The organism is Streptomyces sp. NPDC107498 (assembly GCF_055582805.1).
On the sequence record NZ_JBVJPE010000004.1, the window covers coordinates 170,460 to 228,130 of the forward strand.

General features: G+C 73.9%; 45 protein-coding genes (1 of these 45 only partly in view). 28 read left to right on the forward strand and 17 right to left on the reverse strand.

The annotated features are described in order from the left end of the window. From ACZ66Z_RS09050 to ACZ66Z_RS09065, 4 genes are all read right to left on the reverse strand, one after another. Positions 1 to 6, reverse strand: partial view of an NUDIX hydrolase gene (locus ACZ66Z_RS09050; RefSeq protein ID WP_469933327.1) — the 5' portion only. 462 nt of this gene lie to the left of the window's left edge; the window shows 6 of its 468 coding nt (coding positions 1-6); its start codon is at positions 4 to 6; the stop codon falls past the left edge of the window. Positions 7 to 15: 9 nt separating this feature from the next. Continuing rightward, positions 16 to 492 (reverse strand): HPP family protein, encoded by a 477-nt coding sequence (locus tag ACZ66Z_RS09055; RefSeq protein WP_469933328.1) that lies wholly within the window; start codon positions 490 to 492, stop codon positions 16 to 18. 50 nt (positions 493 to 542) lie between these two features. After that, complete coding sequence (locus ACZ66Z_RS09060; RefSeq protein ID WP_469933329.1) at positions 543 to 1,406, reverse strand: pyridoxamine 5'-phosphate oxidase family protein; 864 nt, start codon at positions 1,404 to 1,406, stop codon at positions 543 to 545. Positions 1,407 to 1,616: 210 nt separating this feature from the next. Further along, positions 1,617 to 2,072 carry a VOC family protein gene (locus tag ACZ66Z_RS09065; protein ID WP_469933330.1) on the reverse strand — a complete coding sequence of 152 codons (456 nt, stop codon included), beginning with the start codon at positions 2,070 to 2,072 and terminating at the stop codon, positions 1,617 to 1,619. 128 nt (positions 2,073 to 2,200) lie between these two features. On the opposite strand from ACZ66Z_RS09065, the gene ACZ66Z_RS09070 reads away from it, so the two are divergent. The 5 genes from ACZ66Z_RS09070 to pepN all read left to right on the forward strand — a co-directional run bounded on the left by ACZ66Z_RS09070 (position 2,201) and on the right by pepN (position 11,359). Beyond that, positions 2,201 to 2,743 carry a CGNR zinc finger domain-containing protein gene (locus tag ACZ66Z_RS09070; protein ID WP_469933331.1) on the forward strand — a complete coding sequence of 181 codons (543 nt, stop codon included), beginning with the start codon at positions 2,201 to 2,203 and terminating at the stop codon, positions 2,741 to 2,743. A 194-nt stretch (positions 2,744 to 2,937) separates the two neighbouring features. Continuing rightward, positions 2,938 to 6,258, forward strand: a complete 3,321-nt coding sequence (locus ACZ66Z_RS09075) for a S8 family serine peptidase (RefSeq protein ID WP_469933332.1) — start codon at positions 2,938 to 2,940, stop codon at positions 6,256 to 6,258. Between the two features lie 175 nt (positions 6,259 to 6,433). Then, entirely contained in the window at positions 6,434 to 7,450 is a 1,017-nt protein-coding gene (locus ACZ66Z_RS09080) for an aspartate-semialdehyde dehydrogenase (RefSeq protein ID WP_469933333.1), read from the forward strand. A gap of 86 nt (positions 7,451 to 7,536) precedes the next feature. After that, the gene (locus tag ACZ66Z_RS09085) at positions 7,537 to 8,721 is read left to right on the forward strand and encodes a TerD family protein (protein WP_469933334.1); all 1,185 of its coding nucleotides are present in this window, start codon (positions 7,537 to 7,539) and stop codon (positions 8,719 to 8,721) included. Between the two features lie 52 nt (positions 8,722 to 8,773). Next, on the forward strand, positions 8,774 to 11,359 hold the full coding sequence (pepN, locus tag ACZ66Z_RS09090; protein WP_469933335.1) for an aminopeptidase N: 2,586 nt from the start codon (positions 8,774 to 8,776) through the stop codon (positions 11,357 to 11,359). A 127-nt stretch (positions 11,360 to 11,486) separates the two neighbouring features. Here the strand turns inward: pepN and alc are convergent, their stop codons facing one another. Genes alc through ACZ66Z_RS09110 form a run of 4 tightly spaced genes read right to left on the reverse strand, consistent with a single transcriptional unit; the run spans position 11,487 to position 15,600 of the window. Next, positions 11,487 to 12,611: an allantoicase gene (gene alc, locus ACZ66Z_RS09095; RefSeq protein ID WP_469933336.1), complete on the reverse strand. Its 1,125-nt coding sequence runs from the start codon at positions 12,609 to 12,611 to the stop codon at positions 11,487 to 11,489. Between the two features lie 59 nt (positions 12,612 to 12,670). Beyond that, on the reverse strand, positions 12,671 to 13,597 hold the full coding sequence (locus ACZ66Z_RS09100; RefSeq protein WP_469933337.1) for a LysR family transcriptional regulator: 927 nt from the start codon (positions 13,595 to 13,597) through the stop codon (positions 12,671 to 12,673). Between the two features lie 24 nt (positions 13,598 to 13,621). Beyond that, positions 13,622 to 14,578, reverse strand: a complete 957-nt coding sequence (locus ACZ66Z_RS09105) for a DMT family transporter (protein ID WP_469933338.1) — start codon at positions 14,576 to 14,578, stop codon at positions 13,622 to 13,624. A 5-nt stretch (positions 14,579 to 14,583) separates the two neighbouring features. Next, positions 14,584 to 15,600 carry an EamA family transporter gene (locus ACZ66Z_RS09110; RefSeq protein ID WP_469933339.1) on the reverse strand — a complete coding sequence of 339 codons (1,017 nt, stop codon included), beginning with the start codon at positions 15,598 to 15,600 and terminating at the stop codon, positions 14,584 to 14,586. 120 nt (positions 15,601 to 15,720) lie between these two features. On the opposite strand from ACZ66Z_RS09110, the gene ACZ66Z_RS09115 reads away from it, so the two are divergent. Beyond that, entirely contained in the window at positions 15,721 to 16,233 is a 513-nt protein-coding gene (locus tag ACZ66Z_RS09115) for a MarR family winged helix-turn-helix transcriptional regulator (RefSeq protein WP_469933340.1), read from the forward strand. A 199-nt stretch (positions 16,234 to 16,432) separates the two neighbouring features. On the opposite strand, the gene ACZ66Z_RS09120 is transcribed toward ACZ66Z_RS09115, so the two are convergent. The 3 genes from ACZ66Z_RS09120 to ACZ66Z_RS09130 are packed head-to-tail and all read right to left on the reverse strand — an operon-like array spanning position 16,433 to position 19,015. Then, positions 16,433 to 16,660, reverse strand: coding sequence for a hypothetical protein (locus ACZ66Z_RS09120; RefSeq protein WP_030685064.1), 228 nt, complete (start codon positions 16,658 to 16,660; stop codon positions 16,433 to 16,435). Between the two features lie 20 nt (positions 16,661 to 16,680). Further along, positions 16,681 to 18,813, reverse strand: a complete 2,133-nt coding sequence (gene malQ / locus ACZ66Z_RS09125; RefSeq protein ID WP_469933341.1) for a 4-alpha-glucanotransferase — start codon at positions 18,811 to 18,813, stop codon at positions 16,681 to 16,683. Between the two features lies 1 nt (position 18,814). Beyond that, positions 18,815 to 19,015 (reverse strand): hypothetical protein, encoded by a 201-nt coding sequence (locus tag ACZ66Z_RS09130; protein ID WP_469933342.1) that lies wholly within the window; start codon positions 19,013 to 19,015, stop codon positions 18,815 to 18,817. Positions 19,016 to 19,306: 291 nt separating this feature from the next. Here ACZ66Z_RS09130 and ACZ66Z_RS09135 point away from each other — a divergent pair, with 291 nt between their 5' ends. Then, positions 19,307 to 22,432, forward strand: coding sequence for a beta-N-acetylglucosaminidase domain-containing protein (locus ACZ66Z_RS09135; RefSeq protein WP_469933343.1), 3,126 nt, complete (start codon positions 19,307 to 19,309; stop codon positions 22,430 to 22,432). Positions 22,433 to 22,490: 58 nt separating this feature from the next. Here the strand turns inward: ACZ66Z_RS09135 and ACZ66Z_RS09140 are convergent, their stop codons facing one another. Then, positions 22,491 to 23,054 (reverse strand): HNH endonuclease, encoded by a 564-nt coding sequence (locus ACZ66Z_RS09140; protein ID WP_225799893.1) that lies wholly within the window; start codon positions 23,052 to 23,054, stop codon positions 22,491 to 22,493. 256 nt (positions 23,055 to 23,310) lie between these two features. Between ACZ66Z_RS09140 and ACZ66Z_RS09145 the strand changes: the two genes are divergently transcribed. The 14 genes from ACZ66Z_RS09145 to ACZ66Z_RS09210 all read left to right on the forward strand — a co-directional run bounded on the left by ACZ66Z_RS09145 (position 23,311) and on the right by ACZ66Z_RS09210 (position 42,096). Continuing rightward, positions 23,311 to 24,369, forward strand: a complete 1,059-nt coding sequence (locus ACZ66Z_RS09145; protein WP_469933344.1) for a mechanosensitive ion channel family protein — start codon at positions 23,311 to 23,313, stop codon at positions 24,367 to 24,369. 167 nt (positions 24,370 to 24,536) lie between these two features. Continuing rightward, positions 24,537 to 25,751: an ROK family transcriptional regulator gene (locus ACZ66Z_RS09150; protein ID WP_469933345.1), complete on the forward strand. Its 1,215-nt coding sequence runs from the start codon at positions 24,537 to 24,539 to the stop codon at positions 25,749 to 25,751. Between the two features lie 53 nt (positions 25,752 to 25,804). Beyond that, positions 25,805 to 27,148, forward strand: coding sequence for an ABC transporter substrate-binding protein (locus ACZ66Z_RS09155; protein ID WP_469933346.1), 1,344 nt, complete (start codon positions 25,805 to 25,807; stop codon positions 27,146 to 27,148). A gap of 7 nt (positions 27,149 to 27,155) precedes the next feature. After that, entirely contained in the window at positions 27,156 to 28,097 is a 942-nt protein-coding gene (locus tag ACZ66Z_RS09160) for a carbohydrate ABC transporter permease (RefSeq protein WP_469933347.1), read from the forward strand. A 3-nt stretch (positions 28,098 to 28,100) separates the two neighbouring features. Next, positions 28,101 to 29,003, forward strand: coding sequence for a carbohydrate ABC transporter permease (locus tag ACZ66Z_RS09165; RefSeq protein WP_469933348.1), 903 nt, complete (start codon positions 28,101 to 28,103; stop codon positions 29,001 to 29,003). Positions 29,004 to 29,006: 3 nt separating this feature from the next. Then, positions 29,007 to 30,272 carry a 6-phospho-beta-glucosidase gene (locus tag ACZ66Z_RS09170; protein ID WP_469933349.1) on the forward strand — a complete coding sequence of 422 codons (1,266 nt, stop codon included), beginning with the start codon at positions 29,007 to 29,009 and terminating at the stop codon, positions 30,270 to 30,272. Next, positions 30,263 to 31,243 (forward strand): N-acetylglucosamine kinase, encoded by a 981-nt coding sequence (locus ACZ66Z_RS09175; protein ID WP_469933350.1) that lies wholly within the window; start codon positions 30,263 to 30,265, stop codon positions 31,241 to 31,243. The genes ACZ66Z_RS09170 and ACZ66Z_RS09175 overlap by 10 nt, the downstream gene beginning before the upstream one ends. A 250-nt stretch (positions 31,244 to 31,493) precedes the next feature. After that, the gene (locus ACZ66Z_RS09180) at positions 31,494 to 32,936 is read left to right on the forward strand and encodes a hypothetical protein (protein WP_469933351.1); all 1,443 of its coding nucleotides are present in this window, start codon (positions 31,494 to 31,496) and stop codon (positions 32,934 to 32,936) included. A gap of 11 nt (positions 32,937 to 32,947) precedes the next feature. Then, complete coding sequence (locus tag ACZ66Z_RS09185; RefSeq protein ID WP_469933352.1) at positions 32,948 to 34,009, forward strand: glutamate ABC transporter substrate-binding protein; 1,062 nt, start codon at positions 32,948 to 32,950, stop codon at positions 34,007 to 34,009. 54 nt (positions 34,010 to 34,063) lie between these two features. Then, positions 34,064 to 35,350 (forward strand): coiled-coil domain-containing protein, encoded by a 1,287-nt coding sequence (locus tag ACZ66Z_RS09190; protein ID WP_469933353.1) that lies wholly within the window; start codon positions 34,064 to 34,066, stop codon positions 35,348 to 35,350. 59 nt (positions 35,351 to 35,409) lie between these two features. Beyond that, the gene (locus ACZ66Z_RS09195) at positions 35,410 to 37,926 is read left to right on the forward strand and encodes a serine/threonine-protein kinase (RefSeq protein WP_469933354.1); all 2,517 of its coding nucleotides are present in this window, start codon (positions 35,410 to 35,412) and stop codon (positions 37,924 to 37,926) included. Between the two features lie 2 nt (positions 37,927 to 37,928). Beyond that, positions 37,929 to 39,344 carry a PP2C family serine/threonine-protein phosphatase gene (locus ACZ66Z_RS09200; RefSeq protein ID WP_469933355.1) on the forward strand — a complete coding sequence of 472 codons (1,416 nt, stop codon included), beginning with the start codon at positions 37,929 to 37,931 and terminating at the stop codon, positions 39,342 to 39,344. Between the two features lie 53 nt (positions 39,345 to 39,397). After that, positions 39,398 to 40,723, forward strand: coding sequence for a vWA domain-containing protein (locus ACZ66Z_RS09205; protein ID WP_469933356.1), 1,326 nt, complete (start codon positions 39,398 to 39,400; stop codon positions 40,721 to 40,723). 41 nt (positions 40,724 to 40,764) lie between these two features. Next, positions 40,765 to 42,096, forward strand: a complete 1,332-nt coding sequence (locus ACZ66Z_RS09210) for an FHA domain-containing protein (RefSeq protein ID WP_469933357.1) — start codon at positions 40,765 to 40,767, stop codon at positions 42,094 to 42,096. 3 nt (positions 42,097 to 42,099) lie between these two features. On the opposite strand, the gene ACZ66Z_RS09215 is transcribed toward ACZ66Z_RS09210, so the two are convergent. After that, positions 42,100 to 43,059 carry a methyltransferase domain-containing protein gene (locus ACZ66Z_RS09215; RefSeq protein ID WP_469933358.1) on the reverse strand — a complete coding sequence of 320 codons (960 nt, stop codon included), beginning with the start codon at positions 43,057 to 43,059 and terminating at the stop codon, positions 42,100 to 42,102. Between the two features lie 97 nt (positions 43,060 to 43,156). Here ACZ66Z_RS09215 and ACZ66Z_RS09220 point away from each other — a divergent pair, with 97 nt between their 5' ends. The 5 genes from ACZ66Z_RS09220 (at position 43,157) to ACZ66Z_RS09240 (ending at position 51,697) form a co-directional block, all read left to right on the forward strand. After that, positions 43,157 to 43,561, forward strand: a complete 405-nt coding sequence (locus tag ACZ66Z_RS09220; RefSeq protein WP_469933359.1) for a globin — start codon at positions 43,157 to 43,159, stop codon at positions 43,559 to 43,561. A gap of 153 nt (positions 43,562 to 43,714) precedes the next feature. Then, positions 43,715 to 47,077, forward strand: coding sequence for an FtsX-like permease family protein (locus tag ACZ66Z_RS09225; RefSeq protein WP_469933360.1), 3,363 nt, complete (start codon positions 43,715 to 43,717; stop codon positions 47,075 to 47,077). A gap of 71 nt (positions 47,078 to 47,148) precedes the next feature. Beyond that, on the forward strand, positions 47,149 to 49,941 hold the full coding sequence (locus tag ACZ66Z_RS09230) for an FtsX-like permease family protein (RefSeq protein ID WP_469933556.1): 2,793 nt from the start codon (positions 47,149 to 47,151) through the stop codon (positions 49,939 to 49,941). After that, on the forward strand, positions 49,938 to 50,897 hold the full coding sequence (locus tag ACZ66Z_RS09235; RefSeq protein WP_469933361.1) for an ABC transporter ATP-binding protein: 960 nt from the start codon (positions 49,938 to 49,940) through the stop codon (positions 50,895 to 50,897). Before ACZ66Z_RS09230 ends, ACZ66Z_RS09235 begins: the two co-directional genes overlap by 4 nt. A 203-nt stretch (positions 50,898 to 51,100) precedes the next feature. Next, the gene (locus ACZ66Z_RS09240; RefSeq protein ID WP_469933362.1) at positions 51,101 to 51,697 is read left to right on the forward strand and encodes a hypothetical protein; all 597 of its coding nucleotides are present in this window, start codon (positions 51,101 to 51,103) and stop codon (positions 51,695 to 51,697) included. On the opposite strand, the gene ACZ66Z_RS09245 is transcribed toward ACZ66Z_RS09240, so the two are convergent. The 4 genes from ACZ66Z_RS09245 to ettA form a co-directional block, all read right to left on the reverse strand. Beyond that, positions 51,678 to 52,019: a GNAT family N-acetyltransferase gene (locus tag ACZ66Z_RS09245; protein WP_469933363.1), complete on the reverse strand. Its 342-nt coding sequence runs from the start codon at positions 52,017 to 52,019 to the stop codon at positions 51,678 to 51,680. The two genes, ACZ66Z_RS09240 and ACZ66Z_RS09245, sit on opposite strands and share 20 nt — an antisense overlap. A 61-nt stretch (positions 52,020 to 52,080) precedes the next feature. Further along, on the reverse strand, positions 52,081 to 52,740 hold the full coding sequence (locus ACZ66Z_RS09250) for a DUF8010 domain-containing protein (protein ID WP_469933364.1): 660 nt from the start codon (positions 52,738 to 52,740) through the stop codon (positions 52,081 to 52,083). After that, positions 52,737 to 53,162 carry an acyl-CoA thioesterase gene (locus ACZ66Z_RS09255; protein ID WP_469933365.1) on the reverse strand — a complete coding sequence of 142 codons (426 nt, stop codon included), beginning with the start codon at positions 53,160 to 53,162 and terminating at the stop codon, positions 52,737 to 52,739. Before ACZ66Z_RS09255 ends, ACZ66Z_RS09250 begins: the two co-directional genes overlap by 4 nt. A gap of 7 nt (positions 53,163 to 53,169) precedes the next feature. Next, complete coding sequence (gene ettA, locus ACZ66Z_RS09260; protein ID WP_123452398.1) at positions 53,170 to 54,834, reverse strand: energy-dependent translational throttle protein EttA; 1,665 nt, start codon at positions 54,832 to 54,834, stop codon at positions 53,170 to 53,172. Positions 54,835 to 55,153: 319 nt separating this feature from the next. Between ettA and ACZ66Z_RS09265 the strand changes: the two genes are divergently transcribed. Beyond that, complete coding sequence (locus ACZ66Z_RS09265) at positions 55,154 to 56,059, forward strand: SRA domain-containing endonuclease (RefSeq protein WP_469933366.1); 906 nt, start codon at positions 55,154 to 55,156, stop codon at positions 56,057 to 56,059. Between the two features lie 218 nt (positions 56,060 to 56,277). Next, entirely contained in the window at positions 56,278 to 57,087 is an 810-nt protein-coding gene (locus tag ACZ66Z_RS09270) for a DUF6551 family protein (protein WP_402377899.1), read from the forward strand. Positions 57,088 to 57,671: the final 584 nt, after the last annotated feature.

A 57,671-nucleotide genomic window follows, 5' to 3' on the forward strand; every position in this document is an offset into this window, starting at 1 on the left:
CTGCATGGCAAGAGGTTAGAACCAGTAGGCGGGATACGCCCGCCCCGTGGCGCGGCCCGCGCCGAGACCGACGGCGACCAGGAGGAGGGAGGCGAGGGCGAGGAGGCCGAGGAACGACCGGAAGGGCGGGTCCTGGAGGGCGACGATGACGGCCGTGGCCGCGGCGGGCGAGTGCGGGGTGCGGGCGAGCATCATCACGCCGAGGGCGAGGCCGCCCGCGACGGCCGCGCTCCAGGGGCCCGGTCCGGCGGCGGTGAGGACCGCGAAGCCGGTGAGGGCCGAGAGCAGTTGGCCGCCGACGACCGAGCGCGGCTGGGAGAGCGGCAGGTCGGGGGCGCCGGCCACGAGCGCCATGCTGGCGGCGAGGGGCGGGATGAGCAGGGGCTGGTGGAGGAGGGTGCCGAGGGCGACCAGGAGGAGGAGGGCGGCGACGGCGGCGGCCGTGGAGGCCAGCGCGATCCCCGGGCGGGGGCGGGGCGGGGCGGTGGTCACGGGGCCTCCGGGGTGCGGGGCGGTGTCTCGGGGCGCGGGCACGGCCGGGGTCAGGGGGTGGACGGGTTCGACGGGGAGTACTCCGGGGGCGACCAGCGCAGGGGGCTGCCCGCCGGGGTCTCGATCGTGCGGTCGACGCGGAAGCGGACGACGCGGTCCCCGGGGCCGTACTCGGTGTGCGCGACGCCGCCGAGCTGGAGGGTCAGCCCCGTCTCCCAGTCGAGGAAGAGCAGCCCCGCGCGGCCGTCCGACTCCAGGTTGCCCAGGGTCAGGAACATCGCGTTGCCCGGGTAGTCGCGCCAGCTGAGCTCCCTCGGCGCGTCGACCCGGACGAAGCCGGGGTTGCCGCCGCGGTGGCTGGTGTCGACGCCGTCGGGGGCGGTGGTGGAGACGAAGAAGGTGTCCGCGGCACCGATCCGGCGCGCCTGGTCGGGGGTGAGCGCCTCGCCGTGCCGCACGGCGGCCGCCTCGGGGCCGGTGGGCTCGGAGCCGTACCACTCGCGTTTCTGGAGGTACTTGGGGCAGTTGGAGAAGACCTGCTCGGCCTCGATCGTGAAGCCCCGCCCGCTGCGTCGGGCGGTGCCGTTGAGGCGCATGCGGCGGCGGGTGCGGGGGTCGAGGGCGAGGGTGCCGACGGGGGCGCCGTCGGGCGTGCCCGCGGGGAGGTCGGCGGCCACCGAGACCGTGTGCGGGCCGGTGGCCCGGGCGAAGCCGGGCGGGCCGGTGAGCAGGCTCGACCAGACGCGTCCCTCGTGGTCCGCCGCGCCGATCACCAGCATCGGCTGGGCCTCCAGGAAGGCGGCGGCGACGGGGCGGATGCCGGGGATGATGGAGCGGCCCACATGGGCGGCGAGGTCCTGGACTCCCACGCGGTTCTGTACGGCCAGGGAGCCGGGGTGGTACGCGGTGTTCACGGGGGCCTCCCGGGGTCGGCGGGTGCGGGTCAAGGGGCCGGGTCGGCGGGTGCGGGTCAAGGGGCCGGGGCGCGGGTGCGGGTCAAGGGGCCGGGGCGCGGGTGCGGGTCAAGGGGCCGGGGCGCGGGTGCGGGTCAAGGAGCGCGGGTGCGCCTTCGGGGTGCGGGCACCCGTCCCGTCCTGCGGAACGGGTGCCCGCGCCCCGGTCTGTTAGAAGAACCCGCAGGTCGGGGCCGTTTCCGAGGGGGCTTCGGAGCCCTCGGCGCCCTTCGGGACCGAGATTTCCAGGCGGGTGCCGTCGGGGTCGTGGAAGAAGATGCCGCCGGAGGCCGCGCCCTCGCGGTGGGCGACGACGCCCTCGTACGCGAAGGAGGCGCCGCGCGCGGTGAGCGCGGCCTCGGCGGCGCGGACGTGCTCGATGGACTCGGCCTCGAAGGCGAGGTGGTGGAGGCCGGGCCGGCCCGGGTCGTAGGCGCCCTCGGCCTGCTGCCAGAGGGTGAGGACCAGGCGGCCGTCCCGGCCGAGGAAGGCGTAGCGGCTGTCCTCCTCCTCGCCCTCGCCGAGGACGTCGAAGCCGAGGACGTCGCCGTAGAAGGCCAGCGAGCGCCCGAGGTCGGTGACGTTGAGGCCGACGTGGTGGGTGGTGAGCGTGCCGATCGCGGACATGCGGGTTCCCTCTCTGATGCGGCCGCCCCCCTCGGGCTAACCTCTCACTTCAACTTTAGGGGTTAGCCGTGAAGAGAGTCAACCGCTCACGTACCCTTGAGGGGTTAGCTCATCGAGGAGGGTGCCCCATGACCGCCATCGACCCCCGGCCGCTCACCGGCGAGCCCGTCTCCCTCGACCTGCTCAACACCCGCTGGAACAAGGAGGGCGTCCGCCAGGACCTGCTGACGGACGTCGAGGGCCTCGCCGTCTGGCTCGCCGCCAACGGCCTGGCGGAGCGGTTCGCCGCCGACGCGACCACCCTGCGGCACACCCTCGCCGCCCGGGACGCGCTCGCCGCGCTCGTCGACCGCCCCGGCGACCCCGACGCCACCGCGCGCGTCGACGCCGTCCTCGGCCACGGCCGCATCCGGGCCACGCTCACCGCCGAGGGCCCCGGCGAGGAGGCGGAGTTCGCGGACCCCGCCCGGGGCCCCGGCTGGACCGCCGCCCGCGACTACCTCGACCTGCTGCGCACGGCACCCGACCGGATCCGGTCCTGCGCCCACGAGGCCTGCATCCTGCACTTCTTCGACACCTCGCGGAACGGCACCCGCCGCTGGTGCTCGATGGCGGCCTGCGGCAACCGCGCCAAGGCCTCCCGCCACTACGCCCGGACCAAGGAGAACTGACCCGCGCGGCAAGGCGGTTCGAACCCGTACGAGCGGGTTCGTCCCGCGTGGCGCGTCCACGGCGCTGGCGGGTTTGCGCCGTGGCGGCAATCCGGTGCAGGACAACTCTCCCCAAACCCCTGTGACTTGCGAAAGGCTGAGCGGTCATCCGGTATCGGAATCCGGACGCCCTCCTTTCACCAACAGGGATGTAAATGACCACCCCCGAAACCCAGAGCTCCATATCCGGAAGCTCGACGCACGGGCCCAGACGCGCGGCCCGCATCGCGGCCGCCGCCGGACTCGTCGCCGCGCTCGTCGCGGCCGGTGCCGCGCCCGTGCTCGCCGCCGACGACACGGCCTCCACTCCCCCGGTCAAGTCCTCGAACCCGGCCGACAAGCTCGGCGCGATCGACGCCCAGCGGCTCAGCGAGGCCCAGGCGAGCGGCGAGAAGAACGTCACCGTCCTCGTCGCCACCGTCCCCGGCGCCACCGAGCAGGTCGCCGCCCAGCTCGACGCCGTCGCCGGTGCCTCGGTCGGCAAGCAGCAGGACGCGCTCGGCTACGTCCGCGCGACCCTGCCGACCGCCAAGGCCGCGGCCGCCATCAAGGCCGCCACCCAGCTCTCCTCCGTCCAGTCCGTCGACCTCCAGGCCGAGGTCGCGCTGGACGACCCGACGCCGGACGCGGGCGCCGCGACGGGTGCCGTCTCCGGCACCACCGTCACGACGACGTACCCGGCCCCGGGCAGGAACACCCCGGCGAAGAACCCGTACAACCCCTCGTACGAGACGGGCGCGGTCGACTTCGTCAAGGAGCACCCGAAGGCCGACGGCCGCGGCGTGACCATCGGCATCCTGGACTCCGGCGTCGACCTCGGCCACCCGGCCCTGCGGACGACCACCACCGGCGAGCGCAAGATCGTCGACTGGGTGACCGCCACCGACCCGCTGACCGAGGGCGACGCCACCTGGCGGGCGCAGGTCACCCCGGTCACCGGCCCGGTCTTCACCGCCTCCGCGCAGAGCTGGACGGCCCCGGCGGGCGCGTACCAGTTCAGCCGCTTCTCCGAGGCGGCCACCAAGGGCGGCGACCCGAAGGGCGACATCAACCGGGACGGCGACATCACCGACGTCTTCGGCATGCTGTACGACCCGGCCGCCGGGACCGTCCGCGTGGACACCGACCAGAACAACGACTTCACGGACAACGCGCCGATGAAGCCGTACAAGGACGGTTACCAGGTCGGCTACTTCGGCACGGACAACCCGGCCACCGAGGTGGCCGAGCGCACCCCGTTCGTCGTCGAGATCCGCAAGGACGTCCCGATGGACCCGCTCGGCGGGACCTGGGTCGGCCAGAAGCGCGACTTCGTCAACATCGGCCTCGTCGAGTCCTCGCACGGCACCCACGTCGCCGGCATCACCGCCGCCCACGGCCTCTTCGGCGGCAGGATGAACGGCGCCGCGCCCGGCGCGAAGATCGTCTCCGCGCGCGCGTGCACCTGGTCCGGCGGCTGCACCAACACCGCCCTCACCGAGGGCATGACGGACCTCGTCGTCAACCGCGGCGTCGACATCGTCAACATGTCGATCGGCGGCCTGCCGCAGCAGAACGACGGCGACAACGTCCGCTCGCGCCTCTACACCCGCCTGATCGACCAGTACGGCGTCCAGCTGGTCATCTCGGCCGGCAACGAGGGCCCCGGCATCAACACGATCGGCGACCCCGGCCTGGCCGACAAGGTCATCTCGGTCGGCGCGGCCGTCTCCAAGGAGACCTGGGCCGCCAACTACGGCTCGGCCGTCGAGAAGAAGTACGCCATGTTCCCCTTCTCCTCGCGCGGCCCGCGCGAGGACGGCGGCTTCACCCCGACCCTCACCGCCCCCGGCTCGGCCGTGAACACCATCCCGACCTGGCAGCCGGGCGCCGGCGTCGCCGAGTCGGGCTACGCCCTGCCCGCCGGCTACGGCATGCTCAACGGCACCTCGATGTCCTCGCCGCAGGCGGCGGGCGCGAGCGCGCTGCTGATCTCGGCCGCGAAGCAGAAGGGCGTCGCGCTCTCCCCGCTCACCCTGCGGACCGCGCTGACCTCCACCGCGCAGCGCATCCCCGGTGTCGCCGCGCACGAGCAGGGCGCCGGCCTCATGGACATCGAGGAGGCCTGGGAGTCGATCGAGGACGGTGCCACCGCCCACGACTACAAGGTCGAGGCCCCGGTCGACACCGTGATCTTCCCGGCCCCGCACACCGGCACCGGTGTGTACGACCGCGAGGGCGGCCTCAAGGTCGGCCAGAAGAAGGTCTACGACGTCACCCTCACGCGCACGAGCGGCCCGAACCGGCCGATCGAGCACGAGCTGGACCTCAAGTACAACGACGGCACCTTCCGCATCCTCGGCGACGACGAGATCGACCTGCCGCTGAACAAGCCGGTCACCGTCAAGCTCCAGGCCCGCGCCGCCACCGCCGGCGTGCACAGCGTCATCCTGGAGGCCGACGACGAGCGCACCGAGGGCGTCGACAAGCAGATCCTCGCCACCACGGTCGTCGCGAACGACCTGGCCGCCCCGGGCTACGGCTTCTCCGCCACCGGCTCGGTGCAGCGCAACAGCAGCAAGTCCTACTTCGTCACCGTGCCCGAGGGCACCAAGACGCTGGAGGTCGCGCTCGGCGGTCTGAAGGAGCAGAGCCAGACCCGCTTCATCTCGATCCACCCGTACGGCGTGGGCATCGAGGACAGCGCCACCACGCAGTGCTACCCGCACTACAACCCGGCCAACACCTGCCGCCCGGACCTGCGGTCCTACGCGAACCCGACGCCCGGCGTCTGGGAGGTCGAGGTCGAGGCCCGCCGCACGTCGCCGGACCTGGACAACCCGTACACCCTGGGCGTCACCGCCCTCGGCGTGGACTTCGCCCCGGCCGTCCAGACGGTCCCGGAGGCGAAGATCGGCACCCCGGCCCCCGTCCAGTGGCAGGTCACCAACCGCTTCGCGGGCATCGCGGGCACCCCGAAGGGCGGCCCCCTCGGCTCGCAGAAGAGCGAGACGCCGACCATCCAGCACCACGAGCAGCACACGAAGACCGTCACCATCGGCGAGGGCGTGGAGCGGCTCGACGTCTCCATCGGCAACACCTCCGACAAGGCCGCCGACCTGGACCTCACGGTCCTGCTGAACGGCGAGCAGGTCGGCCAGTCCGCCGACGGCGACTCCGAGGAGTCCGTCTCCCTGGTGAAGCCGGCCGCGGGCACGTACACCGTCGTCATCGACGGCTACTCGGTCCAGGCCGCGGGCGGCACCACGTACGACTACAAGGACGTGTACTACTCGTCCGCGCTCGGCACCGTGAAGGTCGACGGGTCGAAGCCGGTCACCCTGGCCAACGGCGCCACCGCCCCGGTGGCGGCCGAGGTCGTGGTCTCCGGCGCGGCCCCCGAGGGACGTCAGTTCTTCGGCGAGGTCCAGCTGCTCAACGCGCGCGGCACCGTCGCGGGCACCGGCAGCGTCCTGATCGGCACGGTCACCCCGTAACGACCGGAGCGGGACAGGAGGGGCGGGCGCCGGAACCGGTGCCCGCCCCTTCCGCGTCCGGAAGATCGTCGCCCACGACGCGTCCCGCCCCTTGGACAATGGATTGGACAAGGCGGGCGGGGACATACGCATCATGGACCGGCAGCACCCTGCACACGCGTACGGAGGAGTCCCCGTGAAGGTCGGAATCGTCGGAGCCACCGGTCAGGTCGGCACAGTCATGCGGAAGATCCTGGCCGAGCGGAACTTCCCGGTCGACGAGCTGAGGCTCTTCGCGTCCGCCCGCTCCGCCGGCACCGTCGTCGACGGCATCACCGTCGAGGACGCCTCCACCGCCGACTACACCGGTCTGGACATCGTGCTCTTCTCCGCCGGCGGCGCCACCTCCAAGGCCCTCGCAGAGAAGGTCGCCTCGCAGGGCGCCGTCGTGATCGACAACTCCTCCGCCTGGCGCCGCGACCCCGAGGTCCCGCTGGTGGTCTCCGAGGTCAACCCGCACGCGGTCAAGGACCGTCCCAAGGGCATCATCGCCAACCCGAACTGCACCACGATGGCCGCCATGCCGGTCCTCAAGCCGCTCCACCAGGAGGCTGGCCTCACCGCGCTGGTCGCCACCACCTACCAGGCCGTCTCCGGCTCGGGCGTGGCCGGCGTCGCGGAGCTGGACGGGCAGATCAAGGCCGTCGCCGAGCGCGCCGCCGAGCTCGCCCACGACGGCGAGGCCGTGGAGTACCCGGAGCCCGGCGTCTACAAGCGTCCGATCGCCTTCAACGTGCTCCCGCTCGCCGGCTCGATCGTCGACGACGGCTCCTTCGAGACCGACGAGGAACAGAAGCTCCGCAACGAGTCCCGCAAGATCCTGGAGATCCCCGAGCTCAAGGTCTCCGGCACCTGTGTGCGCGTCCCGGTCTTCTCCGGCCACTCGCTCCAGGTCAACGCCCGCTTCGAGCGCCCGATCAGCGTCGAGCGCGCCTACGAGCTCCTGCAGGACGCCGAGGGCGTCGAGCTCTCCGAGATCCCGACCCCGCTCCAGGCGGCCGGCAAGGACGCCTCCTACGTGGGCCGCATCCGCGTGGACGAGACCGTCGAGAACGGCCTCGCGCTGTTCCTCTCCAACGACAACCTGCGCAAGGGCGCGGCGCTGAACGCCGTGCAGATCGCGGAGCTCGTCGCCGCCGAGCTCCAGGGCTGAGCCGGCTCGGAACCCCGACCGGAGGGGCGGCTTCCCGTTGCGGGGAGTCGCCCCTCCGGCGTGCCCGCCCGTGCCAGAGTTCCCCCATGACCCGGATACCCAAGGGGGCCGACGTCCCGGTGCCCCCGCAGGCCCTTCACGTCGCGGTCAGCTGGCGCACCGGGCACGGGGTGCCCGACGTGGACGTCTCCGCGCTGCTCCTCGGCGCCGGGGAGCGGGTGCGGGGCGACGCCGACCTGGTCTTCTACAACCACGCCGAGCACCCGTCGGGAGCCGTCCGGCACCTGGGGAAGTCGGCCCCGGGCGCGCCCGGCAGCCCGGCCGCGGACTGGCTGTGGCTGGACCTCGCGCGCGTGGAGCCCGACGTGGGGCGCCTGGTGATCGCCGCCTCCGTCGACGGGGGCGCCTTCGGGCAGGTGCCGGGCCTCGACGTGCTGGTCACGGACGGGGCCGGCACCCCCGTGGCGTACTGCCCGATCGAGGACGCGACGACGGAGACGGCCTTCGTCTTCGGCGAGTTCTACCGGCGGGACGGCGGCTGGCGGTTCCACGTGGTCGGCCGGGGGCACGCCTCGGGGCTCGCCGGGCTCGCGACGGGCTTCGGCATCGTCGTGGAGTACCCGCCGCCGCCGATCCCGGGCCCCGGCTACGTCCCGCCGTCCCCTCCCCCGACGCCCGCCGTCCCGCCCGTGCCGGTGGCCGACCCGTACGGCGGGGAGTTCCGGCCCTCCGTGTACCGGGGGCGCGGCCGGAGGACGGTGCACTGCGAGCCGGGTCTTCCGGCGGGGCGCTGGGTGCTCCTGGAGATCGAGTCGTACCACTCGCTGTCCACCACGATCGAGGCCTGCGACGCGCACGGGCGGGCCGAGGAGTACCTGCTCACGGCGTACGAGGACGACGTGCGCGCGCGCACCGTCGCCCTCGTCCCGCGCGCCCGCCCGCTGACCCTGCGGGTGGAGGCCGAGACCCCCTGGACACTGCGGGTGCTGCCGCTCTCCCACGCGCGCCGTTTCGACGGCCACGTGGAGGGTCTCGCGCACGATCTGGTGATCTACGAGGGCCCGGCCGGGGTGCTCGACTTCGCGCACCACGGGGAGTCCCCCTTCACGGTCCACCAGCACACCCCGCCGCTGGACCCGCTCTACGACGACGAGGAGCGGGACCTGCTGGTCGACGCGATCGGCGAGGTCCGGGTGAGCGCCCCGGTGCCGGGGCCGGGGCTGCTGCGGATCAGCGGGGACGGACCATGGAAATGTTCCGTGCGCCGCTGAGCCGCCCCGTGGAAGGATGGCCCAAACGTCACGAAACCGAGGAGATGACCGGGTGCCTGGCACGAACCTGACCCGTGAAGAGGCCCAGCAGCGGGCGGCGCTGCTGACCGTGGACGCGTACGAGGTCGAACTCGACCTCACCGGTGCGCAGGAGGGCGGCACCTACCGGTCCGTCACCACCGTCCGCTTCGATTCCGCCGAGGACGGCGCCGAGACCTTCATCGACCTCGTCGCCCCCGCCGTCCACGAGGTCGTGCTCAACGGCCGCGCGCTCGACGTCGCCGCCGTCTTCCGCGACTCGCGGATCGCGCTGGACCGCCTCGCCGCGGGCCGCAACGAGCTGAAGGTCGTCGCGGACTGCGCGTACACCAACACCGGTGAGGGTCTGCACCGCTTCGTCGACCCGGTCGACGACCAGGCCTACCTGTACACCCAGTTCGAGGTGCCGGACGCGCGGCGGGTCTTCGCCTCGTTCGAGCAGCCCGACCTGAAGGCGACCTTCCAGTTCACCGTGAAGGCGCCGAGCGGCTGGTCGGTGATCTCGAACTCGCCGACGCCGAAGCCCGAGGGCCCCGACTCGACCGTATGGCGCTTCGAACCGACCCCGCGCATCTCCACGTACATCACGGCCCTGATCGTCGGCCCGTACCACTCGGTGCACTCGACGTACGAGAAGGACGGCCAGGTCGTCCCGCTCGGCATCTACTGCCGTCCCTCGCTGGCCGAGTTCCTGGACGCGGACCACATCTTCGACGTGACCCGCCAGGGCTTCGACTGGTTCCAGGAGAAGTTCGCGTACGACTACCCCTTCGCCAAGTACGACCAGCTGTTCGTGCCGGAGTTCAACGCGGGCGCGATGGAGAACGCGGGCGCGGTCACCATCCGCGACCAGTACGTCTTCCGCTCGAAGGTGACGGACGCGGCGTACGAGCGGCGCGCCGAGACCATCCTGCACGAGCTCGCCCACATGTGGTTCGGCGACCTCGTCACCATGGAGTGGTGGAACGACCTGTGGCTGAACGAGTCGTTCGCCACCTACACCTCGGTCGCCTGCCAGGCCGCCGTGCCGGGCACCCGCTGGCCGAACGCCTGGACCACCTTCGCGAACGCGGAGAAGACCTGGGCCTACCGCCAGGACCAGCTGCCGTCGACGCACCCGATCATGGCCGAGATCAACGACCTGGAGGACGTGCTCGTCAACTTCGACGGCATCACGTACGCCAAGGGCGCCTCGGTCCTGAAGCAGCTCGTGGCGTACGTCGGCCAGGACGAGTTCTTCAAGGGCGTGCAGGCCTACTTCCAGGCGCACGCCTTCGGGAACACCCAGCTGTCCGACCTCCTCGGCGCCCTGGAGGAGACCTCCGGCCGCGATCTGAAGGCCTGGTCGAAGGCGTGGCTGGAGACGGCCGGCATCAACGTCCTCCGCCCGGAGATCGAGACCGACGAGAACGGCGTCATCACCGCCTTCGCCGTCCGCCAGGAGGCCCCCGCGCTGCCCGCCGGCGCCAAGGGCGAGGCCGTGCTCCGCCCGCACCGCATCGCGATCGGCTTCTACGACCTGGACGGGTCCGGCAAGCTGGTCCGCACCGACCGCCTGGAGCTGGACATCGCGGCGGCCGGGCTGACCTCCGTGGAGCAGCTGGTCGGCAAGGCCCGCCCGGCGGTCGTCCTCCTCAACGACGACGACCTGTCGTACGCCAAGGTCCGCCTCGACGCGCAGTCCCTGGCGAACGTCACCGCGCACCTCGGCGACTTCGCCGAGTCCCTGCCGCGCGCCCTGTGCTGGGCCTCGGCCTGGGACATGACCCGCGACGGCGAGCTGGCCACCCGCGACTACCTGGACCTGGTGCTCTCGGGCATCGCCAAGGAGTCCGACATCGGCGTGGTGCAGTCGCTCCAGGGCCAGGTCAAGGCGGCCCTCGACCTGTACGCGGCGCCGGAGTGGCGCGAGACCGGGCTCGCCCGCTGGACCGAGGCCACCCTGGCGCACCTCCAGGCGGCCGAGCCGGCGAGCGACCACCAGCTGGCGTGGGCGCGGGCCTTCGCCGCGACCGCGCGCACCCCGCAGCAGCTGGACCTGCTGGCGGCCCTCCTGGAGGGACGCGAGTCGATCGAGGGCCTGGCGGTGGACACCGAGCTGCGCTGGGCCTTCGTGCAGCGCCTCGCGGCCACCGGCGTCTACGACGAGGCGGAGATCGCCGCCGAGCTGGAGCGCGACCGCACGGCGGCGGGCGAGCGGCACGCGGCCACCGCGCGCGCGGCCCGCCCGTCGGAGGAGGCGAAGGCGGAGGCCTGGGCCTCGGTCGTCGAGGACGACAAGCTGGCGAACGCCGTGCAGGAGGCCGTCATCGGCGGCTTCGTCCAGTCCGACCAGCGCGAGCTGCTCGCCCCGTTCGCCGCACAGTACTTCGCGGCGATCAAGGGCGTCTCGGAGACCCGCAGCCACGAGATGATCCAGCAGATCGTGGTCGGCCTCTACCCGTCGCTCCAGGTCTCGCAGGAGACGCTGGACGCGACGGACGCGTGGATCGCCGAGCACGACCCGGTCCCGGCGCTGCGGCGCATGGTGACGGAGTGCCGCGCGGGCGTCGAGCGCGCCCTGAGGGCGCGGGCGGCGGACGCGGCGGCCGCGAAGTAGTACCGGTCATACGGAGAAGGGGCGCCCTCCCCCACGGGGGCGCCCCTTCGCCGTGTTTGGAGTCCGCCCGGCGGGCGGGCGTCGGCGCGCGGCCGCACCGCCGGGCGGAAGCGTGCGGGCTCCTCGCTCAGCCGCCCAGGCGGGCGTACCGGGCGCGCAGGTCGGCCGCGCCCTGCTCCGTGAGCGCTCCGTGGAGCCGCATCCTGGCGACGCCGCCGTCGGGGAAGGCGTCGAGCCGGACGTGGGTGACGACGGCCTGCGCGGGCAGCTTGAAGCGGTGCAGGGTGTCGGGCTGGAGGCGGGTGCGCGGGATGATCTCGAACCACTCGCCGCTGTCCCCGTTGCGGCCCTGGAGGGCGATCCAGCCGGCCGAGTTGCCCTTGAGGTAGGCGGTGTCGATCTCGACGGCGCGGACGGCGCCCTGGGCGACGAGCCGGAAGCGCACCCAGTCGTTGGTGTCGCGGACCCGGCGGCGGCGGTTCTCCCAGCCGTCGTCCATCTTGCGGGAGGTGCCGGGCAGGATGATCTGGGTCGGCGAGGAGTAGAACTTGTCCGACGCGTCCTCGTACGAACCGCCGTTGAGCACGGCGATCAGGTCGAGGGTGCCGAGGAGCTCCAGCCACTCGGGGTCGGGCACGACCTCGCCGTGGACGCGGAGCCGGGCGACGCCGCCGTCGGGGTGCTGGCAGAGCCGGACGTGGGTGAAGCGGCGCTCGGCGTCGATCGTGAAGCCGTTGGCGGCGTGGCCGCGGACGGGGGTCGGCGGGACGAGTTCCTCCCACTTCGCGTCGAGCAGCTCGGCGGGGCTGGGCGAGCCCTCGACGGCGGTGGCCTGGATGCTGACCTTCTGCGGGTAGTTGCCGCGGAAGTGGGCGGTGTCGACGACGATCCCGCGGATCACGCCGGGGGCGCCGAGACGGACGATCGCCCAGTCGTGGTCCTCGGGGGCGGGGAAGACGTCGTCGGCGTCGGCGCCGCGGCGGCGGCGGGTCTCCCAGCCGTCCATGATCTTGCCCTTGTGGCCGAAGTGCTCCGGGTCGAAGACGGCGCGCTCGCGGACGAGGAGGTTCTCCCGCTCGGCGAAGAACTCGTCGTTGGCGGCGACGACGCCGGCGCCGAGGCGGCGGTCGGCGAGGTCGACGAGCTCGGTGAAGGGGAAGTCACCGGTGCGGTAGTCGGCGTAGGGGTCCCCGCCGGCGTAGGGGGCGGCGTCGTTGGCGTGCGGGTCCTGGTTCGCGTCGAGGCTGCTCATGGGTCGAGCTTCCCGCCGCTGCGGCGCCCCGGTCCATCGAATGTTTTCGACGATGCCGTTCAGTTCTGCTGAACGGTCTCGCGGGCCGCCGCCGCCTGCCGGAGCGCGGCGAGCACCCGGGCCACCGCCGGTCCCTCCTCCGCCCCGCTCCGCACCGCCGCGACGACGTGGCGGCGCGGCTGGTCGGCGGAGAGGACCCGCATGACGACCCCGTCCCCGCTCCGGCGGTCCGCGGAGGCCATCCGGGGCACGAGCGCGATCCCCATCCCGGCCTCGACCATGGCGAGGATCGCGGTCCAGCCGGAGGCGCTGTGGGCCTGCTCGGGCACGAAGCCGGCGGCCTCGCAGGCGGCGGTGGTGATCTCGGACCAGGGGCCCGAGCCGCCGAAGATCCAGGGCTCGGCGGCGAGGTCGGCGAGTCGCAGGCCGGGGGCGTCGGCGAGCGGGTGGCCCGCGGGCAGGGCGACGTCGAGGGGGTCGGCGAGCAGCGGGAACCGGCTGTACTTGGGGTCGCGCGCGGAGGGCGCGTGGGCGGCGAGCGAGAGCGCGAGGTCGACCTCGCCGGCCGTGAGCAGCTCGTACGCCTCCGCGGCCTCGGCCTCCCGGACCCGGACGTCGAGCCCGGGGTGGGCGGTCCGCAGCTGGCGCACGGCGGGGACGAGGAGCGCGGGCACGGACGTCGGGAAGGCCGCGACCCGCACCTGACCGGCCTCGCCCCGCAGATAGCCGTCGAGTTCGGCGTCGGCGCGCTCCAGCTGGGCGAAGACCGCCTCGGCGTGGCGCAGCACCAGATGGGCGGCGTCGGTGAGGCGGACCCGGCGCCCCTGGGCCTCCAGGAGCCGCACGCCGAGCTGCTTGGCGAGGTTGGTGAGCTGCTGGGAGACGGCCGAGGGGGTCATGAGCAGCGCCTCCGCGGTCGCGGTGACGGTGCCGCGGTCGCGGAGGGTGCGGAGGATCTGGAGCTTCCTGATGTCCCACTCGGTCATGGGGCGCAACTTATCGGGCCCCGTCTACCTGGCCGAGCTCAGCGCCACTCCGCCGAGGATGAGGGCCGCGCTGGCGCCGCCGAGGAGGCCGAACCGCTCGCCGAGGAGGGCGTACGAGAGGAGGGCGACGCAGACGGGCTGGAGGTAGTAGACGATTCCGGCGCGGGCGGCGCCGATCAGGGTGACGGCCTTGTTCCAGGCGAAGAAGGCGACGGCGGAGGAGAGCAGGCCGACGTAGACGAGGGGGCCGACGGTGCCGGTGGTGGGCTCGAAGCCGCCCTGGACGGCGAGGCTGACGCCGTACGCCGGGAGGAGCATGAGGGCGCCGAGGGCGAAGGTGGTGAAGAGGAGGGCGAGGCCGCCGAGTTCGGCGGGGCGGCGCTTGAGGAGGGCGCTGTAGGAGGCGAAGCAGAGGGCCGCGGCCATGACCCAGAGGTCGCCGGTGGCGAGGTCGGGGGTGAGCGAGCCCTTGCTGACGAGGAGCAGGACGCCGGCGCAGGCGATGAGCATGCCGGTGGTGCGGCGCGGGCCGAGGCGGTTGCCGCCGAGGCGGGCGAAGAGGGCCATGAGGACCGGGGAGGCGGCCATGATCATGCCCATGTTGCCGGCGGAGGTGGCGGTCCCGGCCTGGTTGACCAGGGTGTTGTAGACGGTGATGCCGAGCAGCGCGGCGAGGGTGAGGAAGCGGAGGTGGCGGCGGATCAGGTGCCGCTGCCGCCAGGTCTCGCGGGCGGCGAGCGGGGCGACGGCGACGAGGGCGACGATCCAGCGCCAGAAGGCGGCCTGGACCGGGGGGACGGTGTCGTGGAGGGCGCGGGCGACGACGAAGCTGCCGGACCAGACGACGGTGGCGAGGAGGGCGAGGAACACGCCGAGGCCGGCGCCCTTGGCGGGTGCCGGCCTCTCGGTGGGTGCGGTGGCGACGTCGGTCGGGACGGTGGCGGTCGGGGCGGTGGGGTTGCGGGCGCTGTCCAGGCTCATGCCCCTCACCGTCGCACCGTCGAAACCTCCAGGTCCATCGAAACTTCCTGACCGATCCCTTCAGCAGAGCTGAACAATTCCTTGGCGAGCTCGGCGAGCTCGGCGGGCCCGGCGGCCTCGGTGGCCTCGGCGGGCTCGGCGGGCTCGGCGGGCTTGGCGGGCTTGGCGGCGCGGGGGTTCAGCTGGCCGACCAGGGTGGCGCCGAAGGCGATCACCATGCCGAAGACCTGCACCGGACCGAGGGCCTGACCGAGCGCCGCCCAGCCGATGACGGCCGCGGTGATCGGGGAGAGCGGGCCGAGGAGGGTGGCCGAGGAGGCGCTGAGCCGCTCGATGCCGCGGAACCAGAGGAAGTACGAGATCGCGGTGTTGCCGAAGGCGAGGTAGGCGTAGCCGGCCAGGTTGGTGCCGGTGAGGGCCGGCGGGGCGCCCTCGATCAGGAAGGCGATGGGCAGGATGACCAGGCCGCCCGCGGTGAGCTGCCAGCCGGTGACCGCGAGGGCGCCGACGCCCTGGGGGCGGCCCCAGCGCTTGGTGAAGACGATGCCGGCGGACATCGAGAGGGAGGAGAGCAGTCCGGCGCCCACGCCGATCAGATCGAACGCCGCTCCGGCCTTGAGGACCACGAGGCTGACGCCGAAGGCGGCGGTGACGGCGGTGAGCAGGGACTTTACGGTGGGCTTCTCGCCGAGGAAGAGGGCCGCGAGGCCGACGACGAAGAGCGGGCCGACGGAGCCGACGACCGCGGCGACCCCGCCGGGCAGCCGGTAGGCGGCGAGGAAGAGCAGCGGGAAGAAGGCGCCGATGTTGAGGGCTCCGAGGACCGCGGACTTCCACCACCAGGCGCCCTGCGGGAGCTTGCGGGTGAGGGCGAGGAGCGCGAGGCCGGCGGGCAGGGCGCGCATCAGGCCGGTGAAGAGCGGGCGGTCGGGCGGCAGGAACTCGGTGGTGACGAAGTAGGTGGAGCCCCAGGAGATCGGGGCGAGGGCGGTGAGCGCGGTGACTGCTGCCGTGCGGGACATGACGGTTTCCCCCTGCTGCGGAGTGCCGGACTGGCTTGGCAACAATTAACTTACCACTAAGCTACTTACTTGCAAGAGGCTTTCTTGCGATCGAGTGACGCGGAAGAGGAGACTGGCCCCATGAACACGAAGAACCCCGGCCCCGGCCACGACGCCGTCGACGCCATCACCGAGCAGTGGGCGGCCGTCCGCCCCGACCTGGACACCGTCCCCATGGCGGTCTTCGGGCGGATCTACCGGCTCTCGGCCGCGATGCGCGGCAAGGTGGACAAGGCGTACGCGCCCTACGGCATGGCGCTCGGGGAGTTCGACGTGCTCGCGACGCTGCGCAGGTCAGGAGAGCCGTACACGCTCTCGCCGCGCGAGCTGACCGCCACGCTGATGATCACCACCGGCGGCATGACCGGTCGGCTGGACAAGCTGGAGAAGGCCGGGCTGCTCACCCGCAGCCCCGACCCGAACGACCGGCGCGGGCTGCGGGTCACCCTCAGCGAGCGCGGCAGGGAACTGGTGGACCAGGCCGTCGGGGCCGGCCTCGCGGAGCAGCGGGCCGCCCTGGAGGCCGCGCTCACCGAGGAGGAGGCGGACCGGCTGGCGGGGCTGCTGCGCAAGCTGCTCGCGACCACCGTGTGACGCGGCGGGACGGCGGGAAGGGCCTCCGCGCGGGGCCCGACGGCCGCGCGAAGGACCTCGACGCGAGCGAGGGGGCCGGCCGCGTGAAGGGCCTCGACGCGAGCGAGGGCACCGGCCGCGTGAAAGGCCTCGACGCATGCGAGGGCGCCGCGCGGTACCTCGTACCGTGCGGCGCCCTCGGCGGAGACCGATGAGGCGGTTACGCCTTCTTGGACTTGTCGAGCACCATCACCAGGCCGGCGATCACCAGGAACAGCACCAGCGGCGCCGCCACGTACAGGCCGAGGGTCTCGACGACACTCAGCTTGGGGGCCGGGTCGTCGCCGTCGTCGCGGGCGTTCGCGAGCGCGGGGGACGACATGAGCAGCATCATCAGCGTCGTACCGGCCGCGAGCGAGCCGGCGCGCAGAGCGTTCTTCTTGTCCACGGTGCAAACGTAGCGAACACCTAAACGCGCCGCGCGTCCGGGGGTGCCGTACGGGCGTCCGGGGGTGCCGGCCGGGGACCGGCGGCCTCCGTCCGGGCCCGGAGCTCGCGCAGCAGGCCGTGCGCCCGGGGCGAGGCGGCGAGCTGCTCCAGGGTGAGCGGCTGGCCGTCCGGACCCGCGAGGGGCAGCCGCCAGTTGGGGTACTGGTCCCAGGTGCCCGGCAGGTTCTGCGGTCTGCGGTCCCCCACCGCGTCCGGCAGCCAGACGCCGACCATCCGGGCCGGGGTGGCGAGCAGGAACCGGTGGACGGCCCTGATCTCGGCCTCCTCGTTCCCCGGGCCCTCCGGCAGCAGCCCCTTGCGCTCGAAGAGGCCCAGCCACTCGGCGGTCTCCGCCGTGTCCGCCGCCCGCTCGCGCTCCAGGTCGCCGGCGAGCAGCCCGAGCCGGTGCCGCAGGCCGATGTGCTCGCCGGAGAGCCGGGCGGCGGTGGAGGGCAGGTCGTGGGTGGTGGCGGTGGCCACGCACTCCGCGCGCCACTCCCCCGCGGGCAGCGGCCGGCCGGTGCCCTCCCAGTCCCGCTCGAACCAGAGCACGGAGGTCCCGAAGACCCCGCGCCGGGCCAGTTCCTCCCGCACGCCCGGCTCGACCGTGCCGAGGTCCTCGCCGATGACGAGGGCGCCGGCGCGGTGCGCCTCCAGGACGAGGACCGCGAGCATCGCCTCGGCGTCGTACCGGACGTACGTGCCCTCGGTGGGCTCCCGGCCCTCCGGCACCCACCACAGCCGGAAGAGGCCCATCACGTGGTCGATGCGCAGCGCGCCCGCGTGGCGGAGGAGTTCCCGGAGGAGTCCCCGGTACGGGGCGTAGCCGGTGGCGGCGAGGGCGTCGGGCCGCCAGGGCGGCAGGCCCCAGTCCTGGCCCCGGGAGTTGAAGGCGTCGGGCGGGGCGCCGACCGACATGCCGGCCGCGAAGGCCTCCTGCTGCGCCCAGGCGTCCGAGCCCCCGGGGTGGACGCCGACCGCCAGGTCGTGGACGATCCCGATCTCCATGCCGGCCTCGCGGGCGGTCGCCGCGGCGTCGGCGAGCTGCCGGTCCGTCAGCCAGGCCAGCCGGCAGTGGAAGTCGACCCGGGCGGCCAGGTCGGGGTCGGCGCGCACGACGGCCTCCGCCGTGCGCGGCGCGCGCAGTTCCTCGGGCCAGGTCCGCCAGTGGGGGCCGTGCCGCTCGGCGAGGGCCTGGTAGGTGGCGTGGTCCTCCAGGGCGCGGCCGCGCTCGGCGAGGAAGTCGTGGAAGTCCGCGCGACGGCCGGGGCCGGGCTCCACGGTGCCGAGCACCAGCTCCAGGGCCCGCCGCTTGAGCTCCCAGACGGCGTCCCGATCGATCAGGGCGCCCTTGCCGAGGACCCGTTCGCGCAGTTCGGCCGCCTCGGCGAGGATCCGGTCGAGCTCCTCGCGGCGCTCGGGACCCACGAGGGCGTACTCGGGGACCTCCTCGATCCGCAGGTGGACCGGGTCCGGGAAGCGGCGCGAGGACGGCCGGTACGGGGAGGGGTCGCTCGGTGCTCCGGGCACGCCCGCGTGGAGCGGGTTGACCTGGAGGAACCCGGCGCCGTGCGTGCGTCCCGCCCAGCCGGCGAGCTCCCGCAGGTCGCCGAGGTCGCCCATGCCCCAGGAGCGGGTGGAGAGCAACGAGTACAGCTGGACGAGCAGTCCGTAGGCGCGGCGGCCGGGGCCCGGCACGCGCGCGGGGCTCACGACCAGGGTGCCGGTGGCCGCGCGCCCGTCGGGGGCCTGCGCCTCGACCGTGTGGACGCCGAGCGGCAGCCCCGACCAGTCCGGGCCGGTGACGACGGCGCCGTCCTCGGTGGTGACGCTCAGGCGGGTGCCGGGCGGCAGGTCCAGCGGGGGCCGGCAGGTCCCCCCGGTGCCGTCCTCCTCCCGGTGCAGGACCAGGGTCGGCGGCAGCAGGTGCTCGCGGTCGGCCCGCTCCGCCGCGTCGAGGGCGGCGGCGACCGCCTCGGGGGTGGCCGCGTCGACGCCCAGGGCGCCGAGGACGGCCACCACGGTGGCGTCCGGCACGGGCACGGTGACGCCTTCTGACGGGCTGTGGGCGGTGGCGACGCCGTGACGGGCGGCGAGACGGGCCAGGGTCACTTCACACTCCGGGGGACTCCGGGCCGCCCGCGCTGCCGGGGGCGGTGGGTTCGCTGGTCAGGGGGGCCGCCACGGCCAGCGGCGGCTCGCTGGTGAGGGGGGAGGCGTCGGGCAGGGGCGGCTCGCTGGTCAGCGGTTCACCGGCCCGCGCCGACTGCTGGGGAACGCGTATCCGTCCGAGATGGGGGGCGGTCGTGGTCACGGGGGTCTCCCGGTTCGTCTCGACGGGTGGGACTGGGCAATGACAGAGCCCTACCCAGCGCACCTCGTTTTACCGGCGGAACGGGGTGAAGTGACGTCACCTCGCCGACGGCTCGCCGGGCAAAGCCGACACATCGGCCACGCACATTGACACCCCGCACGGCGGGTGGTGGGCTCGTGACCCACTCGTGACCAACCGGCAGAGCCACCGGGACCGGTCTTCCGGGTCGGGCCCCGCGGGCCCGGCCTGCCCCGGAAGGCGGGCCCCGCCCCGGCCGAAGGGAGACCACCCGTGCACCTCGGGCGCAGGAAGCGCACCGCGACGGCCGTCGCCGCCGCCGTCATCGGCGGCCTCCTCGGCGGCGCGGTGCCGGGCTCGGCGCAGGCGGTCACGTCCCGCACGGCTCCCGCGGCGCCCGCCCCGCCCCCGGCGGGCGCCGCCGCCGCGGTCCCGCCCGCGCCCTCCGTCTGGCCCCGGCCGCAGTCGCTGGCCGCCGCCGGGCCCTCCGTACGCCTCGGGGACGAGGTGACGCTGCTCGCGGACGCCGACGCCGATCCGTACGCCCTCGCCGCCCTGCGCGCGCTGCTGCGGGCCGCCGGGGTGCGGACCGTCCACACCGGCCTGCCGGGCCGGGGCCCGGTCCTGCGGGCCGCCGGGCCCTCCGGCGAGGGCGCGGAGGAGGCCCTGGCCGCCCTGCGCGTGCCCGAGCGGCTGGACCTCCCGCGCGGCGGCTACCGGCTCGCGACGGGCCGCTTCCGGGGGCGGGACACCGTCGTCCTGGACGGGGTCGGCGAGGACGGCCTGTTCCACGCCGTGCAGACGCTGCGTCAGCTCCTCGGCACCGGCCGGGAGATCCCCGGGGTCGTCGTCCGCGACTGGCCCGGCACGGCCGAACGCGGCGTCGCCGAAGGCTTCTACGGCCGCCCCTGGACCCTGGACCAGCGGCTCGCCCAGCTGGACTTCCTCGGCCGGACCAAGCAGAACCGCTATCTGTACGCGCCCGGGGACGACCCGTACCGCCAGGCGCAGTGGCGCGAGCCCTACCCGGCCGCGCAGCGGGAGGAGTTCCGCGCGCTCGCCGAGCGGGCCCGCGCGAACCACGTGACGCTCGGCTGGGCCGTGGCGCCCGCCCAGTCCATGTGCCTGGCCTCGGACGGCGACGTGACGGCGCTGACGCGGAAGCTGGACGCGATGTGGGAGCTCGGGGTGCGCTCCTTCCAGCTCCAGTTCCAGGACGCCTCGTACGACGAGTGGCACTGCGACCGGGACGCCGACGCCTTCGGGCGCGGCCCGGAGGCCGCGGGCGCCGCCCACGCGCGCGTGGCGAACGCCGTCGCCCGGTGGCTCGCCGAACGGCACCCGGACGCCGACCCGCTCACCGTGATGCCGACCGAGTACTACCAGGACGGCGCCAGCGCGTACCGGACGAAGCTCGCCGGGGCGCTCGACGCGGACGTGCGGGTGGCCTGGACGGGCGTCGGCGTCGTCCCGCGCACCATCACCGGGCGCGAACTGGCGGGGGCGCGCGAGGCGCTGGGCGGCCACCCGCTGGTCACCGTGGACGACTACCCGGTCAACGACTACGCGCAGGACCGGCTCTTCCTCGGCCCCGCCACGGGCCGCGAGCCGGCCGTGGCCGCCGGTTCCGCCGCCTTCCTCGCACAGGCCATGGAGCAGCCCGCGGCCTCCCGCGTCCCGCTCTTCACCACCGCCGACTACGCCTGGAACCCGAGGGGCTACCGGCCCCGGGAGTCCTGGCGGGCGGCGGTGGACGACCTGGCGGGCCCGGACCCCGCAGCCCGCGAGGCACTGCGCGCGCTCGCCGGGAACGGCTCCTCGTCGATCCTCGACCCGTCGGGCGAGTCGGCGTACCTGAAGCCGCTCCTGGCGGCGTTCTGGGCGTCCCGCACGAGCCCCGGCACGACCGCGCGGGAGAAGGGCGCGCGGGAGGGGGCGGCGCGCGAGCTGCGGGCCGCGTTCACCGTGATGCGCCGCGCCCCCGAGGGGCTCACGGCCACGGCCGGCGGCTCCTTCGACGACGAGACGGGCCCCTGGCTGGAGCAGCTCTCCCGGTACGGCCGGGCGGGCGAGACCGCGGTCGACATGCTCCTGGCCCAGACGCGCGGCGACGGCGCGGCGGCCTGGCGGGCGCAGCTGGACCTGGAGGGGCAGCGGAAGGAGCTGAGGGCGAGTCGGGTGACGGTCGGCCCGGGCGTCCTCGATCCGTTCCTCACGCGCGCGGTGGCGGAGGCCGCCGCCTGGACCGGCGCCGACCGGGCCCCGGCGGCCAGGGCCGACCGCGCCCCCGGCTCGTACACCGTGCGGCTCGACCGGGCGCGGCCCGTGGAGGCCCTGACGGTCATGGCCGAGCCGGGCGGGGCCGGCGGGCGGGGGGACGCGCGCGTGGAGGCGTACGTCCCGGGCGAGGGCTGGCGGCCGCTCGGCCCGCTGTCGGCGTCCGGGTGGACGCAGACCGAGCCGAAGGGGCTGACGGCGGACGCGCTGCGGGTCGTGTGGAGCGGCGACGGCCCGGCGCCCGGGGTGCGCTCGCTGGTGCCGTGGTTCGCGGACGGGCCGCGCGCCGGTCTCGAACTGGCCCGGACCGAGACGGACGCGGAGATCGGCGGCCCGGCGCAGCGGGTGGACGTGGAGCTGATGGGCCGGCGCGCGGGCGGGGTGCGCGGGCCGCTGACGGCGAGGGCCCCGAAGGGGATCGTGGTGCGGCTGCCGGGGCAGGCCGTGGTGGAGCGCGGCGCGCGGACCGGCGTCCCGCTGGAGGTGTCGGTGGCTGCGGGCACGCCCGCCGGCTCGTACCGGGTGCCGGTGTCCTTCGCGGGCGAGGAGCGGGTCCTGACGGTGCGGGCCTTCCCCCGGACGGCGGGCCCGGACCTGGCGCGGACCGCGACGGCCTCCTCCTCGGGCGACGAGACCCCGGACTTCCCGGCCTCCTCGGCGGTGGACGGCGACCCGGCGACCCGCTGGTCCTCCCCGGCGGAGGACGGCGCCTGGTGGCAGCTGGAGCTGCCCGAGCCGGCCCGGATAGGGCAGGTGGTGCTGCACTGGCAGGACGCGTACGCCTCCCGCTACCGGGTCCAGGTCTCCCCCGACGGGCGGGTCTGGCGGACGGCGGCGACCGTCACGGACGGCAGGGGCGGCCGGGAGTCGGTGCGGATGGACGCGGCGGACACCCGTTTCCTGCGGGTCCAGGGGGAGGCGCGGGCGACCCGCTTCGGCTACTCGCTCTGGTCGGTGGAGACGTACGCGGTGGCCCCGCCCGAGGAGCCGAAGGAGCCGAAGGCACCGAAGACGTCGAAGGCACCGGAGACACCGGCGGCGGAGACGCCGAAGGCAGCGGAGACGCCGAAGGCAGCGGAGGCGCCGTCCGGGGACACGCCGGAGGAGCGGCCCGCCCCCTGAGGCGCGTGCCGCTCCGTTCCGTACCGGAAGAAGCCCCCGCGTACGCGAAGGGCCCGGCTCAACCCGTCGTCAGCGCCCTCGCGGGGGCGTCTGCGACGGAGTCGATCCGGGCCATCACGTCCACGGCGCCGTACGGCTCCAGGTACGGCAGCCAGCGGGGGTCCCGGTGGCCGGTCCCGATGATCCGCCAGGCCAGACCGGTCGGCGGGGCGGGTTGGTGCCGCAGCCTCCAGCCCAGCTCGCGCAGGTGCCGGTCGGCCTTGACGTGGTTGCAGCGGCGGCAGGCCGCCACCACGTTCTCCCAGGCGTGCGTGCCCCCTCGGCTGCGCGGGACGACGTGGTCGACGCTGGTGGCGACGGCCCCGCAGTACGCGCAGCGCCCGCCGTCGCGCGCGAAGAGCGCCCTGCGGGTCAAGGGAACGGGCCCCCGGTAGGGGACCCGCACGAAGCGCTTCAGTCGCACCACACTGGGAGCGGGGAGGACTTGGGTCTCGCTGTGCAGGAAGGCGCCGGACTCCTCGAGACAGAGAGCCTTGTTCTCCAGTACGAGGACGAGTGCGCGGCGGAGCGGTACGACGCCGAGCGGCTCGTACGACGCGTTGAGGACCAGGACGTGCGGCACGGATGCCTCCTATGACGCCGGCGGCGCGTGGCTCGCGCCGGGACGAACTGCTCTCAGTCTCTCCTCATGCCTGGTCGCGGCGCCACCACGTATCGGGATCGGGGTGGCGGACCCGGGGTGTTCTCGACCACATCGGCATCTCTCCCCTGTATGTGCCCAGGTGAGGTCGGTCTCTCCCTCGAACACGGCTACGGGAGCACGTCCGACGCCCCGTTACTGTGGATGGCCTGCGTACGCGATGCCTGGAGGTTGTCCCGTGTCCTGGTCCGCCCTGGCGGCTGCCACCGAACCCGAACCGATGCCGGTGACCCTGGACGAGGCCGCGGAGAGGGCCACGAACGCGGCCAGCTGGGTGGAGGAGAACTGGTCCACCTGGCTGAACACCGGGCTGCGCATCCTCCTGATCCTGGTCGTCGCCCTGCTGCTCCGGATGGCCGTCCGGCGGGCCCTGACGAAGCTGATCGAGCGGATGAACCGCTCGGCGCAGGCGGTGGAGGGGACGACGCTCGGCGGTCTCCTGGTCAACACCGAGCGGCGGCGGCAGCGCTCGGAGGCGATCGGGTCGGTGCTCCGCTCGGTGGCGTCCTTCCTGATCCTGGGCACGGCCGCGCTGATGATCCTCGGCGCCTTCAAGATCGACCTGGCGCCGCTGCTCGCCTCGGCGGGTGTGGCCGGCGTGGCGATCGGTTTCGGCGCGCGGAACCTGGTGACGGACTTCCTGTCCGGCGTCTTCATGATCCTGGAGGACCAGTACGGCGTCGGCGACTCGGTCGACGCGGGGGTGGCCTCCGGCGAGGTCGTGGAGGTGGGCCTGCGGGTGACCAAGCTGCGCGGGGTGGACGGCGAGATCTGGTACGTGCGCAACGGCGAGATCAAGCGGATCGGGAACCTCAGCCAGGGCTGGGCGACGGCCGGCGTGGACGTCACCGTCCGGCCGACGGAGGACCTGGAGAAGGTGCGGGCCGTGATCGCCGAGGCGGCGGACTCCATGTCCAAGGAGGAGCCGTGGAACGAGCGCCTGTGGGGTCCGGTGGAGGTGCTCGGTCTGAGTGAGGTGCTGCTCGACTCGATGACGGTCCGGGTCTCGGCGAAGACGATGCCGGGGAAGTCGCTGGGCGTGGAGCGCGAGCTGCGCTGGCGCATCAAGCGGGGCCTGGACGAGGCCGGCATCCGGATCGTGGGCGGCGTCCCGGCGCAGTCCGAGGAGGCGGCGGCCGACCCGACGGCCGGGATGGCGGCCCCGTCGGTGTTCGCCTCGACGACCTCGCCGCAGTCGACGGCGGCGACCCCGCTGCCGAAGGACCTCTCCAAGTAGCCCCTCCGGTCCCGCACGCCCCCGCAGGCAACGCTTCGGCCGCCTCCGGGGGCGAGTCGCGTCCCCGGCTCTTGACGCCTCCGTGACGACCGTCCTACCTTCCTCCCAACAAAACAGGAAACTTTCCTAACAGTGTGCGCAACCAGACGAGGGCAGGTGCGAGTCCCATGGCCGGTACGACCCCGGGAACCCCCGGCACGCCGCGCGTCCTGCGGGCCATGAACGACCGCGCCGCCCTGGACCTGCTCCTGGAGCACGGCCCCCTCTCGCGGACCCGGATCGGCAAGCTCACCGGCCTGTCCAAGCCGACCGCCTCCCAGTTGCTCGGCCGCCTCGAAGCGGCCGGGCTCGTCGTCGCCACCGGCACCACCGAGGGCCGGCCAGGGCCGAACGCCCAGCTCTACGCGGTCAACGCGCGGGCCGCGTACGCCGCCGGACTCGACGTCGACCAGCACCGCGTCCACGCCGCCGTCGCCGACATCACGGGCGAGATCGTCGGCGAGTACGAGCTCCGCACCCCCGGCCGCTCCGCCTCCGGCGTCGTCCGCCAGGTCACCGACGCCCTCGCCGGGGCCGTCGAGGCGGCCGGCGTCGCCCGCGAGGACGTGCGGCGCCTGGTCATCGGCACCCCCGGCGCCTTCGACCCGGCCACCGGACGCCTGCGGTACGCCTCCCACCTGCCCGGCTGGCACTCCCCCACCCTCCTGGAGGAGCTGGCCGCCGCCCTCCCCATGCCGTTCGAGTACGAGAACGACGTCAACCTCGTCGCCGTCGCCGAGCAGCGCCTCGGCGCCGCCCGGGGTCACGCCGACTTCGCCCTGCTGTGGAACGAGGGCGGGCTCGGCGCCGCCCTCGTCCTCGGCGGGCGGCTGCACCGCGGCTTCACCGGGGGCGCCGGCGAGCTCGGCTTCATGCCCGTGCCCGGCACCCCGCTCGTCCGGCAGGTCACCAAGGCCAACTCCGGCGGCTTCCAGGAGCTCGCGGGCATCCAGGCCGTGCCCCGGCTCGCCCGCGCCGCCGGGATCGAGACGCCCGACCACCCCTTCGTGCCGGTGGTGACCGGGCTGCTGTCCCGGGCCGCCGAGACCCACGAGGACGACCCCCGGTACGCGGAACTGCTCGACCGCTACGCCGAACGCCTCGCCACCGGACTCGCCTCCCTCGTCGCCGTCCTCGACCCCGAACTGATCGTGCTCTCCGGAGACGCCCTCGTCCCCGGCGGCGAACCCCTTCGCGCGCGCGTGCAGTCCGAGCTCGCCGACCTCGCCCCTTCCCGGCCGCGGCTCGTCCTCTCCGCCGTGCGCCGGAGCCCCGTGCTGCGCGGCGCCCTGGAGAGCGCCCTCGCCACCACGCGCGACGAGGTCTTCGACACCTCGCGCTGACCGTCCCCCGCCCTTCCGCCCCGCCCGAAACCCGCCCTCAGGGAGATCCCGCCATGCCCGTACGCCCGCGCAGAGCCGCCGCCGCGCTCGCCGCCACCGCCTCGATCGCCCTCCTCGCCTCCGCCTGCACCGGCTCCGCGGACAACGCGGCCACCGACGACCCGAACGCCGAGACGACGATCACCTTCTGGCACGGCTGGTCGGCGCCCGCCGAGGTCAAGGCGATCGAGGACAACGTCGCCCGCTTCGAGAAGGCCCACCCGAACATCAAGGTGAAGCTCGTCGGCAACGTCAACGACGAGAAGCTCGGCCAGGCGCTGCGCGCGGGCGGCTCCAACGGGCCGGACGTCGTGTCCTCGTTCACCACCTCCAACGTCGGCAAGTTCTGCTCCTCCGGCGCGCTCGCCGACCTGGGCCCCTTCATAGCGAAGTCGAAGCTGGACCTGGACAGGACGTTCCCGAAGGTCCTCCAGCAGTACACCCAGTTCGAGGGCAAGCGGTGCGCGATGCCGCTGCTCTCCGACGCGTACGGGCTCTACTACAACAAGGACGCCTTCAGGAAGGCCGGCCTCGACCCCGAGGCCCCGCCGAAGACCTGGTCCCAGTTCGCCCGGGTCGCCAAGAAGCTCACCAAGGCCGAGGGCGACTCCTACGAGCAGCTCGGCTTCATGCCGAACTACCTCGGCTACGAGACCGTCGTCGAGCACTACATGTCGCAGTGGGACCACGCCTACTTCGACGAGAACGGCAAGTCGAACGTCGCCGAGGACCCGGCCTTCGCCGAGATGATGACGTACCAGAAGTCCCTCGTGGACTCCCTCGGCGGCTTCGAGAAGCTCGACAGGTACCGCACCACCTTCGGCGACGAGTGGGGCGCCAAGCACCCCTTCCAGACGGGGCAGGTCGCCATGCAGCTGGACGGCGAGTGGCGGCTGAACTTCATCAAGGAGGCCGGGGTGAAGTTCGACGTCGGCGTCGCGCCGCTGCCGGTCGCGGACGACGAGGTCGCCGAGTACGGCAAGGGCTACCTCTCCGGCACGATCATGGGCATCGCGCCGCAGAGCAGGAAGCAGAACGCGGCCTGGGAGCTGGTCAAGTACATGACCACGGACACCGAGGCCGTGGTGGGCTTCGCGAACGCCATCGGGAACGTGCCCTCCACCTTCGAGGCGCTGAAGTCCCCGAACCTGAAGTTCGACGACCGCTTCAAGACCTTCCTGGACATCGCCCGGCACCCGGAGTCCACCACCCCGGACGGCGCCGTGAACGGCCCCGCCTACCAGGAGACCCTCTCCAGCCTCGCCCACAAGTACGAGAGCGGGAAGATCACGGACCTCAAGAAGGGCCTCGCGGACGCCGCCGCCCAGATCGACCGCGACATCGCCGCGGCGAAGTGACCCCGTCATGACCACGTACACGCTCCGCGCGAAGCGACGGCGCAACGCGCTGCGCACCGCGCTGTTCATGTCCCCCTGGCTGATCGGCTTCGGCTTCTTCTTCGCCTATCCGCTGATCTCCACGGTGTACTTCTCGTTCATGCGCTACGACGGCCTCAACCCGCCGACCTGGCGCGGCCTGGAGAACTGGACGTACGTCTTCTCCGACCTGCCGAAGTTCTGGCCGGCGATGCAGAACACCCTCTGGCTGGCGGTCGTCATGGTGACCTGCCGGGTCGTCTTCGGCCTCGGCGTCGGCATGCTGATCACCAAGATCAAGCAGGGCGCCGGGATCTACCGCACCCTCTTCTACCTGCCGTACCTGGCGCCGCCGGTGGCCGCCACGCTCGCCTTCGTCTTCCTGCTCAACCCCGGCACCGGCCCGGTCAACTCGCTCCTGGAGGCGGTCGGCGTCCCCGCCCCCTCCTGGTTCAACGACGCGGACTGGGCCAAGCCGGCCCTCACGGTCCTCGCCGTGTGGGGCGTCGGCGACCTCATGGTCATCTTCATGGCCGCCCTGCTCGACGTGCCGAAGGAGCAGTACGAGGCCGCCCAGCTGGACGGCGCGTCCCCCTGGCAGCGGTTCCGGTACATCACGCTGCCGAACATCTCGCCGATCGTGCTCTTCGCGGTCGTGACCGGGATCATCGGCGCGATGCAGTACTACACCCAGCCGATCGTGGCCTCCAAGGTCGCCTCGGGGGTGATGGGCGGCTCCGGCACCACCTTCCAGCCCGGCTACCCGGACGACTCCACGCTGACCCTCCCGCAGCTGATCTACAGCCTCGGCTTCAGCCAGTTCAACTACGGCGCGGCCTGTGTGGTGGCGCTCGTGCTCTTCGCCTTCTCCATGGCCTTCACCGCGCTGCTGATGCGTCGGCGCGGCGGCCTGATCGGCTCGGGTGACTGAACCATGACGACCACGACCGCCCCCGCCCCCGCTCCCTCCCCCGTCCGGAGCGCGGTGAGCCCCGCCGGGAAGCGGGCCCGCCGCAGGGCGCTGCTGCACTGGATCGCCGTGCACTCGCTCGGCATCGCCGCCGCCCTGTTCTTCGTGCTCCCCTTCGTCTTCGTCTTCCTGACCTCCCTGATGAGCGACGAGCAGGCGCTCACCCGGGACCTGACGCCGGACTCCTGGCACTGGGACAACTACGTCCGGGTCTTCCGGACGGAGGGCTTCCTGACCTGGTGGGGGAACTCCCTGCTGTACGCGGGCCTCGGCACCGCCCTCGTCGTGGTGTCCTCGATCCCCGTGGCGTACGCGCTCGCGAAGTTCCGCTTCCGGGGCCGGCACCTGTCGCTGCTGCTCGTCATCGCCATGATGATGCTGCCGCCGCAGGTCGTGATCATCCCCATGTACCTGTTCTGGGCGAAGCAGATGGACCTCTCCGGCACGCTGTGGCCGCTGATCATCCCGATGGCGTTCGGCGACGCCTTCGCCATCTTCCTGCTGCGCCAGTTCCTGCTGACCATCCCGAACGAGTACGTCGAGGCCGCCCGGATCGACGGCTGCGGCGAACTGCGCACCCTGCTGCGGGTCGTGCTCCCGATGGCGAGGCCCGGCATCGCCGCCGTGGCCCTCTTCCAGTTCTTCTACTGCTGGAACGACTACTTCGGGCCGCAGATCTACGCCTCCGAGAACGCGGCCGCCTGGACGCTCAGCTACGGCCTGGAGTCCTTCAAGGGCGCGCACCACACCGACTGGAACCTGACCATGGCCGCGACCGTCCTGGTCATGGCCCCCGTGATCCTCGTGTTCTTCTTCGCGCAGAAGGCGTTCGTCGAGGGAGTCACACTGACCGGAGTGAAGGGCTGACACATGAAGCTCACTGTCGTGGGGGGCGGTTCCACCTACACCCCCGAACTGATCGACGGATTCGCGCGCCTGCGCGACACCCTGCCCCTCACCGAACTCGTCCTCGTCGACCCCGCCGCCGAGCGCCTGGAGCTCGTCGGCGGCCTGGCCCGGCGGATCTTCGCCAAGCAGGACCACGACGGCGAGGTCGTCACCACGAGCGACCTCGACGCCGGGGTCGAGGGCGCCGACGCCGTCCTGCTCCAGCTGCGGGTCGGCGGGCAGGCCGCCCGCGAGCAGGACGAGACCTGGCCGCTGGAGTGCGGCTGCGTCGGCCAGGAGACCACCGGCGCCGGCGGCCTCGCCAAGGCGCTGCGCACGGTCCCGGTCGTCCTGGACATCGCCGAGCGGGTCCGGCGCACCAACCCGGACGCCTGGATCATCGACTTCACCAACCCCGTCGGCATCGTCACGCGCGCGCTGCTGCGGGCCGGGCACAAGGCCATCGGCCTGTGCAACGTGGCCATCGGCTTCCAGCGGAAGTTCGCGAAGCTCCTCGACGTGGCCCCGTCCGAGGTCCACCTCGACCACGTCGGGCTCAACCACCTGACCTGGGAGCGGGCGGTACGGATCGGGGGCCCCGAGGGCGAGGACGCGCTGCCCCGGCTGCTCGCCCGGCACGGCGACGCGATCGCCGGCGACCTCCGCCTGCCGCGCCCGGTCCTGGACCGGCTCGGCGTCGTCCCCTCGTACTACCTGCGGTACTTCTACGCGCACGACGAGGTGGTGCGGGAGCTCGGCACGAAGCCCTCGCGGGCCGCCGAGGTCGCGGCGATGGAGCGGGAGCTCCTGGAGATGTACGGGGACCCGGCGCTCGACGAGAAGCCGGCGCTGCTCGCCAAGCGGGGCGGTGCCTTCTACTCGGAGGCGGCCGTGGACCTGGCGGCCTCCCTCCTGGGCGGAGGGGGTTCGCCGTACCAGGTGGTGAACACGTACAACAACGGCACGCTGCCGTTCCTGCCGGACGACGCCGTGATCGAGACGCAGGCGGCGGTCGGCGCGCACGGTGCCGCGCCGCTGCCGGTCGCGCCGGTGGACCCGCTGTACGCCGGTCTGATCGCGAACGTGACGGCCTACGAGGACCTGGCCCTGGAGGCCGCGCTGCGCGGCGGCCGGGACCGGGTGTTCAAGGCGCTGCTCGCGCACCCGCTGGTGGGCCAGTACGCGTACGCCGACGGGCTCGCCGACCGGCTGATCGCGCACAACCGGGAGCACCTCGCGTGGGCGTGAACCCGGACGGCGTCCTCCTCGCGGTCGACGCGGGGAACAGCAAGACCGACGTCGCGGTCCTCTCCCGGGACGGGACCGTCCTGGGGTCGGCGCGCGGCGGCGGGTTCCAGCCGCCCGTGGTGGGAGTGGGGGCGGCGGTCGACGAGCTCGTGGAGATCACGGGGCGGGCCTGCGCCGGGGCGGGCGTCCCGGCGGAGTTCGCGCACGTCACGGCCTGTCTCGCCAATGCCGACCTGCCCGTCGAGGAGGCCGCGCTCCGGGCCGAGCTGCTCGGCCGGGGCCTGAGCCGGTCCGTACGGGTGCACAACGACACCTTCGCCATCCTGCGGGCCGGGCTCGACGAGCCGCGGGGCGTCGCGGTGGTGTGCGGGGCGGGGATCAACTGCGTGGGGATGACCCCGGACGGGCGGACGGCCCGCTTCCCGGCGATCGGGAAGATCTCCGGGGACTGGGGCGGGGGCGGCGGACTGGCCGACGAGGCCCTGTGGTTCGCGGCGCGCGCCGAGGACGGGCGGGGACGGCCCACCGCCCTCGCCGACGCGCTGCCCGCGCACTTCGGCCTGGAGTCGATGTACGCGCTGATCGAGGCGCTGCACCTGGGCGGGGTCCCGGTGGCACGGCGGCACGAGCTGACGCCGGTGCTGTTCGCGGTCGCGGCCGGGGGCGACCCGGTGGCGCTGTCGCTCGTGCACCGGCTGGCGGAGGAGGTCGTCGCCATGTCGACGGTCGCGCTCCGGCGGCTCGGACTCCACGACGAGGAGGCCCCGGTGATGCTGGGCGGCAGCGTGCTCGCCGCGCGCCACCCGCAGCTGGAGGAGCGGATCCGCGAACTCCTCGCGGAGCGGGCGCCGAAGGCCGTGATCGGTTTCGTGACCGCGCCGCCGGTCCTCGGCGCGGGCCTGCTCGCCCTGGACGAGGTGGCGGCGGGCCCGGAGGCGAAGGCCCGGCTGCGGGCGCGGTACGAGGGCTGAGCGGGGTGGGCGCGGGGCGTCCCGTCGGGTGCGACGGGACGCCCCGCACGCATGTTCACCTGTTCGAGCGACGGCCGGCGCGGAACCGATGCCCGCCCGGTGACGTATTCAGGGTGAGGGGGTTCGCCCGCCGACGCAGGGGGGGCATGGGGCACGATAGGTACAAGATCGAGTCAATCCCGGTGTGCGGACGGCCCCCTGAGGCCATACTGCTGGCCGGGCAGACGTCAGCGACCGAGGGGGAGGTCAAGTGACACACCCGCCGAACGTGCCCGCCGCCCCGGCGGCGCCGGGCACGGCACAGGCGCCCGCGCGCCCCGGTGGCCTGCCCTCGCAGCCGTCGCCCGCACGGCCGTCGCCCGCGTCCGTCGTCGGCCCGCCCGCGGGGCGCGGCGCCTGGGCCGTGGGACGGGAGCGGCTGCGGGAGGCCGCGACCACCGAGCCCGGCCGCCTCCAGATCCTCGGGGCCGTACTGGCGCTGCTCGTCGTCGCGTTCGGGGCCGTCACCGCCCTGGAGGTCACCGGCCGGACCTCCGCGGCCGACGACGTCGTCGGCCGCAGCCAGCCCCTGAGCGCCGACGCGGCCGCCATCTACCGCTCCCTCGCCGACGCCGACACCACCGCCGCCGCCGGGTTCCTGGCCGGCACCCTGGAGCCCGCGGAGTCCCGCGCGCGCTACACCCGGGACGTCACCACCGCCTCCCGGCTGCTCGTCAAGGCCGCGGCGAACACGGACGGTTCGTCCGCCTCGGCCCGCGAGATCGCCACCCTCAACGAGGAGCTCCCCCGCTACACGGGCCTGATCGAGCGCGCCCGGGCCGCCAACCGGCAGGGCCTGCCGCTCGGCGGCGCCTATCTGCGGTACGCCAACCAGCAGATGACCAGCGCACTGCTGCCGGCCGCCGAGCGGCTGTACGCGGCGGAGACGGCGCGGCTGCACCGGGACGACGACTCGGCCCGCGCCTGGCCCTTCCCGTCGCTCGCGCTCGGCCTGCTCGCCCTCGGCGTCCTCCTCTGGGCCCAGCGCCGCAACTACGCCCGCACCAACCGGGTCTTCAACCACGGGCTGCTCGCCGCCACCGCCGCCACCGCGGTCGTCCTGCTGTGGCTCCTCGCCGCGCACACCGTGACGCGGACCGACCTGAACGGCGCGCGGACGCACGGGCAGGATTCCCTCCAGGTCCTCAACACGGCCCGGATCAGCTCGCTCACCGCCCGCGCCAACGAGAACCTGACCCTGGTCGCCCGGGGCGCCGTGCTCACCGAGGACGGCGGGAACGACAAGTACGAGGCGGACTACGCGGCGAGCATGAGCGCCCTGACGAAGGCGCTCGCCACGGCGCGCGGACTCGCCGACGACGACGCCGGGCGCCGTCCGGTGGACGACTCCGCCGCGCGCGCGGCGGACTGGCGCGCGCGCCACAAGGAGGCCCGCGCGAAGGACGAGGCCGGCGACTACGAGGGCGCCCTCGCCCGGGTCGTCGGCGCCGAGGGCTCCACCGGCCGGTCCTTCGACCAGGTCGACGCGGCCCTGGAGCGGGCCCTCGCGCACGAGCAGGCCGAGTTCACCCGCTCCGCCGGGGACGCCAGGGACGCGCTGACCGCGCTGCCGCTGGGCGCGGCGGCCCTCGGGATCCTGGGTGCGGCGGGCGCCGTGCTCGGCATCAACCGCAGACTGTCGGAGTACCGGTGAGAGGGGGCGGGATGCCGAACGGCGCGGACTCGCCGGCGCGGCGGACGGCGAGCGGCGCGGGCCCGCTCGCGCTGCGCGCGGCGAAGCGGCTGCGGGGCTGGGGCGGGGTGGCCGCCATGGCCCTGGCCTGCGGGCTCACCGCCTCGCTGACCCTGCTGCCCCTCGCGCACGACGGCGGCGCGGCGGCCGCGCCCTGGACGCCCGGCCCCGGCGTGGGCACCGGCGTCCCGATCAAGGCCGACACCTGCGAGCACCCCGAGGCCTCCCTCACGCCCTCGTCGGCGGACGGCCCGTCGATCCGGGCGATCAAGGAGCGCGGGAAGCTGATCGTCGGCGTCGACCAGTCCAGTTACCGCTGGGGCTACCGGAACCCGGAGAAGGGCGTCCTGGAGGGCTTCGACATCGACCTGGCCCGGGCCGTCGCCAAGGACGTCCTCGGCGACCCGGAGGCGATCGTCTTCCGCACGATCCCGACCAACCAGCGGATCGCCGCGCTGAACAGCGGCAAGGTCGACCTCGTCGTGCGCACCATGACGATCAACTGCAAGCGGATCGAGCAGGTCGCCTTCTCCACCGCCTACTTCCGGGCCGGCCAGCAGGTCCTGGCGCCCAAGCTCGACAAGGGCATCACCGGCTACGACTCCTCGCTGCGCGGCAAGCGGGTCTGCACCGCCGAGGGCTCCACCGCCTACGACGCCCTGGCGGAGAAGTCCTTCGGCGCGGTCTTCGAGGACGAGGCCGACGGCACCAAGGACGACAAGGACCTGCTGACCGTCCCCAACCAGCTGGACTGCCTGGCCCGGCTCCAGATGGGCGAGGTCGACGCCGTCGTCACCGACAACGCCCTCGCGGCCGGCCAGGCCGCGCAGGACCCGGCGGTCGAGCTCAAGGGCCGGCCGTTCACCGAGGAGTACTACGGGGTGGCGGCCAAGCTGGGCAACGACGACCTGGTGCGCCGGGTCAACCAGGTCCTGGTGGGCTACCGGCAGGGCCCCTGGCAGGCGGCGTACAAGGAGTGGCTGGAGAAGGACCTCCCCGGGATATCGGGACCTCCCGCTCCGTTGTACAAGTAGCGGCCCCTGCCGCCCCCGACGAACGACCTGTACACGAAGCGGAAGAGGTGACCGATGGGCGTCACGGACCCCCCCGGGCCGGTGATGGACCGGGACGAGGTGGACCGTGCGCTGGCGCGGCTCGGCGCCGAGCACAAGGCGATCGAGGACTCGCTCCTCGCGCTCCAGGACCACGCGGGCCGCAGGCTGCTCGAAGGGGCCGAGCTGACCGGGACGACCCGGGACCGGTGGGCGGCCGCCGAGCGGACCATCACCCTGCTCTGGACCTGCTTCGACGTGTACACCGGGGCCCTGCGGGACGCCCGCGAGGTGCGCGCGCGGCGCCGCTGGCCCGGCCGGGAGGAGCTCGTGGAGCTGACCGACCGGCTGCGCGGCGACACCGTGCTCGTCCCGGGCGGGGCCGCCGAGGGCGCCCTGCTCACCGAGCGGTTCAGCCTGGAGGGGCTGGTCCGGCGGATGAACGAGCTGTACGCCTCCTCGCTCGACCTGGTCGTCACCGCCGACGCCGTCTGGTCGGCGCTGCCCGCCCGGATAGACCTGCTCGCGGCCGAGCTGGGCCGGACGCGTTCGCTGGCGCGCTCGGTCGGCGTGCGGCCCGGGGAGCACCCGGCGGGGGACGAGCTGGAGGCGATCACGGCCGAGCTGACCGCACTGCGCTCCCAGGTCGTGACCGACCCGCTGGCGTTCTGGCAGCCGGCGGCGGGGAGTTCGGCGCCGGGCGGCGGCCGGCCCGACACCGAGCGGTACGACCGGGCCGCCCTGGCCCTGGAGGACGTACGGCGCGAGATCGAAGCGGTCCTCGCGGTCCGGCAGGACTCCGAGGACCGGCTGCTGCGGCTGCGGGACGTGCTCTCGCGGGCGGACCGGACGCTCGCCGAGGCCCGGTCGGCGCGCGGCGAGGTCCTCGCGAAGATCGCCGCCTCCGAGGTGCCGGCCGTCAGCGGGCCGCCGATCGTGCTCCAGGAGCGGCTCGCGGCCGCCGCCGAGTACCGTCGGCGCGCCCAGTGGCACCGGCTCTCCCCGCTCCTGGACTCCCTGGAGCGGGAGGCGGAGGACGAACTGATGCGGGCCCGCGAGTCGTTGACGGCGGTCACGGCGCCGCTGGCGGTCCGGGCCGAGCTGCGCGGCCGGCTCGACGCGTACAAGGCGAAGGTGGCGCGGCTCGGCGCGGCGGAGGACCCGCTGCTGGTCGAGCGGTACGACGCGGCGCGCCGGATGCTGTGGAGCGCTCCCTGCGACCTGCGGGTCGCGGAGCAGGCGGTGCTGCGCTACCAGCAGGCGGTGGCGGAGGTGCTGTCCGGGCCGAGGGACGCGGGAGACGCGGGAGGGCGACAGTGGTGAGCGGGGAGACGGGTGTGGGGAGCTGTCAGCGTCCTTCGTGCGGGGGTTCGTACGAGGACATGGGAGGCGGCGAGCTGTACTGCGACACCTGCGGGCTCGCCCCGGTCGTCGCGGCCGGGGGGCTCATCGGGTCGACGCCGACCGGGACGGCCGTGCCGGGCAGGGGGGCGGGCGGCGTCGGCGGGGCCGACTCCGGCTCCGCGCGGAGCGGTTCGCGGGCCTCCTCGCGCGCCTCGTCCCGGTCCTCGTCCCGCTCCTCGACCTCGCGCCGGTCGGTCTCCGGCCGGCTCTCGCGCTCGCTGTCCGGGGCCTCCGGCGCCTCCACGGGCCGCTCGGTGTCGGTGCGCAGCTCGGGCTCGTCGACCGGGCAGTCCGCCCGGAACCGGCTGGGCGCGGGCCTGGTGACGATCCCCGAGGTGCCGCGCCCCGACCCGCGGGCGGCGGTGATGGAGAACGCCGAGGTGCCTGAGCGGAAGCGTTTCTGCTCCCGTTCGGACTGCGGGGCTCCGGTGGGCCGGGCACGGGGCGACCGGCCGGGCCGCACGGAGGGCTTCTGCACCGCGTGCGGACACCCGTACTCCTTCGTGCCGAAGCTGCGCGCCGGCGACATCGTGCACGGCCAGTACGAGGTCGCGGGCTGTCTGGCGCACGGCGGCCTCGGCTGGATCTACCTCGCGGTCGACCGGGCCGTCTCCGACCGGTGGGTGGTCCTCAAGGGCCTGCTCGACACCGGCGACCAGGACGCCATGGCCGCGGCGATCTCCGAGCGCCGCTTCCTCGCCGAGATCGAGCACTCCAACATCGTCCGCATCTACAACTTCGTCGAGCACCTCGACCAGCGCACCGGCTCCCTGGACGGCTACATCGTCATGGAGTACGTCGGCGGCAAGTCGCTCAAGGAGATCGCCAACGACCGGCGCACCCCCGACGGCCGGCGCGATCCGCTGCCGGTGGAGCAGGCCTGCGCGTACGGGATCGAGGCCCTGGAGGCGCTCGGGCACCTGCACAGCAGGAACCTGCTGTACTGCGACTTCAAGGTCGACAACGCCATCCAGTCCGAGGACCAGCTGAAGCTCATCGACATGGGCGCGGTCCGGCGGATGGACGACGACGAGTCCGCGATCTACGGCACGGTCGGCTACCAGGCGCCGGAGGTGGCCGAGGTCGGCCCGTCGGTGGCGAGCGACCTGTACACGGTGGCGCGCACGCTCGCCGTGATGACCTTCGACTTCCAGGGCTACACGAACGTCTTCGCGGACTCGCTGCCCGACCCGGAACACATCGAGGTCTTCCGGACGTACGAGTCGTACTACCGCTTCCTGGTCCGCGCCACCGACCCGGACCCGGCCCGCCGGTTCGCCTCCGCGCAGGAGATGGCGGAGCAGCTGACGGGCGTGCTGCGCGAGGTCGTGGCGCTCCAGTCGGGGCGGCCGCGGCCGGCGCTCTCCACGCTGTTCGGCACGGAGGTGCGGGTCACGGACACCACGCTGTTCGCCGAACCGATGGAGGACGTGTCGCTGCTCGGCGCCCGCCGGAGCGGCAGGCGACGCGGAACGGCCGCCACGGGCGCGCTGCCGACGGGAGCGGTCCCGGGGCGGGCGCCGGCCGCCGGGGTGTCCGCGCTTCCCGGTGCCGGGCTCGGGGGGCTGCTCGCGCCGCTCGACGCGCCCGCCACCGCGCTCGCGCTGCCCGTGCCGCGCGTCGACGCGAACGACCCCAACGCCGGTTTCCTCGCCGGGCTCGCGGCCGCGGCCCCGGGCGAGCTCCTCGGGGCGCTCCAGGGCGCGCCCGCCCCCTCCGCCGAGCTGCGACTGCGCACCCTGCGGGCCCAGCTGGAGCTGGGCGACCTGCCCGCCGCCGCACGGACCCTCGCCGGTCTGGAGGAGCGGGACCCGGACGACTGGCGGGTCGTCTGGTACCGCGGCGTCGCCTCCCTGGTGACCGGCGACCACGAGCACGCGGCGCTGGCCTTCGACGCGGTCTACGACGCCTTCCCCGGCGAGCCGGCGCCGAAGCTGGCCCTCGGGATCTGCGCCGAGGTCCTCGGCCAGCTGGACAACGCCGCCGAGTACTACCGCCTGGTGTGGGTCACGGACCCCAGCTTCGTCAGCGCGGCCTTCGGACTCGCCCGGGTGCGGCTCGCGGCCGGCGACCGCACCGGAGCCGTACAGGCCCTGGAATCCGTACCGGAGGCGTCGATCCACTACACGGCGGCGCGGGTCGCGGCCGTGCGGGCGCGGCTGCGGCGGCGCCCCGCGCACGAGCCGCTCGGCGCCGACCTGACGGCGGCCGCGGCGCAGGTCTCGGCGCTCCAGGGCTTCGGTCTGGACGCGGTGCGCCGGGAGCGGTTGTCGACGGAGGTGCTCGGGACGGCCCTCGACTGGGTACTCTCCGGGAGTCCCGGCGCGGCACCGGGCGGTGGCGCGCTGCTGCTCGGAAGTGAACTGGACGAGCGCGGACTGCGCTTCGGCCTCGAACGCTCGTACCGGGTGCTGGCCCGGCTCGCCCAGCAGGGCGAGGAGAGGATCGAACTGGTGGAGCGGGCCAACCGCTTCCGCCCCAGGACGTGGGTGTGAGGATGTCCCAGAAGCCGAAGCCGTCGCACGGACTCGCCGTCTGCCCGGGCTGCGCGGAGCCGCTGGAGTCGGGTGACCGGTTCTGCGGGGCGTGCGGCCACGACCTGTCGGCCGCGCCGTCCGCGGAGACCGGGCCGGACCGCCCGACCGTGGCGATCGGCGCCCCCGTGGCGTGGCCGGACGCCCCGCCCCGCGAGCCCGGTTCGCTCTCGACCATGACCCAGCACCCGGGCGACCTCCCGGGCACCGACTCCGGCGGCCGCGACCTCCCGGCGACGGAGGTCCGCGCGGACGGCCCGGTGCCGGCGGAGGGCGCCGGCCCCGCCGGGGAGACCACGGCCGGCAGCGGGGACTTCGAGCTGGCCGCGCCGGACCCGCGCGCGGCGGTACGGACCGCCCCGCCCGCCCCACCCGTGCCCGCGGCTCCGGCTCCGGCTCCGGCTCCGGCTCCGGCCGCGCCCGCCCCCGCCGCCGCCTCCTCCCCCGCCCCGGCCCCCGGCCTCTGCGTGGCCTGTCGGGCCGGGCGGGTGGACGCCGACGGGTACTGCGAGAACTGCGGGCACGCCCAGCCGCGCGAGCGCGACCACATGGAGCGGGACCTCGCCGGCGTCGCCGCCGTCAGCGATCGGGGGCTGCGCCACCACCGCAACGAGGACGCGTTCGCCGTCTCGTCGACCACCCTGCCCGACGGCTCCCCCGCCACCCTCGCGATCGTCTGCGACGGCGTCTCCTCGGCGACCCGCCCCGACGAGGCCTCCGCCGCCGCCGCCGAGGCGGCCGGCGCCTCGCTGCTCGCCGCGCTGCCCCGGGGCACGCACCCGCAGCAGGCGATGCACGAGGCGATCGTGGCCGCCGCCGAGGCCGTCAACTCCCTCGCGGAGGAGCCCGGCCAGGACGGCGCGGAGCACGATCCGCACCGCCACCGCAACGCCCCGGCCTGCACCATCGTCGGCTCCGTCGTCGCCGGCGGCCTGCTCGTCGTGGGCTGGGTCGGCGACAGCCGGGTCTACTGGGTGCCGGACGACCGCAGCGCCCCGCCCGCCCGGCTCACCGAGGACGACTCGTGGGCCGCGCAGATGGTCGCGGCGGGCCTGATGAACGAGGCGGAGGCGTACGCGGACGAGCGCGCCCACGCGATCACCGGCTGGCTCGGCGCCGACTCCTACGAACTGGACCCGCACACGGCCGCGTTCAAGCCGGATCGTTCCGGCGTGGTGGTGGTCTGCACGGACGGACTGTGGAACTACGCGGAGGCCGCGGAGGAGATGGCCCGGGTCGTCCCGGCGGACGCCGCGGACCGCCCGCTGCACGGCGCGCAGGTCCTCGTCGGCCACGCCCTGGACGGCGGGGGCCACGACAACGTCACGGTCGCGCTCGTCCCGTTCGCCGCCGTCGCCACGGGGGCGGGACCCGCCTGAGCGGCCGCCGATCCCCCTCCCCTCCACCGTTGTTGCCCGAGGAGCCGAATCAGATGGCGAACTTCTCCAAGTCGACCGTGCCCCAGTTCTCGGTGGACGTCTACCAGAACGAATTCCTGCCGGAGGGCGGCCGGGACGTCAGCGCGATCGTCACGGTCACCTCGACCGGGGGCGGCACCGGCGGCGGCCTCGCGGGCGGCGGTCCGGCCGCGGCCGGTGTGGTGATCATGCTCGACTGCTCCGGTTCGATGGACTACCCCGCGACCAAGATGCGCGGCGCGCGGGAGGCCACCGCCGCCGCCGTCGACACCCTGCGCGACGGCACGCACTTCGCCGTCGTCGCCGGGACGCACGTCGCGAAGGAGGTCTATCCGGGGAACGGCGGCCTCGCGGTCGCCGACGCCCGGACCCGCGCCGAGGCGAAGGAGGCGCTGCGCCGGCTCTCCGCGGGCGGCGGCACGGCGATCGGCACCTGGCTGCGCCTCGCGGACCGGCTGCTCTCCTCCGCCGAGCTCACCATCCGGCACGGCGTCCTGCTCACCGACGGCCGCAACGAGCACGAGTCGCCGGAGGAGCTGCGGGCCGCGCTCGACGCCTGCGCGGGCCGGTTCACCTGTGACGCGCGCGGGGTCGGCACGGACTGGGAGGTCAAGGAGGTCACCGGGATCGCCTCGGCGCTCCTCGGCACGGCCGACATCGTCGCGGACCCGGCCGGGCTCGCCGCCGACTTCACGGCGATGATGGAGCAGGCGATGGGCAAGGGCGTGGCGGACGTCGCGCTGCGCCTGTGGACCCCGGTGGGGGTCGAGATCATGTTCGTGAAGCAGGTGGCGCCGGCGGTCGAGGACCTGACGGGGCGGCGCACCGGGGCCGGGCCGCGCGCCGGGGACTATCCGACGGGCTCGTGGGGCGACGAGTCCCGTGACTACCACGTGAGCGTGCGGGTCCCGCAGGCGGCGGTCGGCCAGGAGATGCTCGCCGCCCGGGTCTCCCTGATCGCCCCGGACCCGGCGGGCGGCGATCCGCGCCCGCTGTCTCAAGGACTGGTACGGGCGGTGTGGACGGACGACCTCGCGATGTCGACGTCGATCAACCCGCAGGTCGCGCACTACACGGGTCAGGCCGAGCTCGCGGACGTCATCCAGCAGGGTCTGGATGCCCGCAAATCGGGCGATCGTGACGGCGCGACGGCCAAACTGGGCCGCGCCGTGCAGCTCGCGGCGGCCTCCGGCAACGCGGACACCGCGAAACTGCTTTCGAAGGTGGTCGACGTGGTCGATGCGGCGACCGGTACTGTGCGTTTGAAGGCGAAGGTCGCGGAAGCGGACGAGATGACACTCGAGACCCGTTCCACCAAGACCGTTCGCGTCAAGAGGTAGCCCGGCCACCGGGCCGGAAGACGAGAGGGGGAAGCACCGACATGCCGACCTGCCCGAACGGACACCAGTCGGTCTCCGACGACTGGTGCGAGGTCTGCGGCCATCGCATGGCCGGGGCGGGTGCGCCGACGGGTGCCGTACCGCCGCCTCCCCCGCCGCCGCCCCCCGCGTACGGATACCCCGGCCCCGCAGGCCCCGACCAGCACGGTCCCGACCAGCACGGTCCCGGTCGGCCCCCGATGGGCCCGCCGCCGGGTGCTCCCGGCGGCTTCGGTCCCGGTGCTCCGGGCGGCTTCGGTCCCGGCGCCCCCGCGGCCCCCGGTGGCTTCGGTCACGGTGGCGACCCGAACGCGACGGCCCAGGCGGAGCTGTGCCCTCAGTGCCGCACGCCGCGCGAGCACATGGCTCCGTTCTGCGAGGAGTGCCGCTGGAACTTCCTCACGAACACGGCGACCTCGTACACGCCGCCGGCCCCGCACAACGCCCCGCCGCAGCAGCCTGGGCCGCCGCCCGGCCTGAACCTGCCGCCGGGCTTCCAGTCCTCGCCGCCCCCGCCGCCGCAGCAGCAGCCGGACCCGTTCGGCTACCAGGGCTCGCGGCCCTCTCAGGTGAACCGGCCGGCCGAGCCGCTGGGCGCCGAGCCCACGCACCACCAGGCCCCGCCGCAGCGCCCGTCGGCGCAGCAGCAGCCGCCCGCCCCGCCCGCGTACCTCCAGGCCCCCGCCCCGCCCGCGCCGCCGCAGCCGCGCGCGGACGACGACTGGGTCCTGTCGCCGCCGTCGCAGCACCAGGCCCCGCAGCACCAGCCGCACCAGGCACCGCAGCAGCACCAGGGACCGCCGCCTCCGCAGCAGCACCAGCCCCCGCAGCCTCCGCCGCATCAGGGGCCCCCGCAGCACCAGGGGCAGCAGCACCAGGGGCAGCAGCAGCCTCCGCAGCAGTTCCAGCCGCCGAGACAGCAGCAGCCCCTGAGCTGGACCGCGGTCATCGGTCCCGACCGCGAGTACTTCATGGCGATGATGCAGCGCAGCGGTCCGGAGGCGACGGGCCTGAACCTGCCCGCATACTCGCCGGCCAAGCACCTGCCGCTCCAGGGCAACCAGGTCTCCATCGGCCGCCGTCGGCACTCCACCGGCGAGTCCCCCGACATCGACCTGTCGGTGCCGCCGGAGGACCCGGGCGTCTCGCACCAGCACGCCGTGCTGGTGCAGCAGCCGGACGGCTCGTGGGCGGTGGTGGACCAGAACTCCACCAACGGCACCACGGTCAACGGCGGCGAGGAGCCGATCCAGCCCTACGTCCCCGTCCAGCTCCAGGACGGCGACCAGGTGCACGTCGGCGCCTGGACCACGATCACGATCCGGCTCGCCTGATCGTCAGGCGGTCCCCGGCAGGGGCCAGGCGTACGGCCCTCCGGGGTCGTCCAGCCAGGCCCACTGCCGTTCGCCGCTGACCGTCACCCCGAAGCGCTCCCGCCCCGGCCGCCGCTCGCGCAGCCAGAGCGAGAGCGCTTCGCGCCTGTCGAGGGTCCCGCCGACGAGCCCCCACAGGAAGAGGAAGCGCTCGTTCCCGGCCGGGCCGGGGCGCGGGTTGTCGTGCTCCGGGGCCCCGGCGGCGACGCCTCGGAGCGCCACGAAGTACGCGGAGGTCGCGAGGAACCGCCCCTCCGCGTGCGTGGCGTCGCTCACCCGCAGCAGGATCAGTCCGGTGGAGAGCGGCGCGAGGACGAGCGCGCCGGGCCGGCACTGGGCGAGCCAGGGGTACGGGACGGAGGGCACCGCGCAGGTCGCCACGATCCGGTCGTACGGGGCGTGCTCGGGGCAGCCGCGGGCGCCGTCGGCGGCGAGCACGGCGGGCCGGTACCCGGCGGCGGCGAGGTGGGCCCGGGCGGACTCGGCGATCTCCTCGTCCAGGTCGACGGTGGCGACGTGCTCCTCGCCGAGGCGGTGGCAGAGCAGGGCCGCGTGGTAGCCGCTCCCGGCGCCGATCTCCAGGACGTCGTCCCCGTCGCGCACGTCCAGGGCGTCGAGCATCAGGGCCATCAGGGAGGGCTGGCTGGCGGAGGAGACCAGGTCCCCGTCCCGCATCCGGGTGGCGATCGCCGTGTCCGCGTACGCCCCGCGCAGCCAGCGGTCCCGGCGCTCCGGCTCGGGGTCGCCGGCCCAGAGCCGCTCGTAGCCGCCGGGCGCGGAGACGTAGTAGTACGGGACGAAGAGGTGGCGCGGCACCTCGGTGAAGGCCGCCCGCCAGGCGGGGTCGGTCAGCAGGCCGTCCGCCTCGATCTCCCGCACGAGCGCGCGCCGCTCCCGCGCGCCGACCCCGGCGAACTCGTCCATGGGTCCACTCTCCCGCCCTCCGGGCCCCGGGGCGAGCGGCCGTACGGGCGGTCCTAGGGCTCCGGTCCTCGGCCGGGGCATCTGAGACGATGGAACGGTGAACGAGATTCCCGGGGAAACGGTGCAGGAGCAGACCTTCTACGAGCAGGTCGGGGGCGAGGAGACGTTCCGCCGTCTGGTCCGCCGCTTCTACGAGGGGGTCGCGGCCGACCCGCTGCTGCGCCCGATGTACCCCGAGGAGGACCTCGGTCCGGCCGAGGAGCGTCTCGCCCTCTTCCTGATGCAGTACTGGGGCGGCCCCCGCACGTACAGCGACCACCGCGGCCACCCCCGCCTCCGCATGCGCCACGCGCCGTTCACCGTGGACCGGGCCGCCCACGACGCCTGGCTGCGGCACATGCGCGACGCCCTCGACTCGCTGGGCCTGGCCCCGGAGCACGAGAGCGAGCTGTGGCGCTACCTGACGTACGCGGCGGCCTCGATGGTGAACAGCGCGAACTAGCAGGTCACCTGCCGACGGCACGGACTGAAACGTTCCGGACACGGAACGCCGAATAACGGTCACGATCCCATCAAGGTCCGTGTGAAAGCGGTTACCCGTGACGCGTGCCCTCTGAAAGCATCCGAGGAAACTTCAGCGGGTCCAGGGGGACGGGTGACGGGGTTCGTATTTCTGCGCGTCAGGGCGCACCGGCTGCTGCTCGCCGCCGCACTGCTCGCCGTGCTCCTGACGACCTCGGTGCTCGCCACCCTCGCCGCCTTCTCCGGCGCGATCGGGGACGCCGCGCTCCAGGCCGGGCTGCGCGGCCGGTCCGCCGCCGCCGCCTCGCTGCTCGTGAGGGGACAGGTGCCGGACGCGAAACGGGCCGGTGCCGAGGCCGCCGTCGAGGACGGGATGCGGAAGACCTTCGACGGGCTCCCGGTGACCGTACGACGGCTCGAACTTTCGGGGTCGTACGCACTGCCCCGCTCCCTCCAGCCGCCCGCCGCCCGCGAGGGCGACCCCGATCTGACGCACTTCGCCGCGCTCGACCGCTCCCGGCTTTCGCTCGTCAAGGGCTCCTGGCCCTCGCCCGCCCGGACCGGCGGCGTCGTCGAGACGGCGCTCCCCGAGGAGGCGGCCCGGCGGCTCAGGATCGGCCCCGGAACCGTGCTCGACCTCACCGACCGGCTCCAGGACCGGAAGGTGGAGGCCCGGATCACCGGCCTCTACCAGCCCGTCGACACCGCCGACCTGTACTGGCAGCTGGACCCGGCGGGCGGCCGCGGCGTGCGGACCGTCGCGTTCACGACGTACGGTCCGCTGCTCGTCGACCCGGCCGTCCTCCGCTCCGGGGCGCTGAGCCCCGGCGACACCTCCTGGCTCGGCTCCGCCGACTTCACCGGCTTCACCACGGACCGCATGGACGCCCTGCGCACCACGGCGACCGAGGGCCCGAAGGAGCTGGCCGCCGCCACGGACGCGTTCGGCACGACGATCTCCGCGTCGACCGCGCTGCCGACCGTCCTGGACCAGACCCGGCGGGCGCTGCTCGTCTCCCGCTCCACCCTCCTGATCGTCGCCGTGCAGCTGGTGCTGCTCGCCGCGTACGCGCTGCTGCTCGTCGCCCGGCTGCTCAGCACCGAGCGCTCCGGCGAGACGGCGCTGCTGCGGGCCCGCGGCGGTTCGCGGCGCCGGATCGCCGGGCTCGCCGCCGCCGAGGCCCTGCTGCTCGCCCTGCCCGCGGCGCTCGCCGCGCCCCTCCTGTCCGGCCCGCTGACCCGGCTCTTCGCCGAGCGGTCGGCGCTCTCCTCGCTCGGCGTGCGCCTCGCCACCTCGCCCTCGCTCCGGGTGTGGCTGGTCGCCGCCCTGGTCGCCCTGTGCTGCGCGGCGGCCGTCGTGGCCCCCGCGCTCGCCGCCGGGGACGGTTCCGTCGTCCCGCTGCGCAAGGCCCGCTCGGCGGCGCTGCCCGGCCCGGTCCGCGCCGGCGCGGACCTCGGCCTCCTCGCCGTCGCCGCCGTCGCGTACTGGCAGCTCCAGCGGCCGGCCGCCGCGGGCGGCACCCTCGGCGCGGACGGGGCCGGCGGCGGCTCCGTCGACCCGGTGCTCGTCGCCGCGCCCGCCCTCGCCCTGCTCGCCGGCACCGTCCTGACGCTGCGTCTGCTGCCGCCCGCCGCCAAGCTGGCCGAGCGGCGCGCGGCCGGCGGCCGCGGGCTCTCCGCCGCCCTCGCGGGCTGGCAGTTCAGCCGTCGGCCGCTGCGCGGCGCGGGCCCCGTCCTCCTCCTCGTCCTCGCCGTGGCGATGGGCATGCTCGCCATCGGGCAGAGCGGCTCGTGGGAACGCTCGCAGGGCGACCAGGCCGACTTCCGCGTCGGCACGGACGTCCGGGTGCTGGGCGCGGGAACCGGCGAGCCGACGCGGACCGAACGCCTCGCCGCCGTCCCGGGCGTCCGGGCCGTGGCCCCGGTGCACCGCGCCTCCATGGACGTGTCCGGGAAGAACGCCACCGTCCTCGCCGTCGACACCCGCAACGCCGGCGGACTGCGGCTGCGCCCCGACCTCTCCGACGTCCCCGTCCCGTCCCTGCTGGCACCGCTGACCCCGAAGTCCACCGGCGGTCGCGGTCTCCCGCTGCCCGCCGGGACCCGGGCGCTCGCCCTCGACCTGCGGGCCTCCGCGCCCGCCGGCACGTCCGAGGCGCGGGTCACGGCCGTCCTGGAGGACCCGAGCGGCGTCCCGTACCGGCAGGCCGTGGGATCACTGCCCTCCGACGACCGCACCCACCGGCTCGGCCTCGACCTCGGCGCGCTGACCGCCGTGCCCGGCGCCGACGGCACCCGCGGCTCCGGCGGCCGCCTCGCCCTCATCGGCCTGGAGCTCACCGGTCCGGTCGCCGACGGCCCGGACCACACACGGACCCTGCACGTCGAACGCTTCACCACCACCGGGGCCGACGGCCGCACGAGGACGCACGCCCCCGCGCAGGTCCTGGCCCCCTGGGCCTCCGCCTCCGAGCTGGCCTACGGCAACCAGGGGACGGCCGAGGGCACCGCGAGCGGACGGGCCGGTGCCGCCGGGCCCGGCGGCCGCCCGGCCCCGTACTCCGTCTCCTTCGCCCTCACCGGCATGTCCGTCGGGGACGTCAGGCTCGCGCCCTCGGAGTTCGCCCTGCGGCTGGACGCCCCCGCCCCGAAGGCCCCGAAGCGGCTCTCGGCCGTGGCCACCGAGGGCTTCATGGCGGCGAGCGGTGCCGAGCCCGGCGACCTGGTGGAGGTCGACTTCGACGGCCGGCAGATCGACGTCACCGTCGACCGGGTGGTCGAGGAGCTGCCCACCACCGGCCCCGGCGCCCGGACCGACTCGGCCGCCGGTGCCGTCACCACCCCGGAGGACGGCGGCGCGGTCCTCCTCGACCTGGCCGCGGTCAACCAGTACCTCGCGGCCTCCACCGGCGGGACCGTCACCCTGCCGCCCGACGAGTGGTGGCTGACCGTCGCCCCCGGCCGTGCGGACGAGGTCGCCGAGGCCCTGCGCGCCCGCGCCGACGCGGACCCCTCCCAGGTCCTCGTCCGCGACGAGGTCGCCGCCGAACTCCTCGGCGACCCGCTCGGCGCGGGCCCCAACGCCGCCCTGATGGCCGTCGCCGCGGCCGCCGCCGCGCTCGCCGCCGTCGGCTTCGGCGTCGGCTCGGCCGGCGCGATGCGGGAACGGTCCGCCGAATTCGGGGTGTTGCGGGCGCTCGGCGCGCCGCAGCGCAAGCTCGCCCGGCTGATCGCCGCCGAACAGGGGCTGCTCATCGGCATCGGCCTCCTCGTCGGCATCGGACTCGGCGCCGTCCTGGCCCGGGCCGTCGTCCCGCTCGTCGTCCTCACCGGCCGGGCGGCCCGGCCCGTCCCGCCGGTCCTCGTCGAACTGCCCCTCGGCCAGGTGGCCCTGCTGCTCGCCGGTGTCGCCGCGCTGCCGCTGGCCGTCGTCGCCGCGATCGCCCTGCGCCGCACGGACCCGGTCGTGACCCTGCGCCACCGGGGGGAGAACTGATGGCGCCCGGCAAGGACCAGGCCCCCCACCGGGGCTCCGACACGCCCGCCGTACGCAGGAAGGCCCCCGACATGCCCCGGCCCCGGTCGCCCCGGTCCGACAAGCCCGCCCGCCCGGTGGCGCCCTGGGTGCGGACCCGGCTGCGGACCGCGCCCTGGGCGGCCGCCGCCCTCGCCCTGCTCGTCCTCGTCACCGCGTACCTCGCGGCCGCGCTGCCCCGTGCCGTCGACCGGTACGAGACCGAGGGCCTCCGGCACGACGTCCGGACCGCCGCGCCCCGCAACTCCGTCCTCGAACTGACCTCCCCGATCCCGCTGTCCGAGCGCGGTGCCGGCCTGGCCCCCGGCGTCCTCCGGAAGCAGCGCGACGAACTGCGGGACCTGTTCCCCGCGCCGATCCTCACCGACCCGGAGCAGACCGTCCACGGCGTCCGCACCTTCAAGCGGGTCACGGCCTCCGACCCCTGGCTGCCGAAGCCCGACGGGCTGCCCCCCGAGTTCGTGCTCTCCTCCCCGTCCGGCCTCACCGAGCACGCGACGCTCCGGGAGGGCCGGACGCCCGCGGGCACGGCCGCCGCCCCGGAAGCCGCCGTCACCGCGAAGACCGCCGAGTCCCTGCACCTGGGGCCCGGCTCCGTCGTGCACGTGCCGAGCAAGCTCAGCCCGGAGCCGGTCGCCGTGACGATCACCGGGATCGTCGAGCCCCGCGCCCCCGAGTCCCCCTACTGGGCCGTCGAACCGCTCCTGCGCACCCCGGCGCTCGCCCCGCTGGTCGGCGACGAGGTGAAGTACTACTGGCAGGCGGCGCTGCTCCTCTCCCCCGCCTCCGCGCCCGCCGCGCTCTCCACCACGAACGACGTGGAGGTCTTCTTCCGGTTCGTGCCGAAGGCCGACCACCTCACCGGGCGGGACGTCGACCGGCTCGACGCCGCCCTCGACTCGGCGTCCGGCGGCCCCGACCTGGTCAGGATGCGCAAGGCCGTGAACGGCAACGCCGCCCTCACCACCCAGCTCGACGCGATCGTCGACTCGTACCGGTCGATGCGCGGGGCCATCGAACCGGTCGTCGCCGTCGCCGTCTTCGGGATCGGCGCGGTCGCCGCGGTCGTCCTCGCGATGACCGGCGGCCTCTTCGTCGCCCGCCGCGACAGCGAGCTCTCGCTGCTCCGCTCCCGCGGCGCCTCCCTCACCGGCATCGGCCTGCGGCTGCTCGGCGAGACCTCGGCCGTCGCCGTACCGGCCGCCGCCCTCGCCCTCGGCCTCGCGGTGGCGACCGTCCGGCCGCCCGGCGGATCCGGCGGGATCCCCCTCGGCCCCTCCGTCCTCGCCACCGTGCTCGTCGCCCTGATCGCGGTCCTCGTCCTGCCCGTGCGCGCGGTCGCCCTGCACCAGCGCCCGCGGCTGCACGGCGGCCGCGACGACCTGCTCACCGCCCGCCCCTCCCGGCGCCGCACGGTCCTCGAACTCACCGTGCTCGTCCTCGCCGTCGGCGCCGTCGCCTCGCTGCGGCTGCGCGGCACCGGCGACTCCGGCGACCACCTGGTGAGCGCCGCCCCCGTGCTCGTCGGCCTGATCGCCGCCATGGTCCTCGTACGGGTCTACCCGCTGCCGCTGCGGTGGCTGGCCCGCCCGGCCCGCCGGATGCGCGGGGCCGTCGGACCGCTGGCCCTGGCCCGGGCCGGGCGCGCCCCGTCCTCGGGCACCCTCCCGCTGCTCGCCCTCGTCCTCGCGCTGACCACGGCGGCCTTCGGCGGCTCCGTCCTCGCCGGTGTCGCCGACGCCCGCGACCGGGCGGCGCTCCTGGCGACCGGCGCGGACGCCCGGATCGGCGGCTCCGTCGAATGGACCCCGCTGCCCGCCGGACTCACCGAGTCGGTGCGCGGTCTGAAGGGCGTACGGGACGTGGCGCCGGTGCAGATCGAGTACGGGGTGGCCCTGCCGTCCCACCAGGGGACCTCCGCGCAGCCGATGAGCGCCCCGATCGTGGGCGTCGAGCCCGACTCGTACGCCCGGCTCGCGCACCGGACCGGCTTCGGGCCCTTCCCCGCCGGGCTGCTCGCCTCGACGGGCAGGGGCGGCGAGGACGCCGTCGCCGACACCGAGCGGGTGCTGCCCGCGATCGCCTCGCCGAAGGTCGCCGAACGGCTCGGCAGGGAGCCGATGGACGTCATCGCGGCGGCCGGTGCCTTCCGCGTCAAGGTGGTCGCCGTCCGGTCCACCACCCCGGCCCTCGACGACGCCGACTTCCTCCTCGTCAACGGCGCCGACCTCACCCGCCGCTCGGACACCCAGCTGCTCGTCACCGGTCCGGTGGACGGCGCCGCGCTGCGCGCCGCCGTGGAGGCGAGGTCGGACGCCCTCGCCGTGAAGCTGCGGGCCGAGGAGCGGGCCACCTACGTGGACTCGCCGCTCCAGTCGGGCGCCGAGCGGATCTACCTGGGCGCGATCGGCGCGGGCGCCGCCTTCGCCGTGGTCGCCGTGCTGCTCTCGCTGCTGCAGGGCGCGCCGGAGCGGAACACTCTCCTCGCGCGGCTGCGGACGATGGGCCTCACCCGGAAGCAGGCGCGCCGACTGCTCGGCCTGGAGGCGCTGCCGCAGGCCGTCCTCGCGGCGCTCGGCGGCATCCTGGTCGGCTGGGCGACGGTGCCGCTGCTCGCCCCGGGCGTCGACCTGTTCCGGCTGGCGCTCGCGGCGGCGCCGGGCTTCGCACCGCTGGACAGCGCCCCCCTGCGGGCGGACCCGTGGTCGCTGGTGCTGCCCGCGCTCGCCGTCGTCGTCCTGACGGGGCTCGCGGCGGTCGGACAGGCGTGGTGGGCGGGGAGCAGGGGCTCGATCAAGGAACTCAGGGCAGGAGACGCACGATGACGAAGACCGACACGGCCCCGTCCGACACCACCCTGGAGGAGCTGGAGCGGCGGGCCACCGCGCACCGCGACCGGCCCTCGTACGGTCATGACGCGCTGATCGCCTGCGACCGTCTCGTCCGCATCTTCACCACGGACGGGGTGGAGGTGCAGGCGCTCCAGGGGCTCGACCTCCTCGTGAAGGAGGGCGAGCTGATGGCCCTGGTCGGGGCCTCGGGCTCCGGCAAGTCGACGCTGATGAACATCCTCGCGGGCCTGGACGTGCCGACCGCCGGCGCGGCCCGCGTCGCGGGCTGCGACCTGCTCGGGATGGACGGCAAGGCGCGGCTGCGCTACCGCCGCGAGGTCGTCGGCTTCGTCTGGCAGCAGACCGCCCGGAACCTCCTGCCGTACCTGACGGCCGCCCAGAACGTGGCGCTGCCCATGCAGTTGCGGGGACGCTCGAAGCAGAAGGCGGAGCGGGCCGAGGAGCTCCTCGGAATGCTGGGCATCCCGGAGATCCGCGACCGGCGGCCGCACCAGCTCTCCGGCGGCCAGCAGCAGCGGGTGGCGATCGCGGTCGCGCTGGCCAACAACCCGGCCGTGCTCCTCGCCGACGAGCCCACCGGCGAGCTGGACTCGGCCACCGGCGAGCAGGTCTTCGCGGCCTTCCGCCGCGCCAACGAGGAGCTGGGCACGACGATCGTGATCGTCACCCACGACCAGGCGGTCGCCTCCGAGGTCCGCCGCACGGTCGCCATCCGCGACGGCCGCACCTCCTCGGAGGTGCTGCGCCGCACGGAGGTCGACGAGCAGGGCCAGGAGTCGCTGGTGGCACGGGAGTACGCGATGCTCGACCGCGCGGGCCGGCTCCAGCTCCCGGCGGAGTACACCCAGGCCCTCGGCATGGAGCACCGGGTGGCCCTGGAGCTGGAGCAGGACCACATCGGGGTGTGGCCGGACGACGCGGAGGGCTGAGGGGGAGGCGGCGCAACCGCGTACGGCGGAAGGCGGCCCGGCGGACTGAGGCGACGCGGGGACTGAGGCGACGCGGGGACTGAGGGCGGCCCCGGCGGACTGAGGCGACGCGGCGCGACCGGTGCGGCGCAACCGCGTACGGCGGAAGGCGCGTCCTCACGCACGGACCCGACCGACCGCCGACGTCGTTCACGGAGGTGCCCGTGCGCAAGGCCGTGCCGTACACCGGGGCGCTGCTCGTGCCCGCCGTCGCCGGAACGCTCCTGTGGTGGTGGGCGGACCGGAACGTCCGCAGCCCGCACGGCCTCCCCTCCGTCCTGGTGCTGGCCGGCGGTCTCGCGCTGGCCGCCGCCGCGCTCCTGGCGCACAACGCGCTCTTCCGCGAGGGCGGCAGCATCGCCGCGGCCGTCCTGATCCTGGCGGGCCTGACGGCGGTCTGGGTGGAGGCGCGGGACTCCGCGGTCCGGGGCGCGGTCGCCGACTGCGTCGTGGTGGGGAAGGTCCGGGTGACCCACCACCCGACCTTCGGCGAGGGGGCGCCGCCCGCCAAGACCCTGTACCACCACGCGCTGGACTGCGTCGGCGGCCGCCCCACCGAGTTCTCGGCCGAGGAGCGGATCGCCGAGCCGGGCGGGGCGGTCCGGATCGCGTACGACCCGGCCGGCCGCCTGGACCCGGTCCTCGCCCGCGACAACGAGCCCCACGGCTCCCCCGTGGTCCCGGCGTCCCTGCTCGTGCTCTCGGCGGCTTTCTCGGTGACGGCGATCGCCCGGGAGGGGCTCAGCCGGTCAGGTCCATGAGCCCGGCGGCGGTGGGCCGAAACCCGCACCGTTCGTGGAACGGGACGAGGTGCGGCTCGTGATCCACGTGCAGCCAGTGCGCGCCGCGCTCGCGGGCGGCCCCGGCGGCGGTCCGTACGAGGGTGACGCCGAGGCCCCGGCGGCGCTCGTCGGGATGGACGGTGGTGTCGAGGAGGAAGGCGTGGACGCCGCCGTCGCCGACGACGTTCACGTATCCGACGAGCCGTCCGGCACGGCGGGCGGTGACCCGGAGCAGGCTGCGGGCGAGGACGGGACCGAAGTCGGTGTCCCGGTGGCCGGGCCAGGCGGCGTGGAGGAGCACGTCGAGCTCGGCCCGGTGAGGGGCCCGTCGACCTCGACGGCGATCTCGATGTCGGGATCGGTCACCGGGGGGTGAGGCCCATCGCGATCGGTGCGGTGCGCAGCGCGATCGAGCCGTACGGGGTGCGCAGCCGCAGCCACGGCCCGGAGGCGAACAGGGCCACCGGCGCCTCCCCCGGCGGCAGGAAGCCGAGGGACTGCGCGGCGTGCACGGCACGCAGCGGCAGCCCGGTGGTGCCGAGGGTCCGGGACCAGATCTCGCGGCCGATGGCGTCGCGCTCGGCCCGGGTGCGCCGCTCCTCGGGCAGCTCCTCGTCCCGCGCGCGGAACTCGCCGACGGCGGCCGCGACGGCGCCCCGCATCCCGGCGACGTCGGGGAGGCCGGGGACCGGCTCCCAGCCGCCGCGCGGCGGGAGCACCCCGGTCCACGGCGGGCCGGTCACGGAGTCCGGGACGACCGCCTTGCCGGCCGACTCCTCGACGCCGTCGAGGAGTTCACCGGCGGAGACGGTGACGTCGAGGTCCACGGCGTCGACGAGGCGGGCGGTGCGGATCGCGAGCACCTCGAACGACGGCGGCCGCCCGAAGACCGCCAGCGCCCCGCCGCCCGCCCGGAGGCGGACGGCGGCGGCCCGGTCGTAGTGGACGAGCCGGGTGAGGAAGGCGGCGAGGGCCGCCGCCTCCCGGGCGTCGGCGAAGTGCAGCGGAGCGAGCACGGTCATGCGGCGGACGACATCCCGTCGTCGACGTACTCCTCCAGGAAGCCCCGCTCCTCGGCGGTGATCCGCCGCGGGCGCTGCGCCTCCAGGTCGAAGGGCACGACGACCGTCGAGGCCCGCACGTACGTGACGTCCGGGTCCTTGATCTCGTAGGCGATCGTCAGGGACGCGGCGCCTATCTTCGTGACCCACGACTCGATGGTCACCGGCTCGTGCCGGTGGACCAGCGGCCGCACGTAGTCGATCTCGTGCCGGGCCACGACGGACCCGCCGGAGAACGAGGGGGAACCGTCCCCCGGCGCCAGCCGGAACATGAAGTCGATCCGCGCCTCTTCCAGGTACCGCAGGAAGACGACGTTGTTGACGTGCCCGAAGGCGTCCATGTCCGACCAGCGCAGGGGACAGCTGTAGATGTGCCTCGCCATGAAGTGATCAGCCTCGGGTCAGCTTCTTGTACGTGGCGCGGTGCGGACGGGCCGCGTCCGGACCGAGGCGCTCGATCTTGTTCTTCTCGTACGACTCGAAGTTGCCCTCGAACCAGAACCACTTCGAGTCGCCCTCGTACGCGAGGATGTGGGTGGCCACCCGGTCCAGGAACCAGCGGTCGTGGGAGATGACCACGGCCGCGCCCGGGAACTCCAGGAGGGCGTTCTCCAGGGAGGACAGCGTCTCGACGTCGAGGTCGTTGGTCGGCTCGTCGAGGAGCAGCAGGTTGCCGCCCTGCTTGAGGGTGAGCGCGAGGTTCAGACGGTTGCGCTCACCGCCGGAGAGCACGCCGGCCGGCTTCTGCTGGTCCGGGCCCTTGAAGCCGAACGCGGAGACGTAGGCGCGGGAGGGCATCTCGACGTGGCCGACGTTGATGTAGTCGAGCTCGTCGGAGACGACGGCCCACAGCGTCTTCTTCGGGTCGATGTTGGCGCGGCTCTGGTCGACGTACGAGATCTTGACGGTCTCGCCGACCTTGACGGAGCCGGAGTCCGGGGTCTCCAGACCCTGGAGCATCTTGAAGAGCGTGGTCTTGCCGGCGCCGTTCGGGCCGATGACGCCGACGATGCCGTTGCGGGGCAGGGTGAAGGACAGGTCGTCGATGAGGACCTTGTCGCCGAAGGCCTTCGAGAGGTTCTCGACCTCGACGACGATGGAGCCCAGGCGCGGGCCCGGCGGGATCTGGATCTCCTCGAAGTCCAGCTTCCGCATCTTGTCGGCCTCGGCCGCCATCTCCTCGTAGCGGGCGAGACGGGCCTTGGACTTGGCCTGGCGCCCCTTGGCGTTCGACCGCACCCACTCCAGCTCTTCCTTGAGCCGCTTGGCGCGCTTGGCGTCCTTCTGGCCCTCGACCTTGAGGCGCTCGGACTTCTTCGTCAGGTAGGTCGAGTAGTTGCCCTCGTAGGGGTGGGCGCGACCGCGGTCGAGCTCCAGGATCCACTCGGCGACGTTGTCGAGGAAGTACCGGTCGTGGGTGATGGCCACGACGGTGCCCTTGTACTGGGCGAGGTGCTGCTCCAGCCAGTTCACCGACTCGGCGTCGAGGTGGTTGGTGGGCTCGTCGAGGAGCAGCAGGTCGGGGGCCTCCAGGAGGAGCTTGCAGAGCGCGACGCGGCGCTTCTCACCACCGGAGAGGTTGTTCACCGGCCAGTCGCCGGGCGGGCAGCCCAGGGCGTCCATGGCCTGCTCCAGCTGGGCGTCGAGGTCCCACGCGTTGGCGTGGTCCAGGTCGTCCTGGAGCTTGCCCATCTCCTCCATGAGCTCGTCGGTGTAGTTGGTCGCCATCTCTTCGGCGATCGCGTTGAACCGGTTGAGCTTGCCCTTGATCTCGGCGACGCCGTCCTCGACGTTCTCCAGGACGGTCTTGGACTCGTCGAGCTTGGGCTCCTGCATGAGGATGCCGACGGAGTACCCGGGCGACAGGAACGCGTCACCGTTGGACGGCTGCTCCAGGCCCGCCATGATCTTCAGAACGGTGGACTTACCGGCACCGTTCGGGCCGACCACACCGATCTTCGCGCCCGGCAGGAAGCTCAGCGTCACGTCATCCAGGATGACCTTGTCGCCGTGCGCCTTGCGCGCCTTGCGCATCGTGTAGATGTACTCAGCCAAGAGAAACCGTCCGGCAAAGAGTGAGTGGGCAGATACACCCCATCTTGCCTGACCGCCACCCCCCGGTGCGAACCAGTAGGTGGGGGGCCCGCTGACCTGCGCGTTCCCGGATCACCCCCGTAGCCGACCTGTCACTGTTGGTCGCCCTCAGTCACCCCTGAGCCCCCTCGCATGGCCCACAGACGGCCCAGCCTCCCGACTTTGGGGGCTTGCTGCTGGACCACGCCCCCGCGCCTCCGAAGAAAACCCACTTGATCCACGGGGCCCGCATGGGCTAAATTTTTACCCCTCAGATCTACCCTAAAAAACGAGGTGAAGCATGACGGACTGGAGTATCGAGGTCGGCAAGCGGCTCAAGAGGGTCGAGATCCACGAGGTCTACGGCGGACGCCGCCAGGGCGGCATCGGCCCTTCGCGAGTCACCGACAACGTGCTGGTCTTCACCGACCCCACCAAGGGGCACAAGCACGGCTACTTCGACGGTTGGGGCGAAGACGGCTGCTACCACTACGCCGGCGAGGGGCAAGTGGGCGACCAGAAGATGACCCAGGGCAACCTGGCGATCCTCAAGCACAAGGAAGAAGGACGCGCGCTGCGCCTCTTCCGCGGCGTCTCCTCTGGCATCTGCGAGTACCTGGGCGAGTTCGTCCTGCCGGACGAGAACCCCTGGTACCTGACAGACGCACCCGAGACCGGTGACGGCCCGATCCGGAGCGTGATTATGTTCCGACTCCAGCCGGTCGACGCCGCCCCCGCGGTGGGTGTTCAGCTCCCCCACACCCCGCCCAAGGCGCTCGTGGTGGACGACGTGGATGTCGAGCAGCACCACACCGAACGCACCCTCGTCGACCCGGCCCGGGAACCGTACGAGGCCGAACGCCGAGAGGCCGCGCTCGTCCGTGACTACGTCGAACACCTCCGCCTGCTGGGCCACGAGGTCACCCGGAAGCGCATCACGCCGGCCGGCGAGCTGAAGCCCCTCTACACGGACGTCTTCGACCGCACTACGAACACCCTGACCGAGGCAAAGGGATCCGTCACCCGCGAGGCGATCCGGATGGCGCTGGGTCAACTCCTCGACTACCGCCGCCACATCGACCCCCGCCCGTCCCTGGCGATCCTCGTCCCCTCCCGCCCGCGACAGGACCTCATCGACCTCTGCGCGGATGTCGAGGTGACCGTCGTGTGGCCCGACGGCGACAGCTACCAGTCCGCCGGCATCTGACAGGCCAGCACCCTCCATGCCGCGGGCAAGCCCCAGCCCGCCAGTGCTCACCCCCGCGGCGGCCTACATCTTCCGGCGGGAATCAGGTCAAAGATTGGCTTGGATTCATCTTCTGATCGGAATAGTCGGCTGGGGCATGTACCTCTTGATCTTGCATCGCATCCCACATCTGGCAACCCGCCAACACTCCTGAGCGCGATGCAAGAGGGGGCAGAGCCATGCCTAAGAAGTACGCCTACGAACTGCCGGAGCACCAGGTTGACTACGGCGTCCGCATCCCGGTCGAGAACCTCAAGATCGACGAGAAGGCTCAGCGGGTGCTGAACGAGCCCCGCGCGCGGAGCATGGCCAACAACCTGGTGCCTGAGGCCCTTGGCACCATCGTGGTCTCCCAGCGCACCAACGGCGATCAGTACATCGTCGACGGCATGCACCGGTGGCACGTCTGCAAGCTCACCGGCATCCCGGAAATCGTGGCCGAGGTTCACCACGGGTTGGACCAGCAGGAAGAGGCGGTCCTCTTCCTGATCAAGAACCGAGAGTCGAGCAAGCCGACGCCACTTGACGAGTACAAGATCGGGCTGACGGCGGGCATCCCTCTGTTCGTCGACACGGAGTCCGCACTGCGGAAGCGGAACCTTGCGATGGGTTCCACAGGGACGAACATGGTGGGCGCAGTAGCCGGTGTCCTCCGGATCACCGACCTCTACGGCCCTGAGACGCTCGAGCGGACGCTGAAGGTTGCCGAGGACGCCTGGGGCCGAACCAAGGAAACCTGGGACGGCATGCTGCTGGGCGGCATCGGCATGTTCCTTGGCAAGCATGGCGACGACATCGACGACAGGGTGCTTTCCGAGAAGATCGGGAAGAAGGATCCCGCCTTCCGGTGGCGGGCCAACATCACGGCCCTCGCATCAGCCGGCGGAACGCGTCACAGCGGCACCGGTTCCAGGATTAGCACTTGCTACACGCTGATCGTCACAGAGTGGGACAAGGGCCGGCGCAAGGAGAACCGTATCGGGGTCTAGCCCTGGCGCGGATCACACTCCAAGGGCCCCACCCACCGCCAACGACCTTGAAAGCCGTCGTGGCGCGGGTCACCGTGGACTCAAATCCCGCACCCACCTCATAGTTGAGCGGCCCCTGACCAGGCCAAACAGTCAGGGGCCGTTGTGCTGCGTGGCGCCCGCTCGCCCCGTGTGATCCCCCGCACGATCGGGCACGCGTATGGCACGGCCCGAACCCGCCTATCAGCACCTCAAGACAGTGTCCACCTGCATGCGGTCAGCTTCCGAGATGTCCAAATTTGTAGTGCAATTACACTCCTAGCTCTGTTTGTGGGCGGCTCCGTGTATGCCCAAGACCAACCAGCGGCCAGATTCCACCGGTGGCCAAGACTGCCCTGTTAGCACCGGCCGCGGGCATGCTTTCCAAGTCTGTCCGTACGGAGCAAGGGCTCCCTAGGACACGTTCGGAGCGGGCGCCTGTACTAGTGAGAGCTTCGCTGTGTGACTAGGAAGAATTCGCTGCCCGAGATCCCCCGTGAAATCCAGATTATCCTCGCCTCAGGTTGGCCGCGGCATCGGCGAAGGGGCGCTGCCTGAGGCAGTTG

Excerpts from the sequence above, each read along its gene's own strand:
- ACZ66Z_RS09215 (WP_469933358.1), bottom strand. The coding sequence starts at position 43,059 with ATGGACGAGTTCGCCGGGGTCGGCGCGCGGGAGCGGCGCGCGCTCGTG.
- ACZ66Z_RS09195 (WP_469933354.1), top strand. The coding sequence starts at position 35,410 with ATGGGAGGCGGCGAGCTGTACTGCGACACCTGCGGGCTCGCCCCGGTC.
- ACZ66Z_RS09065 (WP_469933330.1), bottom strand. The coding sequence starts at position 2,072 with ATGTCCGCGATCGGCACGCTCACCACCCACCACGTCGGCCTCAACGTC.
- ACZ66Z_RS09185 (WP_469933352.1), top strand. The coding sequence starts at position 32,948 with ATGCCGAACGGCGCGGACTCGCCGGCGCGGCGGACGGCGAGCGGCGCG.
- ACZ66Z_RS09110 (WP_469933339.1), bottom strand. The coding sequence starts at position 15,600 with ATGTCCCGCACGGCAGCAGTCACCGCGCTCACCGCCCTCGCCCCGATC.
- ACZ66Z_RS09160 (WP_469933347.1), top strand. The coding sequence starts at position 27,156 with ATGACCACGTACACGCTCCGCGCGAAGCGACGGCGCAACGCGCTGCGC.
- ACZ66Z_RS09170 (WP_469933349.1), top strand. The coding sequence starts at position 29,007 with ATGAAGCTCACTGTCGTGGGGGGCGGTTCCACCTACACCCCCGAACTG.
- ACZ66Z_RS09150 (WP_469933345.1), top strand. The coding sequence starts at position 24,537 with ATGGCCGGTACGACCCCGGGAACCCCCGGCACGCCGCGCGTCCTGCGG.
- ACZ66Z_RS09205 (WP_469933356.1), top strand. The coding sequence starts at position 39,398 with ATGGCGAACTTCTCCAAGTCGACCGTGCCCCAGTTCTCGGTGGACGTC.
- ACZ66Z_RS09085 (WP_469933334.1), top strand. The coding sequence starts at position 7,537 with ATGACCCGGATACCCAAGGGGGCCGACGTCCCGGTGCCCCCGCAGGCC.
- ACZ66Z_RS09250 (WP_469933364.1), bottom strand. The coding sequence starts at position 52,740 with ATGACCGTGCTCGCTCCGCTGCACTTCGCCGACGCCCGGGAGGCGGCG.
- ACZ66Z_RS09210 (WP_469933357.1), top strand. The coding sequence starts at position 40,765 with ATGCCGACCTGCCCGAACGGACACCAGTCGGTCTCCGACGACTGGTGC.
- ACZ66Z_RS09105 (WP_469933338.1), bottom strand. The coding sequence starts at position 14,578 with ATGAGCCTGGACAGCGCCCGCAACCCCACCGCCCCGACCGCCACCGTC.
- ACZ66Z_RS09255 (WP_469933365.1), bottom strand. The coding sequence starts at position 53,162 with ATGGCGAGGCACATCTACAGCTGTCCCCTGCGCTGGTCGGACATGGAC.
- ACZ66Z_RS09230 (WP_469933556.1), top strand. The coding sequence starts at position 47,149 with ATGCCCCGGCCCCGGTCGCCCCGGTCCGACAAGCCCGCCCGCCCGGTG.
- ACZ66Z_RS09155 (WP_469933346.1), top strand. The coding sequence starts at position 25,805 with ATGCCCGTACGCCCGCGCAGAGCCGCCGCCGCGCTCGCCGCCACCGCC.
- ACZ66Z_RS09265 (WP_469933366.1), top strand. The coding sequence starts at position 55,154 with ATGACGGACTGGAGTATCGAGGTCGGCAAGCGGCTCAAGAGGGTCGAG.
- ACZ66Z_RS09075 (WP_469933332.1), top strand. The coding sequence starts at position 2,938 with ATGACCACCCCCGAAACCCAGAGCTCCATATCCGGAAGCTCGACGCAC.
- ACZ66Z_RS09190 (WP_469933353.1), top strand. The coding sequence starts at position 34,064 with ATGGGCGTCACGGACCCCCCCGGGCCGGTGATGGACCGGGACGAGGTG.
- ACZ66Z_RS09100 (WP_469933337.1), bottom strand. The coding sequence starts at position 13,597 with ATGACCGAGTGGGACATCAGGAAGCTCCAGATCCTCCGCACCCTCCGC.
- alc (WP_469933336.1), bottom strand. The coding sequence starts at position 12,611 with ATGAGCAGCCTCGACGCGAACCAGGACCCGCACGCCAACGACGCCGCC.
- ACZ66Z_RS09070 (WP_469933331.1), top strand. The coding sequence starts at position 2,201 with ATGACCGCCATCGACCCCCGGCCGCTCACCGGCGAGCCCGTCTCCCTC.
- ACZ66Z_RS09270 (WP_402377899.1), top strand. The coding sequence starts at position 56,278 with ATGCCTAAGAAGTACGCCTACGAACTGCCGGAGCACCAGGTTGACTAC.
- ACZ66Z_RS09115 (WP_469933340.1), top strand. The coding sequence starts at position 15,721 with ATGAACACGAAGAACCCCGGCCCCGGCCACGACGCCGTCGACGCCATC.
- ACZ66Z_RS09235 (WP_469933361.1), top strand. The coding sequence starts at position 49,938 with ATGACGAAGACCGACACGGCCCCGTCCGACACCACCCTGGAGGAGCTG.
- ACZ66Z_RS09200 (WP_469933355.1), top strand. The coding sequence starts at position 37,929 with ATGTCCCAGAAGCCGAAGCCGTCGCACGGACTCGCCGTCTGCCCGGGC.
- ACZ66Z_RS09165 (WP_469933348.1), top strand. The coding sequence starts at position 28,101 with ATGACGACCACGACCGCCCCCGCCCCCGCTCCCTCCCCCGTCCGGAGC.